The 57,671-nt window shown below is 40.2% G+C and carries 47 protein-coding genes and 3 pseudogenes (1 of these 50 only partly in view); 36 read left to right on the forward strand and 14 right to left on the reverse strand.

The window, feature by feature from the left end; translation table 11 throughout:
• The 3 genes and pseudogenes from C509_RS26935 to C509_RS26725 all read left to right on the forward strand — a co-directional run.
• Window positions 1-602, forward strand: a pseudogene (locus C509_RS26935) (collagen-like protein); the annotation flags it as partial.
• A gap of 667 nt (window positions 603-1,269) precedes the next feature.
• The gene (locus tag C509_RS0105970) at window positions 1,270-3,705 is read left to right on the forward strand and encodes a PBP1A family penicillin-binding protein (RefSeq protein ID WP_018706008.1); all 2,436 of its coding nucleotides are present in this window, start codon (window positions 1,270-1,272) and stop codon (window positions 3,703-3,705) included.
• Window positions 3,706-3,976: 271 nt separating this feature from the next.
• Window positions 3,977-5,107: pseudogene (locus C509_RS26725) on the forward strand (dicarboxylate/amino acid:cation symporter).
• Between the two features lie 169 nt (window positions 5,108-5,276).
• On the opposite strand, the gene C509_RS0105985 reads toward C509_RS26725, so the two are convergent.
• Entirely contained in the window at window positions 5,277-6,167 is an 891-nt protein-coding gene (locus C509_RS0105985) for a TetR/AcrR family transcriptional regulator (protein ID WP_018706012.1), read from the reverse strand.
• Between the two features lie 167 nt (window positions 6,168-6,334).
• Here C509_RS0105985 and C509_RS24675 point away from each other — a divergent pair.
• The 9 genes and pseudogenes from C509_RS24675 (at window position 6,335) to C509_RS0106030 (ending at window position 18,388) form a co-directional block, all read left to right on the forward strand.
• A pseudogene (locus C509_RS24675) lies at window positions 6,335-7,835 on the forward strand (DHA2 family efflux MFS transporter permease subunit).
• Window positions 7,836-8,002: 167 nt separating this feature from the next.
• Window positions 8,003-9,559, forward strand: coding sequence for a multicopper oxidase family protein (locus C509_RS0105995; protein ID WP_018706013.1), 1,557 nt, complete (start codon window positions 8,003-8,005; stop codon window positions 9,557-9,559).
• Between the two features lie 77 nt (window positions 9,560-9,636).
• The gene (locus tag C509_RS0106000; protein WP_018706014.1) at window positions 9,637-10,458 is read left to right on the forward strand and encodes a S1C family serine protease; all 822 of its coding nucleotides are present in this window, start codon (window positions 9,637-9,639) and stop codon (window positions 10,456-10,458) included.
• A 315-nt stretch (window positions 10,459-10,773) separates the two neighbouring features.
• Window positions 10,774-12,447 (forward strand): ABC1 kinase family protein, encoded by a 1,674-nt coding sequence (locus C509_RS0106005; protein ID WP_033369782.1) that lies wholly within the window; start codon window positions 10,774-10,776, stop codon window positions 12,445-12,447.
• A 489-nt stretch (window positions 12,448-12,936) separates the two neighbouring features.
• Entirely contained in the window at window positions 12,937-13,830 is an 894-nt protein-coding gene (locus C509_RS0106010; protein WP_018706016.1) for a helix-turn-helix transcriptional regulator, read from the forward strand.
• A 4-nt stretch (window positions 13,831-13,834) separates the two neighbouring features.
• Window positions 13,835-13,984 carry a hypothetical protein gene (locus tag C509_RS26020; RefSeq protein WP_018706017.1) on the forward strand — a complete coding sequence of 50 codons (150 nt, stop codon included), beginning with the start codon at window positions 13,835-13,837 and terminating at the stop codon, window positions 13,982-13,984.
• A 131-nt stretch (window positions 13,985-14,115) separates the two neighbouring features.
• A complete protein-coding gene (locus C509_RS0106020; protein ID WP_018706018.1) occupies window positions 14,116-15,264 on the forward strand; it encodes an iron-containing alcohol dehydrogenase in 1,149 nt (382 codons plus the stop codon).
• An 11-nt stretch (window positions 15,265-15,275) separates the two neighbouring features.
• Window positions 15,276-16,934: a sensor histidine kinase gene (locus tag C509_RS0106025; RefSeq protein ID WP_018706019.1), complete on the forward strand. Its 1,659-nt coding sequence runs from the start codon at window positions 15,276-15,278 to the stop codon at window positions 16,932-16,934.
• A gap of 14 nt (window positions 16,935-16,948) precedes the next feature.
• Window positions 16,949-18,388 (forward strand): sigma-54-dependent transcriptional regulator, encoded by a 1,440-nt coding sequence (locus tag C509_RS0106030; RefSeq protein WP_018706020.1) that lies wholly within the window; start codon window positions 16,949-16,951, stop codon window positions 18,386-18,388.
• Window positions 18,389-18,539: 151 nt separating this feature from the next.
• Here the strand turns inward: C509_RS0106030 and adhP are convergent, their stop codons facing one another.
• The 7 genes from adhP to C509_RS0106065 form a co-directional block, all read right to left on the reverse strand.
• Complete coding sequence (gene adhP / locus C509_RS0106035; RefSeq protein WP_018706021.1) at window positions 18,540-19,550, reverse strand: alcohol dehydrogenase AdhP; 1,011 nt, start codon at window positions 19,548-19,550, stop codon at window positions 18,540-18,542.
• Between the two features lie 236 nt (window positions 19,551-19,786).
• Window positions 19,787-20,536 (reverse strand): HAAS domain-containing protein, encoded by a 750-nt coding sequence (locus C509_RS0106040; RefSeq protein WP_018706022.1) that lies wholly within the window; start codon window positions 20,534-20,536, stop codon window positions 19,787-19,789.
• Window positions 20,537-20,555: 19 nt separating this feature from the next.
• Window positions 20,556-21,218: a DUF1129 family protein gene (locus tag C509_RS0106045; protein WP_018706023.1), complete on the reverse strand. Its 663-nt coding sequence runs from the start codon at window positions 21,216-21,218 to the stop codon at window positions 20,556-20,558.
• Window positions 21,219-21,222: 4 nt separating this feature from the next.
• On the reverse strand, window positions 21,223-21,546 hold the full coding sequence (locus C509_RS0106050) for a PadR family transcriptional regulator (RefSeq protein ID WP_018706024.1): 324 nt from the start codon (window positions 21,544-21,546) through the stop codon (window positions 21,223-21,225).
• Between the two features lie 388 nt (window positions 21,547-21,934).
• Window positions 21,935-22,795 (reverse strand): 23S ribosomal RNA methyltransferase Erm, encoded by an 861-nt coding sequence (gene erm, locus C509_RS0106055; protein WP_018706025.1) that lies wholly within the window; start codon window positions 22,793-22,795, stop codon window positions 21,935-21,937.
• 267 nt (window positions 22,796-23,062) lie between these two features.
• On the reverse strand, window positions 23,063-23,107 hold the full coding sequence (locus C509_RS27450; protein WP_106408210.1) for an erythromycin resistance leader peptide: 45 nt from the start codon (window positions 23,105-23,107) through the stop codon (window positions 23,063-23,065).
• A gap of 425 nt (window positions 23,108-23,532) precedes the next feature.
• Window positions 23,533-23,724, reverse strand: a complete 192-nt coding sequence (locus C509_RS0106065; RefSeq protein WP_018706027.1) for a YbxH family protein — start codon at window positions 23,722-23,724, stop codon at window positions 23,533-23,535.
• A gap of 95 nt (window positions 23,725-23,819) precedes the next feature.
• On the opposite strand from C509_RS0106065, the gene C509_RS0106070 reads away from it, so the two are divergent.
• The 3 genes from C509_RS0106070 to mnmH all read left to right on the forward strand — a co-directional run bounded on the left by C509_RS0106070 (window position 23,820) and on the right by mnmH (window position 26,077).
• Window positions 23,820-24,302 carry a DMT family transporter gene (locus tag C509_RS0106070; protein ID WP_211214255.1) on the forward strand — a complete coding sequence of 161 codons (483 nt, stop codon included), beginning with the start codon at window positions 23,820-23,822 and terminating at the stop codon, window positions 24,300-24,302.
• Window positions 24,303-24,314: 12 nt separating this feature from the next.
• The gene (locus C509_RS0106075; protein WP_018706029.1) at window positions 24,315-24,800 is read left to right on the forward strand and encodes a DMT family transporter; all 486 of its coding nucleotides are present in this window, start codon (window positions 24,315-24,317) and stop codon (window positions 24,798-24,800) included.
• Window positions 24,801-25,030: 230 nt separating this feature from the next.
• A complete protein-coding gene (mnmH, locus tag C509_RS0106080) occupies window positions 25,031-26,077 on the forward strand; it encodes a tRNA 2-selenouridine(34) synthase MnmH (RefSeq protein ID WP_018706030.1) in 1,047 nt (348 codons plus the stop codon).
• Window positions 26,078-26,115: 38 nt separating this feature from the next.
• Here mnmH and C509_RS0106085 read toward each other — a convergent pair whose 3' ends face one another.
• On the reverse strand, window positions 26,116-27,468 hold the full coding sequence (locus tag C509_RS0106085; RefSeq protein WP_018706031.1) for an Nramp family divalent metal transporter: 1,353 nt from the start codon (window positions 27,466-27,468) through the stop codon (window positions 26,116-26,118).
• Window positions 27,469-27,746: 278 nt separating this feature from the next.
• On the opposite strand from C509_RS0106085, the gene desA reads away from it, so the two are divergent.
• The 4 genes from desA to C509_RS0106105 all read left to right on the forward strand — a co-directional run bounded on the left by desA (window position 27,747) and on the right by C509_RS0106105 (window position 31,617).
• A complete protein-coding gene (desA, locus tag C509_RS0106090; RefSeq protein WP_018706032.1) occupies window positions 27,747-28,799 on the forward strand; it encodes a Delta(5) desaturase DesA in 1,053 nt (350 codons plus the stop codon).
• An 89-nt stretch (window positions 28,800-28,888) separates the two neighbouring features.
• Complete coding sequence (locus tag C509_RS0106095) at window positions 28,889-30,022, forward strand: sensor histidine kinase (RefSeq protein WP_018706033.1); 1,134 nt, start codon at window positions 28,889-28,891, stop codon at window positions 30,020-30,022.
• 1 nt (window position 30,023) lies between these two features.
• Window positions 30,024-30,635 (forward strand): response regulator transcription factor, encoded by a 612-nt coding sequence (locus C509_RS0106100; protein ID WP_018706034.1) that lies wholly within the window; start codon window positions 30,024-30,026, stop codon window positions 30,633-30,635.
• A 124-nt stretch (window positions 30,636-30,759) separates the two neighbouring features.
• Entirely contained in the window at window positions 30,760-31,617 is an 858-nt protein-coding gene (locus C509_RS0106105; protein WP_033369799.1) for an STAS domain-containing protein, read from the forward strand.
• 109 nt (window positions 31,618-31,726) lie between these two features.
• Here C509_RS0106105 and C509_RS25060 read toward each other — a convergent pair whose 3' ends face one another.
• Entirely contained in the window at window positions 31,727-33,766 is a 2,040-nt protein-coding gene (locus C509_RS25060; RefSeq protein ID WP_018706036.1) for an EAL domain-containing protein, read from the reverse strand.
• 272 nt (window positions 33,767-34,038) lie between these two features.
• Here C509_RS25060 and cyoE point away from each other — a divergent pair, with 272 nt between their 5' ends.
• Window positions 34,039-34,953, forward strand: a complete 915-nt coding sequence (gene cyoE / locus C509_RS0106115) for a heme o synthase (RefSeq protein ID WP_154654355.1) — start codon at window positions 34,039-34,041, stop codon at window positions 34,951-34,953.
• Between the two features lie 87 nt (window positions 34,954-35,040).
• Entirely contained in the window at window positions 35,041-37,182 is a 2,142-nt protein-coding gene (locus C509_RS0106120) for an ATP-dependent helicase (RefSeq protein ID WP_018706038.1), read from the forward strand.
• Between the two features lie 1,347 nt (window positions 37,183-38,529).
• Here C509_RS0106120 and C509_RS0106125 read toward each other — a convergent pair.
• From C509_RS0106125 to C509_RS26415, 4 genes are all read right to left on the reverse strand, one after another.
• Window positions 38,530-39,441 (reverse strand): nuclease-related domain-containing protein, encoded by a 912-nt coding sequence (locus tag C509_RS0106125; protein ID WP_018706039.1) that lies wholly within the window; start codon window positions 39,439-39,441, stop codon window positions 38,530-38,532.
• 61 nt (window positions 39,442-39,502) lie between these two features.
• Window positions 39,503-39,754: a hypothetical protein gene (locus C509_RS0106130; RefSeq protein WP_154654357.1), complete on the reverse strand. Its 252-nt coding sequence runs from the start codon at window positions 39,752-39,754 to the stop codon at window positions 39,503-39,505.
• Window positions 39,755-40,006: 252 nt separating this feature from the next.
• A complete protein-coding gene (locus C509_RS0106135; RefSeq protein ID WP_018706041.1) occupies window positions 40,007-40,888 on the reverse strand; it encodes a DMT family transporter in 882 nt (293 codons plus the stop codon).
• A gap of 197 nt (window positions 40,889-41,085) precedes the next feature.
• On the reverse strand, window positions 41,086-41,247 hold the full coding sequence (locus C509_RS26415) for a hypothetical protein (RefSeq protein ID WP_169509184.1): 162 nt from the start codon (window positions 41,245-41,247) through the stop codon (window positions 41,086-41,088).
• 22 nt (window positions 41,248-41,269) lie between these two features.
• On the opposite strand from C509_RS26415, the gene glsA reads away from it, so the two are divergent.
• The 15 genes from glsA to C509_RS0106210 all read left to right on the forward strand — a co-directional run.
• On the forward strand, window positions 41,270-42,199 hold the full coding sequence (gene glsA / locus C509_RS0106140; protein WP_026319712.1) for a glutaminase A: 930 nt from the start codon (window positions 41,270-41,272) through the stop codon (window positions 42,197-42,199).
• A 216-nt stretch (window positions 42,200-42,415) separates the two neighbouring features.
• The gene (locus C509_RS0106145; protein WP_018706043.1) at window positions 42,416-43,135 is read left to right on the forward strand and encodes a YveK family protein; all 720 of its coding nucleotides are present in this window, start codon (window positions 42,416-42,418) and stop codon (window positions 43,133-43,135) included.
• Complete coding sequence (locus C509_RS0106150) at window positions 43,113-43,748, forward strand: CpsD/CapB family tyrosine-protein kinase (protein WP_373315285.1); 636 nt, start codon at window positions 43,113-43,115, stop codon at window positions 43,746-43,748. The genes C509_RS0106145 and C509_RS0106150 overlap by 23 nt, the downstream gene beginning before the upstream one ends.
• 295 nt (window positions 43,749-44,043) lie before the next feature.
• On the forward strand, window positions 44,044-45,876 hold the full coding sequence (locus C509_RS0106155; RefSeq protein ID WP_018706045.1) for a nucleoside-diphosphate sugar epimerase/dehydratase: 1,833 nt from the start codon (window positions 44,044-44,046) through the stop codon (window positions 45,874-45,876).
• Between the two features lie 13 nt (window positions 45,877-45,889).
• Window positions 45,890-46,768, forward strand: a complete 879-nt coding sequence (gene galU, locus C509_RS0106160) for a UTP--glucose-1-phosphate uridylyltransferase GalU (protein ID WP_018706046.1) — start codon at window positions 45,890-45,892, stop codon at window positions 46,766-46,768.
• Between the two features lie 4 nt (window positions 46,769-46,772).
• Window positions 46,773-47,924, forward strand: a complete 1,152-nt coding sequence (locus C509_RS0106165; protein ID WP_018706047.1) for a glycosyltransferase family 4 protein — start codon at window positions 46,773-46,775, stop codon at window positions 47,922-47,924.
• A gap of 48 nt (window positions 47,925-47,972) precedes the next feature.
• Entirely contained in the window at window positions 47,973-49,169 is a 1,197-nt protein-coding gene (locus C509_RS0106170; RefSeq protein WP_018706048.1) for an O-antigen ligase family protein, read from the forward strand.
• Between the two features lie 154 nt (window positions 49,170-49,323).
• Window positions 49,324-50,886, forward strand: a complete 1,563-nt coding sequence (locus C509_RS0106175; protein WP_026319713.1) for a lipopolysaccharide biosynthesis protein — start codon at window positions 49,324-49,326, stop codon at window positions 50,884-50,886.
• Between the two features lie 46 nt (window positions 50,887-50,932).
• Window positions 50,933-52,885 carry a right-handed parallel beta-helix repeat-containing protein gene (locus C509_RS0106180; RefSeq protein ID WP_018706050.1) on the forward strand — a complete coding sequence of 651 codons (1,953 nt, stop codon included), beginning with the start codon at window positions 50,933-50,935 and terminating at the stop codon, window positions 52,883-52,885.
• A 52-nt stretch (window positions 52,886-52,937) separates the two neighbouring features.
• Window positions 52,938-54,008 (forward strand): UDP-glucose 4-epimerase GalE, encoded by a 1,071-nt coding sequence (gene galE, locus C509_RS0106185; protein WP_018706051.1) that lies wholly within the window; start codon window positions 52,938-52,940, stop codon window positions 54,006-54,008.
• Window positions 53,992-54,606, forward strand: a complete 615-nt coding sequence (locus C509_RS0106190) for a sugar transferase (RefSeq protein WP_018706052.1) — start codon at window positions 53,992-53,994, stop codon at window positions 54,604-54,606. Before galE ends, C509_RS0106190 begins: the two co-directional genes overlap by 17 nt.
• Window positions 54,607-54,696: 90 nt before the next feature.
• A complete protein-coding gene (locus tag C509_RS23480; RefSeq protein ID WP_018706053.1) occupies window positions 54,697-55,869 on the forward strand; it encodes an aminotransferase class I/II-fold pyridoxal phosphate-dependent enzyme in 1,173 nt (390 codons plus the stop codon).
• On the forward strand, window positions 55,869-55,997 hold the full coding sequence (locus C509_RS27190; RefSeq protein WP_018706054.1) for a hypothetical protein: 129 nt from the start codon (window positions 55,869-55,871) through the stop codon (window positions 55,995-55,997). Before C509_RS23480 ends, C509_RS27190 begins: the two co-directional genes overlap by 1 nt.
• A gap of 34 nt (window positions 55,998-56,031) precedes the next feature.
• A complete protein-coding gene (locus tag C509_RS0106205) occupies window positions 56,032-56,961 on the forward strand; it encodes a beta-1,6-N-acetylglucosaminyltransferase (protein WP_018706055.1) in 930 nt (309 codons plus the stop codon).
• 24 nt (window positions 56,962-56,985) lie between these two features.
• Window positions 56,986-57,671, forward strand: partial view of a GNAT family protein gene (locus C509_RS0106210; RefSeq protein WP_018706056.1) — the 5' portion only. 178 nt of this gene lie beyond the right edge of the window; only the first 686 of its 864 coding nucleotides appear in the window; its start codon is at window positions 56,986-56,988; its stop codon lies off the right edge, out of view.

Here is a 57,671-nt window from a genome sequence, read left to right on the forward strand (position 1 = left end):
CAATAGGTCCAGCCGGTCCAACAGGAGCCACGGGTCCAATCGGCCCCACAGGAGCAGTAGGCCCAGCAGGACCAACAGGTCCGACAGGCCCGATGGGTCCCACAGGACCCAATTTTGCAGAAATAGGATTTTCCGCTCAAAGAGCTCCTACTACTCTTTCAGCATCAGGACAGTTAGGTAATTGGACGGTAACCTCACCTTATTATTCTGGTACCGGATTCAATCCAACAACCGGAAATTATACTATACAGCAATCAGGAAGATACTCTATAAAAGCCGTAATTAGCTATACAACCACTGCTGCAATCACTGCTACCCTTGGGGCAGGGGTTAATCCGAGTTTAATTGTTCGTAGAACCTCTCCTGTCCAGACAGACCTTATCTCCGGATTATTCCCCGTACTAAATGTAAATGTTGCCTTGGTGTTAACATTAAGGGCCGTATTGGGTAATGGAACTGTTACACTTGCAGGTGATGTTTACCTGAATGCCGGGGATAATATCGGCCTATTTTATGAAGCAAACGGCTTAACGATTGGGTTGAATATTGGAGGTACAGCTCCTTCCGGAACTATCTGGTCAGTTCATAAATTGACAGATTAAAGTTTAATGCCGCTAAAACGGGATAAAGAAATATCAAAAGTGGGGAATGAAGATTTTTCTGTCCCTTTGTGTGTACCAACTTTTTCAAGAAGAACGTTATATATCACTATAGTAGGCTTTTAACCCCCTCTGATCTCGTGAATATTCATTCAGAAATCAGAGTCTTTTTTATGCCTAATTTTCTAATTGCTTTTAATCACCTGTGGAAGGTTGGCAGGTAATATAGATTTTAGCTTCGAAAAAAGTTGAAAAATATACTTGGAAACCGGCCGAAATACGACAAGAATTTCATCATAAAGTGAGTAAAATAGGGATTCGCAGTATAAGGCGGTTCTTGAGCAAATTAATTTAAATCAACTTTTGTATTTTAGCAGGAATTTATAAAATTCACTTTTTCATCCTAAATGTGTTACCTCCAGCTGCGACGAGGGCCTATTGCAACGATAGACTACATGTTATAAAGCCTAGAAGCGGCCAGCAGTTATCATTTCAAGAAATAAGCCGCTAGCTAGTTCACTTTCGAACTGAGCCCGGGTGATTAAGCCACTTACACTTTTGTTCTATTCCGCAACTGCATTTAATTTAGACGTACTGTTTCAGCGGTTTGACAGAAAACTATTCAGATATTTAATCATCCTTATGATGACATATTAGGGGGAATATGGTCATGGAAGAGAACTATCCCAGCCGCAGGCAATATAGGGAAGAAAGAGAAGAAAAGCAAAAAATAAAAAGAAGATTTAGAAGTATAGTTTTTCGGACCATGTTGGTGTTTTTTATCTTCGGCATTTTAGTAACTGGAGTTTTTGCATTCACTGCGATGGCCTATGTGAAAGAAGCGCCGGAACTAAATCCGGAGCAACTAAATTCACCATTATCATCCACTATCTATGACATGAATAATAAAAAGGTTATGGATGTGGCTGGGGAAGAATATCGAAAAATGGTTCCTTTGGATCAAGTACCGAAAAGCGTCCAGAATGCATTCCTGTCTGTCGAGGATGTGAGATTTTGGAAACATCATGGTATTGATGTTAAACGGGTTGCCGGTGCGGCAGTAGCAAATATTAAGGAAGGTTTTGGAGCAGAGGGAGGCAGCACGATTACACAGCAACTTGTAAAAATGTCTTATTTATCCCCTGAAAAAACAATCGAGCGCAAAGTTCAAGAAGCATACCTGGCATTAAAGTTAGAAGAGAAATATACAAAAGAAGAGATATTGGAGATGTATCTAAATAAAATTTATTTTGGCGAGGGGGCCTACGGTATTGCAACGGCTGCCGATGTCTATTTTGGAAAATCCGTTAAGGATTTAAGCATAAGTGAGGCTGCATTACTGGCAGGATTGCCGCAAAGACCGAGCGGGTATAACCCTTACCAGAATCCGGATCTTGCTGAAAACAGGAGGAATCTTGTCCTTTCTTTAATGCAAGAGCATGAATACATCACGGAAGAGGAAAAAAAGGAAGCGCAGTCCATTCCGGTAAAAGATATGTTGAAGAAGCAAAAGAGGAAAAATACATATAATAGTTTCACGGACAGGGTAATTGAGGAGTTGAAAGAAAAAGGGCTACACGAAGATGATCTATATACACAAGGGCTGAAAATTTATACAACACTTGATCCCAAAGCACAAGCCTTCACGGAAAAAGTGTTATCGACAGATGATTATATCTCTTATCCTGATGATAAATTCAAAGCAGGCGTTGTACTTGTAGAAACAAAGACCGGAGAAATACGTGCCGTTGGCAGCCGAAATTCGGAGAAAAAGGATGTCCAAAGGGGATTCAACTATGCCACCCAACTAAAGCGCCAGCCAGGTTCCACCGCAAAGCCAATCATGGCATACGGACCGGCGATTGAAAAGTTGAAATGGTCGACGTATGAACAGATAAAAGATGAACAAATAGAGTTGAACGGCAAAGTTTTTAAAAACTGGAACAACCGTTTCCACGGAAATGTATCCATGAGGACAGCACTTCAGTGGTCCTATAACATACCTGCAATTAAAGCAATGCAAGAGGCAGGACCTGAAGAGGCAAAGAAATTTGCCGAAAAACTTGGTATTCCTTTGGATGAAATTTTTCCGGCCTATGCTATTGGCGGTTTTAAGGATGGGGTTTCTCCTCTACAACTGGCAGGAGCCTATGCTGCATTTGGAAACGAGGGAGTATTTAATGAGCCTCATACGGTTCGTAAGATCGTGTATTTGGATGGAAAGGAAAAGAACCTTCAGCCTAAGCCTGTTCAGGCAATGAGTGATTATACGGCTTATATGATTACAGATATGCTGAAAACGGTTGTGACAGAGGGAACAGGAGATATGGCCAATATTCCTGGACTTCCATTGGCAGGAAAAACCGGTACGAATGAGCTTCCGGATGATATATATGGTTCAGGAGTGACGGATGCCTGGTTTGCTGGATATACAACCCGTTATTCAGCAGCCGTATGGACAGGATATGATGAGATTTCACAAGATAGCTTCGTCAAAATGGAGGACTCTCACAATGCTAAATTGATTTTCAAACATATCATGTCGGAAGTGTCCGAAGGCATCGAAACGACGGACTTCACTATGCCATCTTCTGTTGAAAAAAGAACAATTGGAAATCGGGTTGAATTATTTGTAAAAGGTACTGCCCCTGCTAAGAAGCCGGCCACTATAAATAAACCAGTAAAGAAAAATATAGAAAAGAGCAAGTCGGAGATCACTGAAGAGGATGAAGAAAAACAAGAGGAGTCTAATGAGGAAATAGAAGAAGAAAAGAGAGAAAGCTCGGAACAAGAGGATTCCATAGAACAAGAGAAAAAGCCTGATCCAAATGTAGAAAATGAGAAGCAGAAAAAGCCCGATGACAGTAAACAAAAGCCTCCAAGTGGAGAACCAGGACTGGGGAATAAGCAGCCTCCTGAGGGGAATAACGGTCAAGGTGGAAACAATAATCGGAATCCTGAAGAGAACAAGGACGGGAATGATAAAGGAAGTCCAGGTGATAAAGATAGTCCTCCATCCCAAGAGGATAAGGGAGCGGGGGATTCCGATGAAAGTAATGAGAAGCCGCCCGAGCAAGGTTCACCGTCAAAAGAAGACGATGGTTAAAATCTAGATTCTTGCTGAATAAACTGCCATACTACACTAAACGCGCAGACAGGAGTTTGCGCGATTCGTTCTTGGCAGTTTATTTTTTTCTATGAATACAGACAAGTATTTCCCAATTTCAATATTTGATTAAGCATAACGAAAGCCTAGGATATAGAGGAATGGTAAATCAATGGAGGAGAACTATGAAGTTATTAAAAAATAATTTATTGACTCAGATTTTAATAGTTTTATAATCGCTGTCATATTCGGGGTAGTTTTTGGTGAATCGATCTCTGTCCTTGCTCCCCTGGGAAACTTGTTCTTACGGCTGATCAAATTTATCATCGCTCCGTTGGTGTTGACTACTCTTGTCATCGGGGTTGCAAGCATCGATAATCCCAAATCATTAGGCAGGGTAGGGACAAAAACCATTAGCTATTATTTCGTTACTACAGCTGTTGCCATAGTGGTTGGGCTTGGTATTGCATATATTATATCACCGGGAAAAGGGCTGTCCATCGAGGTTCCAGAAACAAAAGTAGAAGTAAATGAATCAGAGGGGATTATACAGACATTCTTGAATATTGTACCGGAGAATCCCATTTTGGCTTTAGCGGAAGGGAATATTTTACAAATAATTTTCTTTGCTATTTTTATCGGTTTAGCCATTACTTTCGTTGTGGAGAAGGCGGAGCCGGTTTACCGGTTTTTCGATGTTTTTGCCGAAGTGATGTTCCGGATTACGAGTATCATCATGCGCTTTGCCCCAATAGCGATTTTGGGACTTGTCGCACCAATTATCGGACAATAAGGCCCAAAAGTGTTGCTGCCATTGCTTAAAATTGTCATTTCTGTTGGAATCGCATGTATTCTTCATTCAATTCTAGTGTATTCCTTATCGGTAAAAACATTTGCCAATGTAAGTCCTTTCACCTTCTTTAAAGGGGTTGCCCCTGCGGCAGTCGTAGCATTTAGTACAGCGAGCAGTGCTGGGACATTGCCGGTCACAATTAAAAACACACAGGAAAACTTAGGGGTGTCCAATAAAATCAGTAGCTTCGTCCTTCCGTTAGGTGCTACGATCAATATGGATGGAACAGCTATTTATCAAGGGGTAGCAGTGGTGTTTATTGCACAGTTTTACGGACTAGACCTTTCATTTATGCAGTTGGTTACGGTTGTCATCACAACTGTGCTGGCTTCGATCGGCACAGCAGGTGTTCCTGGCGCAGGCATGATTATGCTCGCAATGGTTTTAGGTGCTGTCGGACTTCCATTGGAGGGTATTGCATTAATAGCTGGAATCGACCGTATCCTTGATATGTTCCGCACAACGGTTAATATTGTGGGAGACGCTTCCGCCGCAGTAGTTGTTGCGGGAACTGAGGGTGAAATTGACCGGACGGTATTTGGAAAATAACCATTTTATTCACCAAAATATTGTTACCTTCTTATCGAAAAAATCGTCCGATGCCCAAATTCGGAGTCTTGCATGAAAAAGGTACTGATTTTCATAAGGGCCCAAAAAAAGGGCAAATTCAAAAAAATTTAATGAGAAAAGCCCGATGAACAAAAGTAGAAGCTTCTGTTCATCGGGTTTGTTTTTGTAGTTCGTTCATGTAATCGGTTATGGAAAAAGCCAGTTCTTTTGCCGTTTTTTCAGCAGGTGTACCAGTAAAAGTTTCACCGAAAGCAAGGAGAATGGATTCCATTAAATGGATTCTTGGAAGTTCAGACTGTATTTCATCTATGAGAAAATCGGCATACTGCTTTCCTTTTTGATTTTCTTCAAGTGAGTTTGAAAAACTCAAGAGACTCTCAAGTATTTGCTCCTTTGAATATGAATCGTTATTAAAAGGCTCTGTGTAAGGTAAAAAAGCATGCTCCTCCAATAGTTTGTCTTTCGTTTTTATCATATTAAGAATAATGGAATCGGTTCTGCGCAGTATAAAGTTGATAAGCCTGAATGAGTCTATATCCTCCTTTAAGCCGGTCACGCAAACGTTAATGAAATGCTTGAGCATGCCTACGACCATGATTGCACAATCTGAGACATAGGGCTCTGCTTCCTTGCCATATACGTCAACCAGTCTTCGGGACAGCCACGCAAGTTCAGCCATGTGATGTTTTTCGATAAAGTTTCTCAATTCAGGGTCTTTGGAATGGAAAATCGCTTCGAAAAGGGGGACTAATTGATATTGACGGTTGATTTCCATACGGACTACAATTTGTTTGGCCAAAACTTCTTTGTCCGTACGGTCTTTTCCTATCAATAGTTCTTCTCTTCTAGCGGTAGTCACTTCGTGTGCCTGAATCAGGATTGTCATCAGACACTCATTCTTAGATGAAAAATAATTATAGAACGTACCTTTTGAGATCTTTGATTCGTCCAATATGTCCTGAACTGAAGTGGCGGCGAAGCCTTTTTCTATAAAGAGACGCTGAGCGTTTAATAGAACACGCTGTTTCCGGTCGTTCATTCAATCACCTTTAGACATTAAGTATAGTTTTATTTTAGCCTTTTTTCCTATAGTTATCAACGTTTTAATGTTTTTGGGAATTTTTTATTGCAAAAATTGAACACAGAGTATAAAATGTGAAAAGTAATTATGAATGGGCGATTTCATGTTGAAAGAAGGGAAACAAAATGGAAATGGAAGAACTTCATAAAAAGCCGCCTTATGGCATGATTGCAATCCTTTTTTTCGGTGCGTTTGTGGCTTTTTTGAACAATACGCTGTTGAATGTGGCGCTTCCAACAATTATGGCAGAATTTGAGGTGAAACCGGCCGTTGTTCAGTGGCTTACAAATGGATACATGCTCGTCAATGGGATTATGATCCCGGCAAGTGCATTCTTTATTCAGAAATTCACAAACAGGAAACTGTTTTTAACAGCCATGTCGTTATTTACATTAGGAACTGCGCTTGCAGCATTTGCCCCTCATTTTGGTGTCCTTATTGCAGGTAGGATGATCCAGGCATCTGGAGCAGGAATCATGATGCCGCTATTGATGAACGTGATGCTGGCCGCATTCCCCGTTGAGCGGAGAGGAGCCGCCATGGGAGTGTTCGGACTTGTGATCATGGCCGCTCCCGCTATTGGGCCGACACTTTCTGGCTGGGTGGTGGAGCATTACAGCTGGCGCACACTTTTTGAAATCATCCTTCCTTTTGCTGCTTTAGCGCTGATTCTTGGTTCTTTTAAATTGAAGAATATTACACCAAACCGTGATATAAAAGTGGACACTTTCTCGCTTATTTTATCAAGCATCGGTTTTGGTTCTCTCCTGTACGGATTCAGTTCAGCCGGTGATAAAGGGTGGGGAGCCCTGGAAGTGTATGGAACAATCATCATCGGAACGGCGGCAATTGTAGCCTTCGTTATTCGCCAGCTTCGAATGGAAGATCCGATGTTGGAATTCAGGATTTATAAATTACCCCATGTTTGCCCTGTCTTCAGTCATTATGGTTGTTGTTTCCGCATCTATGTTCTCCGGGATGATTTTAACACCAATTTATGTTCAGACAGTAAGAGGGATTTCACCGTTCCATGCAGGGTTATTGATGCTTCCCGGTGCCATTTTGATGGCGATCATGTCGCCGATTACTGGACGACTGTTTGATAAATACGGTGCAAGGGTTTTAGCGACAATCGGCCTTGCGATTACAGTTGTGACAACATATCTTTTCCATGAACTTACAGTAGACACTGGATTCTATCACATCATGTTACTCTATACAGTTCGTATGTTGGGAATGTCACTTGTCATGATGCCGGTTATGACGAATGGATTGAATCAGCTTCCGATGTCTGCCAATCCACATGGAACTGCAATGAATAACACTTTACAGCAAATATCAGGGGCTATTGGAACGGCAGTTCTTGTGACAGTGATGAATAGTAGAATGGAAACGAAAGGCACCGAACTTGCCGAAGCTGCAGCAGCATCCGGAAAGTCACTGCAAGACCCTCAGGTGATGAATGAATTGGCACAGCAGGCAACGCTTGGCGGGATAACTTTCGCATTTCTCGTTTCAACTTTCATTGCTGCCATCGCGCTCGTTTTAGCCTTGTTCATGAAGAGAGTCACTCCGCCAAAGAGTGATACTGTAATTGCTAAAAAATTAAAAACGCAAACCGAATAAGAAAGATTATGTTAAAAGATGGAGTGAGTTGGCTCACCCATCTTTTTTATTTTAGGGTCACTTCCTTACTACTGGGAATAAAACATATTCTTCTCCACAATTGTACCTGTCATCAACGATTAACCCACATACAATAAAAAGGAGATTACAGGTCAGGAAGTGAAGAAATGCATACTCATCATAAAACAAGAATTAAGGTTGACCCATCCAATCCAGACACAATTCCAAAATTCATGGATGAGCTCCCTATTCCTTCAATTGCCAGGCCAAGAGCCGTAATTAAAGGAAGTCCGTATTATGAAATTGTAATGAAACAAGTACAGCATAGATATCATCAGCTTTTTCCAACGACAACGATTTGGGGGTACGATGGACTGCATCCTGGTCCAACGATTAAAGTCCGCAAAAACGAAAAAATCTATGTAAGATGGAAGAATAAACTGCCAAGAAAACACCTTTTGCCCATTGATCGAACGCTTCATGAATCTGCTGGCCCCCCGGACGTCCGAACAGTGGTCCATCTGCATGGCGCAAATGTTGCCTGGGAAAGTGACGGACATCCCGAGGCATGGTTTACCAGAGATTTTGCTGAAACGGGAGGAACCTTTAGCAGAAAAGTATATGAATATACAAACAGACAAATGGGAGCGACACTTTGGTATCACGATCATGCCATAGGGATTACAAGACTGAATGTGTATGCGGGTTTATCAGGGTTTTACTTAATTGAGGATCCGGTGGAAAAGCATTTGAAACTACCCAAAGGCATATATGATATACCCTTGCTGATTCAGGATCGCTCATTCCATTCGGATGGTTCACTATTTTATCCGGAAAATAGTGAACCGCCAGCACCAGTCAATCCATCTGTCCAACCTTTTTTTACCGGGAATACGATTGCGGTTAACGGGAAACTCTGGCCCAAATTAACCGTCGAGCCTCGCAAATATCGCTTCCGGATATTAAATGCCTCGAATACGACTGCCTATACTTTAAGGTTGGGAGACGGGCGGACGTTCTATCAAATCGCCACAGATGGTGGATTGCTTGAAGAGCCTGTTGAGCTTACAGTTCTTCCTTTGGAACCTGCTGAACGATCTGAAGTAATCATTGACTTTTCACAGCATAAAGGTAAAAAGCTAATATTGCAAAATACAAATGATGATGGGAATATGGGTGTCATTATGCGGTTTGATGTAAAACTTCCATTAAAAGAAAAGGACTTCAGCGAAATACCAAATAAGCTTATTACGGAAGAACAATTATTGGATGAAAAACAAGCTGATAAAACCAGATTATTAAAGCTTGATGCGATTGAGGATGAATATCAAAGACCGGTCTTGCTCCTGGATGATCGGATGTGGCATGATCCCGTCACTGAAAAGCCGGTTATTGGCCATACCGAAGTTTGGAAATTTATCAACGTTATGAACTTCCCGCATCCCATACACATACATTTGATCCAATTTAAAATTTTGCATAGGACGCCTTTTGATTTGGAACGTTTTCAGCAAGATGGACATATTCAATATACGGGTCCTCCCGTTCCACCTGAAATACATGAAAGAGGATGGAAAGACACGGTAAAAGCCGAGCCGGGGATGGTAACAAGTGTAATTATGCAATTTTCCGAAAATCCCGGCGAGTATGTATGGCATTGCCACATATTGGAACATGAAGATTATGACATGATGCGCCCGATGAGAGTGGTCCAGGAAGAATGAGGATATGGGGCATGCCTTGCGTGCCCTGCCTTATGCTACAATAAGATGGACTTTGTAGGATTAGGGTGTGTGGCAATATGGAGGAGAAAAAGCGGAATAAAACAGACAGCGATCTAATTGAACAGATCGGTGAAGAAGAAATGAGTGAGCTTGTCCTCAAAGCCCAGGAAGAAGCCATGCTTAAAGGTTCGTTTGAAAATCAACATGAAAAAAAGACAAAATCCAGGCGTTTTCCGAAGTGGCTGTTCTGGTTGATTTCTAGTGTGTTTTTATTCAGCACTTTCGCATTTGTTTTTCAAATCTATTCAATACCCGCAATTGATTTTTTGGCTGCGTCCGCCCGGCTGTCGGCAAATGAAGATATTCAACTTTATCAAAAATCTGTCGTAACCATTGCTGCGGGGGAAAGCAAGGGAACCGGCTTTTCCATCTCGGAAGATGGAAAAATATTAACGAATTATCATGTGATAAAAGGGAACGACAAAGTAACAGTGGTCTTTCCTGATGCTGGAATTTTTACAGCGGAAGTAGTTGAAACGTATGAAGATATCGATTTGGCCCTCCTTGATATTGATGGAGAAAAATTACCTTACTTAGAACTCGCGGAACATGCTGTCTTCAACGAACATGATCAAATATTTTTTATTGGTAACCCACTTCGCTTTCATGGAATTGCAAATGAAGGATCGCTCATTGATACAATTCGTTTAAGTGATTGGAGCGATGATGTCGTTATGATAGAAGCACCAGTATATCGCGGAAATAGCGGAAGCCCTGTTATAAATGAAAGAGGGCAGGTCATAGGAGTTATCTTTGCGACGTTGAAGCATAAGGAATATGGGAAAGTCGGTCTTTTCGTACCGATTGGGTTGTTTCTTAAGCATGTAGCAAAAAATTGAATATACCACAGAGGAAATCTGGAACTTTCTGTAATGCCACTTTAACAGGAAGTTGGACTTGCATAACGGTGAGAAACAAGCAGACAAGCAGTCCAAATAATCAACAGCCCAGTTCGGATTCCAGTAATTTTTAATAATAATAAAATGAATTCATGTGTATAGGTAATATTGTCATGATGGCTGTTAACAGCTATTGTGATTAAAGTCTGGAAACTTTTATTTCGCTGTATGATATTTCATTACTACGTACGTAGGGACAAGCAATATAATGAGTGAACCTTAAAAAATTGATTTTTACATAGGCTGTCGGAGGGGATGGAGTTGTTCAGGAGAAAGATCAAGCATACCCAGCGCTATCAGGAGATTATCAATGCTTTTTTGAAAAATGGGCTCAGTCATTTTTTGTTTCGCGTTGGCTTGATTGACCGTGAAAAAAGGCCTCAAAATTCAGAGGAAAATAACAACTTGAAGGATATGGGGATGAGACTTTGCTCTACATTGCAGGGATTAGGGCCGACTTTTATCAAGCTCGGGCAGATTGCAAGTTCTCGTCGTGACATGATTCCTGAAGAAATTGCTTCCGAACTGGAAAAGCTTCAGGATGATGTCCTACCTTTTTCGTATGAGAAGGTTTCTGAAATTGTGGAATCGGAGCTCGGCGAGCCAGTAGACCGTCTGTTTAAGACATTTAGCGAAACACCGCTTGCTACTGCATCAATCGGGCAGGTTCATGCTGCGCAGCTATTTTCAGGAGAGGAAGTGGCTGTGAAAGTTCAGCGTCCGGACATTCGAGCGATCATTGACATCGATTTGGAGATTTTGCACGATCTGGCCAGAGTGATTGAAAAAAGGGTGGAATGGGCAAGAAGGTACCGGGTTCGGGAAATGATTGAGGAGTTCTCCCTATCATTGCAAAATGAACTGGACTATGAAGTGGAGGGGCGCAATGGAGAGAGAATTGCAACGCAATTTAAAAATGTAGAGTCTATCCACATACCAAAAATCCATTGGGAGCTTACTTCAAAAAAAGTACTTACAATGGAAATGATCAAGGGGATCAAAGTAACTCAAGTGGATGAGCTCGATAAAAATGGATTTGATCGGGAACTGATTGCCGCCAGGCTGGCTGAATCGATGTTTACCCAAGTACTTGAATACGGTTTTTTCCATGGAGATCCACATCCCGGAAATATTTATATTTTACCGAATAATGTAATTGCCTATTTGGATTTTGGAATGGTGGGACAGTTGAGGGAGGATTTGAAATACCATTTTGCCTCTCTTTTGATTAATCTGCAGAAGGGCAGTTCCAAGGGAATGATCAAGATATTTTCCGCAATGGATCTTCTCGATGAGAATACGGATGTGGCCGAACTTAAATATGATTTGGATGGTTTAATCGGAAAATATTACGATACTTCCTTTAATGAAATTAGCATGGGAGCCGCCTTAACAGATGTTTTCGCCATCGCCTACCGACACCGTGTGAGAATTCCAACTGAAATTGCCATTCTTGGAAAGGCTATCCTTACGATGGAAGAGATCATTAAAAAACTCGATCCTTATTTTAGCGTAATGAAGGCGGTCGAGCCAATCGGCGAAAAGTTGTTCAAACAAAGGTTAAGTCCAAAAAATATTTTAAGCAGATCATTGGATGATATCATCGAGAACATTGAAATTATCCGGGATTTTCCAAAGGATTTAAAAGAAATTACGACAACAGTCAAAAGAGGTAGATTGCGTTTTGATATCAATGTGAAAGAATTGCAGACCTTTCTGCAAAGACTTGATAAAATCAGCAACCGTCTTTCTTTCAGCATCATCCTGCTTTCCTTTAGCATACTCATGGTCGGCTTGATCATTGGAACGGCCATCGCTGACAAGCAAGCATTATTATTCAGGCTCCCCGTCATTGAAATAGGATCGATTATTGCGACGCTCATGTTTTTATTTATGATTTTTTCCATATTCAGGTCCGGAAGGATGTAATAAAAAACCCTTTTTTGGGTTTTTTGTTGTTCTAGCTTACTATAAAACTCTCTTTCAGTGGATATCTGTTTACCGGATTATAAGCTACATCTAGTTCCGGTGTACGAGAAGTTCTGGATCAGGCGAAGCGGCAGGATGCCGCACCTGATCCTTAAGATATTCCGCGGCGGCCTTCCTCCTCGTGTTGTCTGGCTGCGACGCACAGGGATGTGCTAGAGCAGGCGAAGCGGCAGGATGTCGCTGCTTGAGCCTGCCGAGTGCCATCGGCTCGAGGTCATGAGCCAATCGCTGCTGAAGGCAAACAATACGCCTTCTTCACCGCTTGTCTTATGCTTGTCACCGATAAGCCGGCAATCTCGCACTTCATTTTACCTTTATCTTGTTGGAGTTACTCTTAGTCTGTAAATGTGTGCTTTTTTAAAAAGATAGCAATTTAAATCAAAAAGTTTCTTTGTTATTTTGTTAACTTATAGTCAAGGAGGCTTGGAGATGAGTTACAGCCCAATTATTCAAAAGACCATAAAATATATAGAGAATAATTTGCAAGAAGATTTAACATTGGAAATTATTGCTCGTTTTGCGGGTTTTTCCAAGTATCATTATCACCGGATTTTTCAAAAAGAGGTAGGGGTATCCATATCAGAATACATACGATACAGGAGGATTGCCAATTCAGCCAGTCTACTGCTTTATACTGATCAAAAAATCATTGATATTGCTCTTTTTTACCGCTTTGAATCACAAGAGTCTTATACTCGGTCTTTTAAGAGATATTATAACCTGCCGCCGGGGCAATACCGTCAATTCATGGGCAAATTGATTTTTAAAAAGGAGGAAATGAAAATGAAAAATGATCAGTTGTTAAAAGGGTGGCAATTTAGTGGAAGCCACCCATTTAATTACCAAATGGGCATTGACCGTGAGGTGTTCCATCAAGGGAAGGCATCGGGATTTTTAAAATCTGTCACCGTTGAAGAACAAGGAGAATTTGCGACGATGATGCAGCAGTTCAAAGCAGATAAATATCTTGGCAAAAGATTAAAGTTCTCTGGTTTTATAAAGTCAGAAGCAGTAGATGGATTTTGCGGATTTTGGATGCGTGTTGATGATCATCTTCAAGATGTGCTGCATTTTGATAATATGAGTGACCGCCCGATAAAAGGTGATAATGAATGGAATCTTTACTCCATTGTATTGGATGTACCCGAAAATAGCGCGGTGATCTCTTTTGGTATCCTTTTGTCAGGGAAAGGACATGTATGGGTAGATGGAATTACATTTGAAGAAGTAGATAGTAGTATCTCAACAACAAACATAGACTTTTCCAGTGAACTTTTAGACGAACCGATCAACTTATCTTTTGATGAGTGTGAGGGGGAGTAGAAGGATGGAACATACAAAGCCGCAGGTACTATCGATCATTATAAGCTTGTCTATAGTAATGACCATCACGGCTTTAAAATTTATGGCAGGTAATGCCATTGGCCATTTTGTCAAAAGCGCCTTCGGCTGTTTCCTGGAAAGTCTGGCCGGCTAGAGGGTGAAAGAATAAGCAGTTAGAAAGGAAACATCTTTCTGACTGCCGCCCTCCTCATCATTCTTTTAATCTGACAGAAAATTAATGATATAATGGAATAAAAGATTTCAAGGAAGGGGACCGGCCATTTTATGAAGATTAATAAATTTGTTATGCCTGAGCTTATATTTGGAAGCGGTTCCATTGGGCTGGTAGGTGAAAGCTGTGCAAGGCTTGGTGCAAGGAAACTTTTTATCACCACAGATCCGGGAGTCTTGGCATCGGGTTGGTTTGAACAAGTGACGGACAGCTGTAAAAAAGCCAAGCTCCCCTATGTCATATTTTCAGATATTACGACGAATCCGAAAGATTATGAGGTGGATAAAGGCGTACAAAAGTATTTGCAAGAGGAATGTGACGCAATTGTTGGGGTAGGGGGCGGAAGTGCCATTGATGTAGCGAAAGGGGTCGCTGTGCTGGCAACGAACGGCGGAATGATTCATGAGTACGAAGGCGTCGATAAAATCAAATTACCGCTTCCTCCGCAGGTGATGGTGGCAACCACTGCCGGCTCAGGCTCTGAGGTTTCTCAATTTTCAATTATTACAGATTCAGAGAGAAAGAAGAAACTGACCATAATCTCGAAATCGCTTGTTCCTGATATTGCGATTGTCGATCCGCAGACCTTAATGACAAAAAGTCCTCTTTTGACAGCAACGACGGGGTTAGACGTGCTCACTCATGCAATCGAATCATTCGTCAGTATTGCAGCGACACCGCTGACAGACGTACAGGCTAAAAGCGCAATTACACTTGTAGCACAAAATTTACGTCCGTCTGTCGCTTCCCGAATGAATAAAGAGGCAAAGGCAAAGATGGCGATGGCGAGTGTTCAGGCAGGACTGGCTTTCTCAAATGCGATTCTAGGTGCAGTACATGCGATGAGCCATGCAATCGGTGGACGGTTCCTTTTGCCGCATGGAGATGTCAACGCTATCTTACTTCCTTATGTAATGGAATTTAATTATTTGGCCAGTCCTGAGAAGTTTTTGCAAATTGCGGAGCTGTTTGGTCAAGAGGTCAGCAGTCGGGCCACCATCGATGCAGGACAAAGGGCGATTGAATACGTCAAAAAGCTTTCGGTTGATATCGGTGCACCCCAACGATTATCCGACATGGGTCTGACTGAATCGGATGCATCCATCATCGGCCAGGTAGCCATCGAAGATGCCTGCATGATTACAAACCCGCGTGATATCACAGCAGCAGACGTTGAACGGTTATTTAAACTTGCGCTATAGGAGGGCACCTTATGTCAGACAGACTACAGATGATTGAACGGCTGGTCGGTGTTTCGTCATCAAAAATCAGTTATTATACGGAGCTCAAAAGAACAATCGATGAAATGAAAAAGAAAAATACGCAGCTAGAGATCATCAATGAGGTGATGAGAAGTTTCAATATCGATATGTCGATGGACGATATGCTAAAAAACATATTGGAAAAACTTCAGCAGATTTTTCCGTTTAAAAGATTAAGCCTATCCATATTTAAAAGCGGCCAACTGATATTGACGAATGTATATCCACATAATGAAGTGCATGACAACGTTGGCAATCCGATTCCAAAAGAAAGTTCTCTTTATTGGAGTGTTGCAGACTCTGGAACCTCTTATGTGTATCTGGTCAATGCGGATGACCGAAATAAACACATTGAAATTCCCGCTTTTAAAAATCTAGGTTTGCGTCAGGTGCTTGTCTTTCCTCTTTATGGAAAGGGGCGGATCCTCGGTATTTTAAGCCTCGGCAGTGCCCGGCAAAAAGAGTATGACAAAGAAGATCTTGCTTTTTTACAGCAGCTTTCAGACCAGTTGGCGGTCTGTATTGAAAATGTCCGTTTATATAATGAAGTGCTGAACAGTAAAAAAGAATGGGAGCAGACGTTTCTAGCGGTCGCCGATCCCATCATGTTAGTGGATTTGAACGGAATTATTCTGAGGTGCAATGGTTCCGCCTATTCTTTTTTTCAACTGGACGGGAAAAATATCTCTCACATGACATTGGATGAATTATTGTACAGTGAGCAGACAGAGCCGGACAGCCCGTTTCAAGAAACCCGAAATACGAAAGAAACGGCCTATCGCGAAATTACATTGCTTGATGAGAGCATTTGCGAAGTGCACACATTTCCGATTATCAACGAAAAGGAAGAGATGTATGGAGTCATCGCTTATATAAAAGATGTCACGGAAAAGAGACATTTTGAAGCACGTATGATGCAGTCCGGCAAATTGGCAGCCATCGGGGAAATGGCTGCAGGGGTTGCCCATGAATTAAATAATCCATTGACGGCGATTCTCGGCAACACCCAACTGCTGATGCGGAAAGTGAAGGAAACCGAGGTTTCACATGTTTTATTGACAGATATTTTTAAATGCAGCAAACGGTGCCAGGACATTATTCGAAACTTGCTTACTTTTTCCCGGCAGGATGAATATCTTTTCCAGACATGTTCAATCAATGACGCGGTTGAACAAGTTCTGAGTCTCATTGGGTATCAAATTCGCCAAAGCCATATTCATTTGGAGGTGAGCCTGGATCGTGAAATCCCTCTTGTTGATGGGAGCATTCAGCAATTGGAGCAGATCATCATCAATTTACTTTTAAATGCGAAAGATGCGCTGGATGAGGTAAGCAAGACCGACAAAGAAATCTCCATCCGGACGGAAAGCTGTATGGGAGAAGTCACCTTATCAGTTATTGATAATGGAACTGGTATCGATTCAAAAGAAATAAAGGAAATATTCCATCCTTTCTATACAACGAAAGAGGCTGTGAAGGGAACAGGGCTGGGGCTTTCAGTGAGCCTTGGTATTGCAGAGGCTCACGGTGGAACGATTGATGTAAAAAGTGAACCGGGAAAGGGCAGCGAATTTATCCTTCGTTTGCCGGTGACAAAAGATTCAATGTAAAGAGGGTGAGATGGGTGGCTAACATATTGATTGTTGAGGATGATCGAGAGGTTGCCAATTTCTTAAGTTACTTTCTAAAAGAAAAAGGTTTCGAGGTATACATAGCATACAGCGGTAAGGGCTTCAGTGAATTGTTTGAACAGCGGGTCTATCACCTGGCATTGATCGATGTGAAGCTTCCCGACTCAAGTGGATTGGATATCTTGGAAGATGTGACGGAGCACATGCCATCGTGCAAAACAATCGTTATGACGGGGTACAGCACAGTCAAAGTAGCGGTTGAGGCGATAAAACTCGGAGCCAATGACTTTATTGAAAAGCCGTTCGACGACTTGAACGCTTTGGAAAGAACAATCGATCATCTACTGGCGAATAAGGAGACCACCGCGGAAGCCAGTATTCAATGGCTGGCAAAGGAAAGCGGCATTGTGACAGAAAAAAGCAAAGAGATGAATCGCTTGCTGACGCTTGCGTATAAAATCGCTCCGAAAAATATAAATGTCCTTATCCAGGGAGAAACCGGAACAGGGAAGGAGCTTTTTGCCCATTTCATTCACCGTGCAAGCCAGCGAAATGAACAGCCTTTTATTGGCATCAACTGCGGTGCATTGTCCGAACCCCTGCTTGAAAGCGAATTGTTCGGCCATGAAAAGGGAGCTTTCACTGGAGCGGCAAAAGAAAGAAAAGGAGTGTTTGAAATTGCCGGAAAAGGGACTTTGTTTTTGGATGAAATCGGAGAGGCGTCGATGTCCACGCAAGTAAAGCTGCTGCGGGTTCTGGAAACCGGAGAGTATATGCGCGTGGGTGGTGAAACGGTACGAAAAACAAATTCCCGTATTATTTCTGCAACTCATGTTGACCTGGCTGAAGCAATAACCAACAGAACGTTTCGCGAGGACCTCTTATACAGGCTTGATGTCGTAAAGCTGGTCATCCCTCCGTTACGGGAAAGGAAGGATGACATCCGGCTGATTGCGGAACACCTGCTGGGAAAAACAGGTGTGGCGGTACAATTGAATGAAGTTGCTGTGACACTCCTTGAACAGTATGACTGGCCCGGGAATGTTAGGGAATTGTCCAATGTCATCAAGCACGCTATTTCAGTTATGGATGATGGGAGTGGGATTATAACACCAAAGCATCTTCCGAGAAAAATTCTGTCTGGAAAGTCCCTGGTAATTGAAAAGGCAAAGCCAAAAGAAGAGAGTTTTGAAGAATTTTTAATTCAGTGGACTGAAGATATGTTGGAGGTCTGGAATGATGAAGGGAAAGTGGAAATGGAGTTGGTCCTCAACAAGGTAAAAGTGCTGGAGCGTGAAATTGGTCGGGCATTCGTCATGAAAGTATTGAAAGAAACGGTGGGAGACCGTCAGGATGCCGCTAGAAGATTGAACATAAGCATGCGAAAACTTCGATATTTATTGAATGAAAAAGGACAGCCGTCCATAAAATGAACGGCTGCCTTTTTATATCTCTGGAAACGGATAGGCACCTTGGATTGCATATCCGCATTATCAGTTGGAAGCGGATAACCAGAGTTTCCTTGGAAAGAATATAGTTCTGGCCTAATTTTTTGTGCAGTCTCTCTGGAAAATAGAACTTGCTCTAAAACTTCAATACAACACGACCATTGATTTGTCCTTTTTCCATTCGATCAAATACTTGGTTGATTTCATCAAGCTCTGCGGTAGAAACGATCGCCTTGACTTTCCCGTCTGCGGCAAACTGAAGGGCTTCCTGCATATCTTTTCTTGTACCGACAATCGAACCCTTGACTGTTACTCCGTTTAGAACTGTATTGAAAATCGGAACAGGGATCTCATCGTTAGGCAAACCGACAAGAACTACAGAGCCGCCGCGTTTGACAGAATGATAAGCCTGTTCAAATGCAGTTTTGTTTACTGCAACGCTGATGGCAGCCTGGACGCCATCCACTTGATCCTTGATGACTTGCGCTGGATCAAAGTTTTTTCCGTTGACAGTCAAATCAGCTCCTAAATCTTTAGCAAGTTGAAGCTTATCGTCGTTGATATCGACTGCCACTACATTGAAGCCCATGGCTTTTGCATATTGAAGTGCAATATGGCCTAGCCCTCCGATGCCGTAAATGGCTACCCAATCACCAGCCTTGGCACTGGAAACTTTCAAGGCCTTATAAGTGGTCACCCCTGCACATAAAATCGGTGCAATTTCTACAGGATCTACACCATCCGGAATTCTTGCGACGTAATCAGCCGGCGCCACGCAATATTCGGCGAAAGCACCGTCAGCGGAATAGCCTCCGTTCAATTGATTGGGACAGAGCGTTTCATTCCCGGATAAACAGTACTCACATTCTCCGCAAGCTCTAAAAAGCCATGGGACTCCGACGCGGTCCCCTTTACTCAAAGAAGTCACGCCTTGTCCAATCTGTTCAACAATACCAACGCCTTCATGGCCCGGAATGACCGGGAGTTTCGGTTTGACCGGCCAGTCTCCATGTGCAGCATGCAGGTCTGTGTGGCAAACCCCGCACGCTTCCATTCTTATTAATACTTCACCAAGCTTGGGCTGAGGAATTTCCACCTCCTTGATTTCAAGTTTTTCTTGGAACTCATTGACAACAGCTGCTCTCATTACTGATTCCTCCCTAGTTATGATGTATTACCTATAAACTTAATATTGCAAAAATAGTGCCAACTTTATTTTGTTTATAAATGGGGACATAAAGCGGTCGGGCCGTTTTATTGTTTCTTTTTGCCAAAATTTCGGCTGGGGTGGCCGAAATTTTGTTAGAGGATTGTTCCGAGGGAAAAATAAAAACGTAATGCGTGCCTTCATAAAATCTATCTGCGAAGGTACGCATCACGTTTTCAGACGCTCAGTTTTTTGTTTTTTAGAAACAGGCTTAAGATTATCATGATAAACATACTAACAAACATTGCCATACCGATTATAAGAATTGCGTTATCCGAAAAATTGGAAAATCGGTATAGAAAATCAGGTATAAACAATATGGCAGGGATCCAAATGGTCAGCCATGTTTTACTCCAGACGGCAAGCAGGATAAAAATACATGAACAAACCGCTACAATGATCCAATTAACAGTGGGGCTTGCAGCATAAAAAGGTTCAACAAAAAGCGTGCTTCCCAATAATAAAAGTATAAATAGGATTGTCACACTTGCGCTTGCAACCATTCCGAAGAGAAAAAAAGTTTTTGTTGAAAATTGTTTTTTCCCCGCCTGCTGCAAAAAGAGTACATAAATAAGCAGGCCGGTGATGGCGGTTAGGGGAAAGCCTATGACTTGCACAATATTAAATGTTAACTCTCCCCTGATGGCGGGTCCCATGATAAAGTATGCAGCGACACCAGTAAAAAAGATGGGCAAATATTTTGTGAGACTTTTAACATCTGTATCCATTTCTTTTTTTAATGAATTCATATACTGTTCCGGTGTACAATCAATGATTTCTTCGATGTTTTTCCCATCTTTTTCAGCTTCTATTAAATGTACTTCTAATTCCTCGGTTAGTTCATTTATCTCTTTTTCTTTTTTCCCTGAGGTCACTAAGTAAAGCCGAAGGTTTTCAATAAAGGTTTCGCTTTTGGCGGATAGCAATTTTTTCCCTCCTATAGGTCTATTTCTTTTCTACATAAATAATAAGCCAGAGGATTGCCCCTCCTATTAATGAAGCCCACCATTGAAAATCGAGGGATGGGCCGATTTCCGGTGTAAATTTTACCAGGATCAATACGGCACCCATGCCTGCTGCTCCTGTTACTCCGGCTTTCAGCATATTCTTTTTCGTGTTCCGGTTTTTTGTGAACAAGGAATTGTTTATTAACCTTAAAATAAACCATATCGTAAGACTGATGAAACATGCGATGCCTAAAGAGACAACGCCAGTTACAAACAGGTTGATCTCTGTTTTGACCTCTGTGAATTGTGATAAAATCAAAAGAAGGATGCCCCGTATGATCAAAACCCAACTCACAATATTACAAGCGATTCCGGCAATAAACGGTATGACCTCCCGTTTGTCTTCTTTTGGCAACTGTTCGATAATTTCATCCGCAAAAGCTTTCGGATCGTCCCCGAAGATGTCATTGGCTGTTTTTCCTTCTTTCTGACCATCAAGTAAATGATCTAACATTTCTATCAATATTTCTTCAGACTGTTGCTCGGAAAGAGTTAATTGGAGACGGATATATATCAGCAAATCACTGTAGTAAGCTTCGTTTTCCGGAGTCAATAATTCTCTTTTTCGATTGTTTTCCTCAATCAATATTTTTGTGTTCATGGTTTCACCTTCTTTTTAATAACTCATTGACTGGACCAGTGATCTGATTCCATTCCTCAATGATGGTTGCCAAAGTTTCATGGCCCATATCTGTTAGAAAATAATATTTCCGATTCGGCCCAGAATCGGACGGTCTTATTTCTCCCCTGATTAATCCATTTTTTTGAAGTCTTAATAAAACCGGATAAATAGTGCCTTCGCTGACATCTTGCAAGCCGATATCTTGCAGTTTCTTGGACAACTCGTATCCATAAACCGCTTCTTTTTCAATCACTGCCAATACACATCCATCTAATATTCCTTTCAATAACTGACTTCGTACAGACATATGCACCTTCCATTCCGCAGCTATTATGTTATGCAAGATAGTAAACCAAAAAAACAGAGAGAGAAGCTCCCTTGGATTAGTAATTGGTTATACAAGATAGTGGAGGGAAAATACGACTACTTGGTTATGCAAAGTAGTCATGTTAAATATATACGTATGTTTTGTTTCTGTCAACCCTTAATATGGGATCTTAATTATTATTGGCTAATCGGATAGGATGCAGAAACTCAATAAGCAATCTAAAAGTGAGAAGGGAGGTGGAGTGGTTAGCCCCACCAAATCACAATAATTTTTATCCAACTCTTTTGTACCTACAGCTTTAAGGTTGGAAGTTTGAGTAAAGCCATTTATTGTATTGTCCACGTTGTACTTAAAGAAAAAGAATAATTCAAAAGTGGATTAATTTCTCTTTCTTTATCTTCGGCCATCTGTATTTTGGAACATGCCTTACCATTGTTTCAAAGATAATTCCCCATTGTTGTTCCGATAAAGACGCAACGGATAGTTCATTTTTTATTCCAAGGTTTCTTTTTAAATATTTAATCTGAGGTGGTGTAAATATACCTCTGAGCGCTATATCAATAGATAAGCATCGACTCTTAAGTACATAATCGGCCATTCCCCAAAAGGTTAAATAATCCGGTAGCGGTACAAGGGGTTTTGCTTTCCTTTTTATCATAATTATTGCGGAATCTACACTTGGAGGTGGAGAGAAATTTTTTCTTGATATCTCTTTAACATACTGAATATCAAACCACATTTTCCAAGCAATAACATATGGATCTTTTACTAAATTTGAAGTAAATCTTTTAGCCGCACCTTTTTCCATCACAATCACACCTCTTTGAAAACCACTTGAAGGCTTATTAAGAAGCATTTTCATAATCGGGGTTGTAATAGAATACGGAATATTGGATACAACGATGAAAGGCTTTGTAGGCAAACAAAATTGCAAAATATCTTCATGAATGACTTTAGTGTTCGGATGTTGATACAATTTTCGTTTTAGAATCTCAACAAACTTAATATCATATTCCACAGCCAAAACTTTTCCAGCTTTTTGACTCAAAACTGCTGTTAATGCCCCTTTCCCGGCACCCAAGTCTAATACTATATCATGTGTATTGATTTTTGCTTGATCTACAATCTCATGAATCAACTTTTTATTGTGGATTAGATGTTGGCCAGAAAAATTGTTTGGTGCCCCACGGGTTATTTTATTGGTATTCTTATATTTTTTTTGGGTCATATTGTATCTCCCTTTCTTAAAATAAAAAAATCACAGGCATCTGCCTATGATTCAGAGTAAAGGGAAGAAGACCCATCCTTTTTTGATGGAGTCAGCAAATAAACCATCCTTTTGTTAAAAAGGATGAGAATTTAGACATAAATAAAGAAAGGCAGAAAAATCCGCCTTTCCATTACATATTTTTATATGAAATGAAGATTATTAAAAAAGGACAGACTTATCCCATTTACTCTGTAAACACAAAACAGAGCCTTTGAACGTATTTAATTACTGGTTCAAAGTTGGGAAACGAAGTCTTATGGAATGCGTCATTTTTTAATAATCCTCCTAAACAATTAAATTCATCAATCATTATATGTTTCCCTTTAGAATAAGTCAAACTGAAATGGGGAAAGGAAAGCTTAAATTATCTGTTCAACTCATCGGATTTTCATGGATATCACAATCGATATATTTTTTCATGGCACTTGAAGTTACCTTCACAAACAACCTCTTCAATTAATTATTTTTAATATTGCAGCTTGATCCTAATGTCACCCAATGCAATAAAGTACATTACTTTAATCTTGGATCAAATGAGTCCTTTTATTAATTGAGTGACCTTGCTTCTCTATGGTCTCCGATTTGTAAATGCGGAAAACGCTTGTTTTCCTTGAAATACCTCATCACTTGCCTCGTCATATGCCAGCTCCCAATTTTTAATGATAAAAATGAAAAGTATGATGGTAGGAAAAAAGTTATATTCCCCTTCGATCACAATACTCATCGATCAATTCTTCTATCTGTTCCGGCCCCGGGTACTTGCCAGAAAAAGAAAATTTCAGTTCCTCGATGAATTCGCCCTCACGGTAGACATGGATTGCACCATTTTGTTCGATGACACTGTATTCAGGTTCAAAAATATATCCGTTTCTCTCAATTGCGCCCATTTTAAACACTCCTAATTGATATATATGAATGTATTATCTCACATACCTGTTTAATCCATGCGGTAACATGGAAACCCATACTATTTACTTGTAAAATGAAATTAAACAAAATATTCGGTAATATGCATTTATTTGAGGTGAATTCCATGAAAAAATTACTATTTTTTACCGCTGCCCTTGCTGCCGGAATCTTATTAAGTTTTGAGGCAGCAATAGGAGGAGCGCTCGGGGAAAATATTGGGGAGTTGGAAGCTTCGTTTTTTGTTTTTGCAGTAGGTGCAGTTGTTCTGTTTCCAACTGCTTTAATATTTCAAAGGCATCATGTAAATGCGGCATTCCGATTTCCAAAATGGGAGTTAACAGGCGGGTTTTTAGGAGCGTTTTATCTCGTAATGCTTCTGTTCAGTGTCAATATGGTAGGTGTTGGTGTTTCGATGGTTGCGGTTATTATTGGCCAAATTATGATAAGTATCGTGATCGACCACTTCGGCTGGTTCGGGATTCCGAGAATATCATTTGACCGGAATCGTTTGATCGCTGTGGTTTTATTAATCTCTGCATTATTTTTAATTATATAGGCGGTGGTTTATGTGATTTTATTGATGATGCTCATCCCATTGATCGCAGGCATGAGTATAAGTGTGCAATCGGCCGTTAACGGAAGCCTTGGAGCGAAGACGAGCAGTCTTGTAAGCGCAGCTTTGTCTTTTTTGACTGGGAGCGTTTCGCTGGCTGTTGCTGTTTTTTTCTTCGGAGGCGGGGATATTCTTGCAGTTAATGAAGTGCCGGGATGGCAATTGCTTGCGGCTGCTTGTGGAATCCTTTTTATTTCGATCATGGTCTACGTTGTTCCGAAAATTGGGGTAACTGCAACGACAGTAACGGTTATTATCGGACAGTTGACCGCAAGCCTGGCCATTGATCATTACGGCTGGTTCCATTCTGAAGTGAATCCATTCGGTTTAAAAAGATTGCTGGGAGTCATTTTATTGTTAGGATCTCTCTATTTTGTATATAAAGATAAGGAGAAGGAAAAGGCTGTTCACAACTTGAAAAAATCGGCCAGGGCCAGATAGTCTATAAAGAGGCAGTACAGATAACTTCTCAGAATATGTTAAAATGATTGAACTACCTACATATCGAAGGGATGGGTCTTTAACAAATTCTTCTACTTTCTTTTGGCTGCAGATGCAAAGTGGCCGAATGGTTTCTCAGGCGTGGGATAATTGTACTGCACAGGTTGTTGGAGAAGTACTTGGGAAAAATAACGGATAGATTAAGGTCCGGTAAGTTGGGATGAGCTTTTATGTTTCAAGATATTACGGTAACTGACTTGATCGCTATAAAGGAAAAAGAACCTCATACGATGATTGATGTCCGTTCCCCACAGGAATTTCAGGAAGCTACGATTCCAGGCAGCATCAATATTCCGATTTTAAACAATGAAGAACGTGCGGAAGTTGGAACGATCTATAAACAAGTCGGAAAAGAAGCTGCGATGGATAGGGGGCTGGCCATTTTTTCACAAAAGCTGCCTGCATTCATTGACGAATTCAAGAAGATCGAAACGCCAATGACTGTTTTTTGCTGGCGTGGCGGGATGCGGAGCAAAACGGCAGCAACGGTTCTGGACTTGATGGGAATCCGTGCGAACCGATTAAGCGGCGGTATCCGCTCTTTCCGGCGCTGGATTGTAAATTACTTGGATACCGGTGAATTCCAACCGGAACTTCTTGTCTTAAACGGCTATACGGGATCAGGTAAAACCCTTATTTTACAGAAACTGAAAGAAAAAGGGTATCCTGTAATCGACCTTGAAGGAATGGCAGGGCACCGCGGATCGATATTCGGACAAATCGGAATGACACCGAGAAATCAAAAGAAATTTGATGCTGCGCTAGTGACTGAAATGTTGAAATATAGAAATGATCGCTTTGTTTTTGTTGAAGGGGAAAGTAAACGGATTGGAAGGGTCTACATACCCGATATCATCTATGAAAAAAAAGAAGTGGGCTTGCAGATTTTCATTGATTTGCCTTTAAGGGAACGTGTAAAAAACATTATTGAGGAATACGAACCATGGAATTATCCGGAACGTTTTCAAGAGGCTTACCGATATATTAAAAAGAAAATCCATACCCCTGTCGCAAAGCAGATAGAATCGCATCTCGAAAACGAGGAATTCACAGATGCCGTCAAGTTGCTGCTTGAATACTATTATGATCCAAGATATGAACATTCCGCATCTCATTTTCCAGAATCCCAAAAAATGACGATTCAGGCAGATTCGGTTGATGAGGCGTTCACAAAGGTATTAGAAGCGATACAACAAACCAAGATCGGAATAAAATAAAAAGAAGATCATCGGAACTGCGATGATCTTCTTGCTTTTTATCCTAATTCATGTCCGGTTACAAATATATAGCCTACCAAAAAAATATTTAAAACGATGATAACACCTGTGCAGAGCCAGGCAAGTATCTTCACCCATGTTTTGTTTGCAAACTCACCCATTTTTTCCTTGCTGCTCGTAAACAGTACGAGGGGAATAACTGCAAAAGGAAGCTGCAGACTTAATACGACTTGGCTCCATAATAACAGGTCACCTATCCCTTTGGCTCCCGCAATCCAAGTAACGATAAAGGCTGGGATGACTGCAATTAAACGGGTGATCAGTCGGCGGAGCCAAGGGGAAATCCTCAAATTGATAAATCCTTCCATGATGATTTGCCCTGTCAGTGTTCCCGTAATGGTTGAATTCTGTCCGGAAGCAAGAAGGGCTACGGCAAATAATGTGCTTGCGATGCCGACACCCAGAGTCGGGCTGAGCAATCGGTAAGCAGCTTCAATTTCGGATACATCCAAACCTGTTCCGTAAAATGCTGCAGCCCCAAGAATCAAAATAGCTGAATTGATTAAAAAGGCAATCGAAAGTGAAAAAGTAGAATCCAAAATTGAAAATTTAATCGCTTCTTTCTTGCCCGCTCGATTACGTTCAATTTTCCTTGTCTGCACGATGGAAGAATGCAAATATAGATTATGCGGCATCACTGTTGCTCCAAGAATCCCTAACGCAATAAACAGCATTTGAGGGTTAGCAACGATTTCCGGTTTTGGAATGTAACCTGCCAATAAAGCAGAAACTTCCGGTCTTGCCACCACCACTTCAAAAACAAATACCAGGAAAATCGTAGCCATCAGTACAATAATAATCGATTCGATGACACGAAATCCTTTCCTTTGTAGAAGTAGAAGTAACATGACATCCAGTGTTGTAATCAATATTCCGAGTAATAATGGGATGTTAAATAATAAGTTTAATGCAATGGCGGAGCCGATCACCTCAGCTAAATCAGTCGCAATGATGGCCAATTCAGCCAGTATCCAAAGAAAATAAGCCGTTTTTTTTCCGCTTGCCCCTTTCGTAGCTTGTGCAAGATCAAGCCCGGTAACGATTCCAAGCTTTGCAGCTAGTCCTTGAAGCAGCATGGCAATTAGGTTGGAAATGAGAATGACACTCAAAAGTGCATAACCGAACCTCGCTCCGCCGGCAATGGATGTTGCCCAGTTTCCCGGATCGACATAACCGACAGCGACTAACGATCCAGGTCCGGCAAATGCAAAAAATTTCCGCCAAAATCCCGCGTTTGCTGGAACATTGATTGAACTGTTTACTTCTTCTAAGCTAAGGCTGGAGCTTTTATGCAGCCATCCATTCTTTTTTATTTCCTGTTCGTCAGACATTCGATCAACTCCTAAACAAGCACGAGAGAAACAAAATTGGATAAAGGCAAAATAAAGAGTCATGGTTACTTTTTTTGTAAAATAACATAAAGCTCAATCTATCACAAGCAGTCTAATCTTTATTTTACCCTAATTTTTTCTAAGTAATATTCCGGAGAATTATGTGAAACGTTTCACAATAAATGACATTTATCATATCAAAGTAATGACGTTTATGCCTACTCTGAATTGTTACTTGGTCTTATCATTAAATGTAACTTCACATGGGAGAGGATCGCATGGATAAAGAAAAAACGAAACAACTTCAAAAAGGCGTTGCAGCATTTGCCAAATCTGATTTAAAAAAGAGCATCTTTCAAATATTAAATACGATTCCGCCGTTTTTCGTGTTATGGTTCCTGGCGTATCAAAGTTTATCTATATCAATCTGGCTTACACTTGGGTTGGCAGTAGTTGCCGCAGGATTTGTTGTCCGCATATTTATCATCTTTCATGACTGCACTCACGGATCTTTTTTCAAAAATAAGAAAGCGAATGATACGCTTGGCACGATTACAGGAATAATGACCCTTTTTCCGTATCAAAAGTGGAAGAGGGAACATGCCATTCATCATGCATCCAGCTCGAACCTTGATAAGCGAGGTATTGGTGATATATGGGTGATGACAATAGAAGAATATCAAAAAGCTTCGAAATGGCAGCGTCTCGGATATAGATTTTACAGGAATCCGCTCGTCATGTTCGGACTGGGGCCATTGTATCTGGTCCTAGTATCTAACCGAATCAATCGTAAGGACGCAAGGAGAAAAGAAAGATTGAATACGTACCTGACGAATTTCATGATTGTTGCCACTTATACGTTGATGATGGTTGCTGTCGGCTGGCAGGAGTTCCTTATCATCCAGGGATCGATCATGTTTATCGCAGCGGCACTTGGAATTTGGCTCTTTTATATTCAGCATACATTCGAAGACTCCTATTTTGAGGAAGAATCAGAATGGAATTATGTAAAAGCAGCAGTTGAAGGCAGCTCTTATTATAAGTTGCCCCTTGTTCTTCAGTGGGTAACTGGAAACATTGGTTTCCATCACGTACATCATTTGGCGCCGCGTGTCCCGAATTATCATTTGGAAGAAGCGCATGATTCAAATCCGCCGCTTCAACATGCAACGACCATCACAATCAGGACTAGCCTTGAATCGTTAAGGTACAAGCTATATGACCCAGAAAATAAAACATTTGTCACTTTCAAAGAGGCACGGCGAAGGATTCGGACAGAAAGTAAACAGATGAATTTGAAGCCAAAGCATATAAGTTTTGAAACAAAATAGTTGGTACATGCCATTCCATGATGATGGAATGGCTTTTCTTTAGTGGTCACTGTTATAATGTTCCCAACAGATAGGAGTGAAAATCCGGTATGGGTAGCTGGTTCAGCATTTTTCCTAGAAATAAATGGCTAAGTATATATGTTTGGATCATTTTTTGTTTATTGCCCTTCTTTTTCATTTTCAGGTCGTCGTCACCTTTGGAAATCTTAATCGGCATTACGCTGATGTTATTGTATTTTTTATCATACATGTTTTCATATAAGGCAAAAAACGGTCTTGTATATATGTGGGTCAGTTTTGAGATTGTCATCAATGTGGTTATGACATTGTTATTTGGCTACGTTTATTTGGCCATTTTTACAGCGTTTTTCATCGGGAACATCCGAAATCCGGTCGGATTCTATATCATTTATGGCCTCCATATCGCTTTTACTGTTGGAGCTATTGTATCTGGTTTTTTTATAGAAATCGATTTATTTCTCCCGCAAATCCATTTTATACTCGTTTCAGTACTCGGAACAGTGCTTCTGCCTTTCAATTTATATTACAGAAATAAACAGATCAATTTGGAAGGGCAGCTTGAGCATGCAAACGAACGGATTTCGGAATTGGTCGTGCTGGAAGAAAGAGAGCGGATATCAAGGGATTTGCACGATATCCTTGGACAAAAGCTGTCGTTGATCGGCTTAAAGAGCGATTTGGCGGGGAGGCTGGTTTTCCGGGATCCTCAGGCGGCTGAAAAAGAACTGCATGATATCAGGCAGACGGCCAGTACAGCATTGCGCGAGGTTCGGGAACTCGTTGCCGATATTCGGGCAGCAAAATTGGAAAATGAACTGGTTAGAACGAAGCAGATGTTTAAGGCAGCTGAAATGGAATTGACTATTGAGGGCAATCCTTCCTTTGGAAAAATACCAGCAATTATTGAGAGTGTATTAAGCATGTGCCTGAAGGAGGCGGTAACGAATGTGGTGAAGCATAGTGGTGGAACGGCTTGCCGCATCACGTTCGAACACCGGCCGAATGAATATATCCTTTCTATCGAAGATAATGGAATCGGAATTCCCAGAGGTGGTAAGGTGGAGCCGGGAAGTGGCTTGAGAGGAATGCGGGAGCGGCTTGAATTTGTAAATGGCAACCTCCATGTAGATGGAGAAAACGGTACAAGGCTGACAATCCGCGTACCTGTTGTCCTAAAACATATCATGAAAGAGGTGGATTGAAATGGTTCGTATTGTCATTGCGGAAGATCAGGGGATGATGCTCGGGGCCCTTGGCTCTTTGCTGAACATGGAAGACGACATGGAGGTTGTCGGACAAGCAAGAAACGGGGAAGAGGCAGTTAAGCTTGTAAAGGAGCTTGAGCCCGATGTTTGCATTATGGATATTGAAATGCCGGTAAAAACAGGACTTGAAGCTGCGCAGGAACTGAAAGGCTCTTCCAGTAAAATCATCATTCTGACTACTTTTGCGAGAGCCGGCTATTTTGAGCGTGCCCGAAAATCGGGAGTCCGGGGCTATTTACTGAAGGACAGTCCGATCGAAGAGCTCGTTACCGCTATCCGTCTGATTATGGATGGGCGGCGCATGTACGCCCCTGAACTAGTGGATATTGCCTACGGAGATGATGATTATATGGAAAATCCGCTGACTGAACGCGAAAGTGAAGTGCTCAGTCTTGTTGCGGAGGGGAAAACGACAAAGGAGATTGCAAAAGAGCTTTATTTGACACCAGGCACTATCCGAAACTATATATCTTCCATACTCGAAAAACTGAATGTAAGCAATCGAATTGAAGCCATCTCCCGATTTAAGGAAAAAGGGTGGTTTAAATAGCCCAATACGGATATAAGTACCCAGTACATCACGGCTTTTCAAAAAGGTGTGATCCTTGGGGGATTTCTCAGAATGCCTTTATGTTATAATTCCAATAAAAGGAAATATAAGATGGGGTGAAACAATGAACCACTTGGATAGGGAACTTTATGATTATCTTGTTGATCAGATAGAGAATATATCAAATGAGTGGCTTGCTCATAGAAGTAAAGAGCATGGTTCCATTTACTCTGTTGATATAGACAAAGAAACGGAAACTCAATTGAAGGAACAAAACCGTTTAACCAATCTGACTGTAGCCAGCAGTCTAATGGAAGATAAAAAGGAATTTGATAAGAATAAGGAAAAGTGGGCACGGCTTGTAGCTGAAAGCAGGGTCAGCAGCAACACCCCCATTCCTGAAGTTTTGGAAGCATTAAGCAACGCACGGAAGGTTTATTGGTGTTTTGTGGAAAGGTTTGTGCAGATAAATTCTGGAAAGGTGACTCAGGAATATCTTTTGAGATGGGGAGCTACGATAAACAGGGCATTTGATGAATTGACCATACAATTTTCGCAGTTCTACAACATGTTAATGGATACTAAATTGTCAGCGCAGTCTAGTTTGATTGACGAGTTAAGTTCCCCGGTTATAAAAATAAATAAAGAAATTGGTGTACTTCCTCTAGTCGGTGACATTGACACTTTGCGGGCGAAAAAGATTTTTGATTACGTACCTGTCAAATGTACGGAAATCAATATATCCAGTCTGTATATTGATTTATCCGGAGTATCAATCATCGATACGATGGTTGCCCATCAAATCTATCAGTTGACGCAAACTTTAAATCTCCTGGGGGTACAATCCACTATTACTGGTATACGTCCCGAAATTGCCCAAACTGCTATTCAACTGGGGTTAGATTTTTCCAAGATTGATACATACAGTTCGCTGGAGCAGGCATTGAAAGACAAATTTCTGCTTGTGCAGTCCACCAATTAAACATAACCCTCAGCAAAGCAGGCAGTCATCTGGAATAATGGCTGCTTGCTTTGCTGTTTTGATGGTCTCAATGACTGTCTTTAATTGACCGTGCAGAGGTCTTACAGAGTTAAACGACGTTCTCTCTAATAAGCAATTTCTCAATCTCCCCTTTAGTTACCGGGGGACTATAAAGGTATCCTTGCCCAAGATGGCAGCCATTTTCTAAAAGGAACTCCCTCTGTTCTTCAGTTTCTATCCCCTCTGCAATCAAGTTGAAGCTCAGGTTGCTGCCCATTTCTATGATGGTCTTCACTACAGATGCAGTATTTGAGTCTGTCATCATTTTCCGAACGAAAGACTTGTCGATCTTGATAGCATCAATCGGTAGGCTGCTCAAAACGCTCAAGGATGAGTAGCCGGTGCCGAAATCATCAATTGATACTTTGATGCCGATATTTTTCAGTTTTCCAATAATAGTATAGGATTGATTGATTTTCTGCATGACGCTTTCGGTGATTTCAAGCTCCAGGTATTTTGGTGGCAGCAAATTTTTACTTAATGATTCGTTGATGAGCTCGATAAATTGATGATCTTCAAATTGCAATGCTGAGACATTTACAGCAATTTTTACTCGAATCCCTTCACTCTGCCATCTTCTGATTTGCTTGCAAGCTTCTTGAATCACCCATTTCCCTATCGGTATGATCATCCCTGTACTTTCAGCAATTGGAATAAACTCATAAGGGAAAACATTCCCCAATTCCGGATGTTTCCAGCGAAGCAATGCTTCCACCCCGACAATCCGCCCGCTTTCCAAATGTACCTGTGGCTGATAATACAACTCGAATTCATTATGATGGAGAGCTTTTTTCAATCCCTGTTCTATTCTTATCTTCCTGTCTTGCACAGTGTCAACTTGGTGCACGAAAAATTGGTAGTTATTATAGCCATTTTTTTGAGCTAAGTGCATTGCTTTGTATGCATGTTTCATCAAGGTGCCTACATCATGACCGTCATCGGGGTACAGGCTGATCCCGATGCTTGTTGTCGTAAAAAACTCTTTTTCATTAATAACAAAGGGCTTCATAAATAAGTTTAAGATTTGTTCGGCGACTTTTTTAACCTTTAATTTGTCGGTATTTTCCAACAAAATGACAAATTCGTCCCCGCCATGCCTTGCAATCAACATATCTGAAGGGACATTTTCAACTAATCTTTCGCCTACTTTGATGAGGAAGCTATCTCCGTATTGGTGTCCCAGTGTATCATTGACAAGCCTGAATCTGTCTAAATCTATGAACATAACCGCAAGCTGATGATTGCTCTTATTGTTGCGCAAAACGGCTTCTCTTAAAGTACTTTGAAATTTCATTCGGTTTGGCAGGCCGGTCAGTTGGTCATAATAGGCCATGTAATTCATTTTTTCCTCGTGATTGTTGCGTTCCCTTAGTGACAGGGTGTGAATTAAGCCCATAATAGTGAAATTGAAAATGGCAATTCCGATCAGTACGGAACTTGAACCGATGGAGAACACCCATGTTTTGGACTTCAACAGAGCGACTTCATAGAGTGTCATTGATTTCATTACGATGTAATGGGTTATGGAAACCCCAAGCGACAATATGACAGCAACGGGTATGTGAAAAAGAGAGAAGCTTTCTTTGATTGTCTTTGTGAATAAAAAACCTGCTATAAAAGGTATTCCGACTGCGGAAAAAATCGACATTGCCACAAGGAAATAATTATATTTAATGTAGGAATTTGCCAGGGTTCCATAGGCTCCGCTATAATGCATCACTAAAATACCTGCGCCCAACAGGACAGAAGCAGGTAGTAAATTCGAAACAGTGGTCTCATCTTTTAACGTGAAGACATAAAAGGACGCATAAGTCAGAATGGTTACTGCAATAAGCGAAAAAAACGTTGCCGGTCCATTGTATATGGCCTCGGTACTTGTCTCAAGTGACAGCATGGCAGTTAAGTGCGTCGACCAAATGCCGATGCCCATCATGGAGGCGCTTGCTGCAAGCCAAAGGTTTTTCTTCTTTTGCGTTTCTGCTTTATGGACCTTTCTGAGCAAATCAAGCGCCGTGACACACGCAAAGATTAAGATTAAAATGGAAATAAGTACAGAAGAACTGCTATAAAAAAATGGGATTTTTTCCATTTGTGAGACCCTCGCTCCAACTAATTTAGGTAAAAAAACTGTCCACCCTTTTTATCGGCTTTTAGCGAATTTTGTAAAGGGGATGCAGAATAAAATAGCGCTGTTTCATATTGGATATTCAACATTTTGGTGAAAATTGACTGTACTTTTATCTAAAAAAGGAAAACCATATTATAATGGTAGCAGTGGTAGTATTTTTTTTGAATTTATGGCCTATATGGATTGAATATTGCCTGGGTGTGAGCCCGGCTTTTTTAAGGGGACGAAATAAAATGATATTGAGTAAGACAGAAACTCATGAAGGACAGGTGAAGGGCGGCCAAATCACGGCATTTCTTGCAGATCTAATGGCGCTTTTTAAGGGAATTGTGCTGATTGCGAATGTGCTGCCCGTTTTTGCAGGATTCTGGTTAGCGCTGGTTTTTACCAATACACCTTTTACGATGAATTTACAGTTGTTTTTCCTGACAATAATCGGAAGTACACTCGTGATGGCCGGCGCTCTTGTCCTGAATAACTGGTACGAGGTTGATTTGGACAAAGTGATGGACAGGACTCAAATTCGCCCGACTGTTACTGGCCGAATTTCGCTTAAGACAACCTTGGTTCTAGGAATTGTTTTAAGTATAATCGGATTCATTCTTTTGGCCTTCACTACTTGGGAGGCCCTCCTTTATGCATTTATAGGATGGTTTACTTATGTGGTCATGTATACGATGTGGACAAAGCGCAAGTATACATTTAACACGGTAGTGGGAAGCATCTCCGGGGCAGTAACACCGTTGATCGGCTGGGCAGCAGTCAGTTCTGCCAATCATATTGTTCCGATTGTGCTTTTCATGATCTTGTTCATCTGGCAGATGCCGCATACATTTGCAATCGCGATGAAGAGACACGATGAATACAAAGCAGCGGGAGTCGCGATGCTTCCAGTCATTCGCGGGTTTGACATGACGAAACGCCAAATATTTGTTTATGTCGCATGCCTATTACCGTTCCCTTTCTTTCTGGTACCTCTTGGTACAGTGTTCATTGTTACAGCGACCCTGCTGAATCTCGCATGGCTGGGACTGGCGATTTGGGGATTTTTTGTAAAAGATGATCATAAATGGGCTCGGATCAATTTTGTGGTGTCGGTCAATTATATTGCGATATTATTCATTATGATGGTCTTAGTGACTTTGTAGAATGGAGGAGTTGATGTTGAACTCCTCTTTTTTCATGAAAACTAAGCGGGTATAATGAGGGTAATAGTGATTGAAAGGATTTTTTGAATGTCTCATGACTTTTTTTACCGCAAGTATAAAGAAACAGGTGTTCAATTAAATGAAGTTCAAAGAAAGGCGGTGCTCCATACAGAAGGGCCGCTGCTTCTGCTGGCTTCACCGGGATCTGGAAAAACTACGACGATCATCATGCGTATCGGTTACCTTATTCAAGAGAAGAACGTACTACCATCACGGATAAAAGCTGTCACTTTCAGTCGAGCATCTGCCAACGATATGGAAGCGCGTTTCAAACAACTTTTTCCTGGCCTTCCTCCTGTGAATTTCTCTACAATTCACAGCCTCGCCTTTGAAACGGTTCGGGAGCAATTGTACAAGGAGCGCGTCGACTACCAAATTATTGAGGGAAATACAGAGAGCGGGCTGCACAAGAAGTTGATTTTGCGGAAGCTGTTTGAATCTGTTACTGGTGAAAACATGACCGATGACCAGTTGGAAGAGTTTATGACGTATATCAGTTTTATAAAAAATAAAATGATTGGGCAGGAAGATTGGCCTTCAATCAAGTGTACTGTCCCAAAAGCGGCAAAGATTTTACGTAAGTACGAAAAGTTCAAGCAAACAGGCCATCACAGGCTGCTGCTGGATTTTGACGACATGCTGACGATGGCAAATGATATTTTTGAAAATAATACTGATCTTTTGAGGAAGTATCAAAGCAGATACGATTACATACTGACGGATGAAAGCCAGGATACGTCATTGGTGCAGCATAAAATCATTGAAAAGCTGGCAAGAGAACATCGTAATCTTTGTGTGGTTGCGGATGATGATCAGTCGATTTACAGCTGGAGAGGGGCCGAGCCGTCTTATTTGCTGGATTTCAAGAAATCTTATCCGAATGCAGATATTTTGTTCATGGAGCGGAATTACCGTTCGTCGAAAGAAATCGTGGAGACGGCAAACAATTTTATAAAGCAGAATAAAAACCGGTATGCCAAAAATATGTTCACAAAAAATCCTTCGTCAAAGCCTATTATATTTAAAAAATTTTCTGATTACAAGTTTCAGGTGAAATATTTGGTGAAAGAGATCAGAGAAGAGAGAAATCTGTCGGATATCGCAATCCTGTATCGCAACAATTCATCTTCGATTGCTTTGATGAACGAGTTTGACAGAGCGGGCGTACCTTTTTTCATGAAAGATGCCGATAATCGCTTTTTTTCCCATTGGGTTGTCGGCGATATCCTAAATTTTATGCGAATGACTTATACAGATAAGCGGCCGGAAATTTTAGAAAAAATCCATACGAAACTTAATGGATATATTACAAAGAAACAAATGTTAGCTCTGAAGCAGATCAGAAACAACGAATCTGTTTTTGATAATCTTGTAAACTATGTCCAAATAAAGGACTATCAAGTGAAAAAATTGATCGAGAACAAGGAGACTTTCCGCCAAATGAAGGGGATGCCGCCACTGCATGCAATCCAAGTCATCAGGGATAAGCTGGGATATGAAAAAGCGCTGGAAAACATGTGTGAGCGACTCGGGTTCCGAAAAGAGTATCTGCTCGGCATTTTAAACACGTTAGAGGAAATAGCACAGGACCTTGCAACCATGGAAGAATTTGCAGGGCGCTTAAAACATTTAGAGGCGAGATTAAAAACGTCAAAATTCAAGAAGGATGAAAATGCGGTGACTTTCTCTACATTTCACAGTGCAAAGGGTTTGGAATTTGAAAAAGTGTATATGATCGACCTTATCGATGGCGTCATCCCATCAGCGGAAGATAAAAAAGGGGACATGGAAGAAGCCGTACGCTTGTTTTATGTCGGCATGACCCGTGCAAAAAATCATCTTGAATTGATTTCATATCAACAGAAAGACGGGTCGAAAGAAATGGAATCCCCGTTTGTCAGCGACGTTTGGAATATAGTGAATCCACCAAAGGAAATCGGCAGTAAGATGCCGGAAAGAAAGGAAAAGCCCCAGACTGTTGAAGCAAATCCAAACGCAATTACTGATAGCTCGGAATTACGGCCAGGTATGCCAGTGAAACATAGAGTATTTGGAAAAGGAAACATAGAGTCACTTGGTGAGGAAACGATTCATATCAAGTTTTCCAATCAGGAAAAAGCTCTTTCCATCAAGATGTGTGTGGAGCGGGGGCTGTTGGAGACGGTGTGATGAATGGCAATTGGCTTCGTTTGTACGGAAAAATTCCCGCTTTTGGCCTGAGTTCGAATAAACGGTAACCAATCGAGGGGAAATGTTCCCGTTTTGTGCCCGATTTCGAACAAACGGTAACTAATCTTGGGGGAATGTTCCCGTTTTGTGCCGGTGCTCGAACAAACGGTAACCAATCGTGAGTCAATGTTCCCGTTTTGTGCCTGAGTTCGAACAAACGGTAACTAATCGTGAGTCAATGTTCCCGTTTTGTGCCTGAGTTCGAACAAACGGTAACTAATCTTGGGGAAATGTTCCCGTTTTGTGCCGGTGCTCGAACAAACGGTAACCAATCATGAGTCAATGTTCCCGTTTTGTGCCCGAGTTTGAACAAACGGTAACCAATCGAGGGGAAATGTTCCCGTATTGTGCCGGTGCTCGAACAAACGGTAACCAATCATGAGTCAATGTTCCCGTTTTGTGCCTGAGTTCGAAAAAACGGTAACTAATCGATGGGAAAGGTTCCCGTTTTGTGCCGGTGCTCGAACAAACGGTAACTAATCTTGGGGAAATGTTCCCGTATTGTGCCTGAGTTCGAACAAACGCTAACTAATCTTGGGGAAAGTTCCCCGTTTTGAGCCGGTATTCGAAAAAACGGTAACCAATCGTGAGTCAATGTTCCCGTTTTGTGCCTGAGTTCGAACAAACGGTAACTAATCGATGGGAAAGGTTCCCGTTTTGTGCCGGTGCTCGAACAAACGGTAACTAATCTTGGGGAAATGTTCCCGTTTTGTGCCTGAGTTCGAAAAAACGCTAACTAATCGATGGTAAAGGTTCCCGTTTTGGGCCGGTGCTCGAAAAAACGGTAACTAATCGATGGGAAATGTTCCCGTTTTGTGCCTGAGTTCGAACAAACGGTAACTAATCTTGAGTCAATGTTCCCGTATTGTGCCTGAGTTCGAAAAAACGGGAACTAATCGATGGGAAAGGTTCCCGTTTTGTGCCTGAGTTCGAACAAACGGTAACTAATCTTGAGGAAATGTTCCCGTATTGTGCCTGATTTCGAAAAAACGGTAACTAATCTTGGGGAAATGTTCCCGTTTTGTGCCTGAGTTCGAAAAAACGGTAACTAATCGAGGGGAAATGTTCCCGTTTTGTGCCTGAGTTCGAAAAAACGGTAACTAATCTTGGGGAATGTTCCCGTTTTGTGCCTGAGTTCGAACAAACGGTAACCAATCGTGAGTCAAAGTTCCCGTTTTGTGCCGGAGTTCGAACAAACGCTAACTAAACAGACGGAAGAGTTTTCATATACCGTATATGATCAAAAAAACAGTCACTCGGAGGAAGATATATTCATATTTCTTCCGGCTACCTCTCAACGTAATGCGCAGACCTTCCGTAACCTTGCAAAGTGTAGTGATTTTGAATGATCCTTCTGATTGTTTTTTTAGATTGAATAACGCTGCACCAATCATGAATGATACTGACAGTTACTTTTTCATTCGGAAAAAGTAATTTGAATTGTTTAATATTCCTTATAACAGCGGAGTCCACAATCTCTTTATGACCGCAACTTCCACATACTACAGTTCTTTCTTTTAAAAATGTTTTCAAGGATTTGCAAGAATCACAATCAATCCCTTTTTTTAGATGATCATATTTATAGTCAGGTAGATTGTCAAACGGATTTTCGTTAATATGGCTGTTTATTAGCTTTTCGGCCAAATTGTAATGGATCTTCTCCAGTTTTGCAGAATTTGATTTTACTTGATTTATGAAGTGATTAAGTTGTGTTGGAAATATGGCAGGCAGTTCGACTGGAGCTTGGTATAAGGTGAACTCGGAGTTAACGAAGATGATGGCCCCTTTAACAGGCAGGTTGAATCCATATTTTTGAAGGTATTGACGAAAAAGGGATTCGCATCGTTTTAGCTGGAGGAGGGGATTTTGGACTTCTTTTCCGGACTTGGTGTACCAATTTCCGGATTCGAGGTGGTAATCTCCTTGAAAGTTTTTAACTTCGAACAAGTATATGACCCTTTGAGTAATAATTAGAGTATCGATCTGGAAAAGGGTGTTATTGTGTTCAAGTAATATATCATGGAGGACCAGGCAATTTTCGGATAATCCTTTTAATAATTCGGAAAATCTCCTTTCGCCAGCTTCTCCCTTTTCCACACTTACATAATAGTACATTACATCTTTGTCCACTTCCATACGGGTAATTAAGATTGGAAAAATGTTCGCTATACTATTTCCCTGAAAGGGTTTGATAACCATGTTCCACGACCTTTCCTTATATGTTATATACACTTCGATAATAGCATGTCCGTAATACTTTTCAAATGGATTTTAAGTAAAGTAGAGGCTTTTTAAATTGACGACCTTCTACCTCGCCTGGTTTTATATTTGAAATGTTCCGTTTATGCCACATCTCCAATGCATCCACAGAGGTTCCATCAAGGATATATTGATGTTTATCAGTATTTGACATTGCTCCCTTGCTAAGGAAATCAGCAATGTATTCCAAAGCATTTTGAGACGAAGTAACGGAAATAGAATTTGCAAACATTTTCCCCACTAACTTACCCAATCAATACCTGAATTCTATTTAAAATCAAGCACTGTCAATAGTGCAATCGAAGTAAAAAATAGATCCTATGCGTTGATAATATCTATTTTTTAACAAATTATGTCTTTCTTCTCAAAGGGATAACCTTGAAAAGTCTTGGCTTTTTTCCGAAATGAGTATGGCAAGCAAGATTAAAGCTGCTCCGACCGCTTTTTTGAGTGTAAGTCAAAAAAAATAGATCCTATGTATTGATAAGATCTATTTTTTAATAAATTACATTTTTCCTCTTAAAGGCATTGCCTTGAAAAGTCTTGGCTTCGTTTCCGAAATGAGTATGGCAAGCAAGATTAGAGCTGCTCCGGCAGCCATTTTGAGTGTGATTACTTCCCCTAATACCGCAATCGATAAAACCATTCCCCAAAATGATTCCGTAGAAAGAATGATTGCAGCTTTTGTTTCCGAAATAAATTTTTGAGCCATCGTCTGTAATAAAAACGCAGCCGCTGTACCGAAAATCCCTAGGTAAACTAATGAGAATACTGCTCCGTCCACAATTGGAACCGCCGCCTCTCCTCTGAATACCAATATAACGAACCCCAATACAGCAGCAGTAAAAAGTTGGACAACTGTAAGGTTAATCGGATCCTCCGTTTTAACGAATTTGGCCGTGTAAATGATATGGAATGCAAAAACAATAGCACAGAGGAAAGAGAGAATATCCCCGATATTCAACTCAGCAGAAAATCTAAGCGACAGAAGCCCGATACCGAGCATCGCCAAGACAGCTCCGACGACCTCGAATTTATCCAAGCGCTTTTTATATATAGCCCAGCCTAGGAACGGCACGATGACCACATTGACTGCTGTCAGAAAAGCATTTTTAGAAGGTGTTGTGAACTGTAGCCCCACAGTTTGCAGAGCAAATGCCAAATATAAAATGCTGCCAAGAATAGCTCCTTTAAGGATGGTTTCTGTTTTAACATGCTTCATTTTTTTATAAAAAAACAGTCCCAAAATGACTCCTCCGATCAAAAATCGGACCGCCATATTTTGATAAGCCGAATAATAATCCAATGAAATCGATGTGACAACAAAGCCGCTTCCCCAAATAAAAGCTGTAATAATAAGACTGATTTCTCCGATGTATTTACGCATAACTTCCTCCAAAAACCCAATTTTCGAACAATAAAAATACAGCCTCCGCCCGATCAAGGTTGGAAGCTGTCTTTAAAAGATTAAAGACTCTAACTATTATCGTATTATAAATACAAAGGAAAAAAAAGACCTTCCAAAAATTTTTTATGATTTATTTGAAAACATTCACGATTAACATGGCGAAGGGATGGCATTTATCATCTCAATTGACCGACCAATGCTCCATCGCTGCAAATATCAAAGGATAAGGCAAGTGAAGAGGAGGTTAGAATCACAATATCAGCCGCAGTGCCATCCTCCTTGATTCCTGTCAAACCCATTACATCGTCTTTTTGCTTATATTTGTCGGCTGCACGCACATACTACGAAATGGTGATGAAGATGGAGTGCCGTTCAAATAAGGAACTGAAAAAATTTGTAAGAGAAGCAAAGAAATGTGCGAAATATGGAAAAGTGGCAGATTATATACCTGCTTTAGGAAAAGCCAATCCAAATGATCTATCGATTGCCATACGTTATCCAGATGGAAAATGTGTTTCTGCAGGTGACATTGATAGGAAAATCACGCTTCAAAGCATTTCGAAAGTGATCAGTTTGGCGCTCGTGTTAATGGACAGGGGTACAGATGAAGTGTTTAGGAAGGTGGGAATGGAGCCGACCGGTGATCCTTTCAATTCCATCGCCAAATTGGAAACTATGGCACCAGCCAAACCACTCAATCCGATGATTAATGCAGGTGCGCTTGTAGTGACACATATGATCGAGGGCAGTAATGTTGAAGCAAGGCTACAGCGATTACTCTCATTTATCAGGAAGCTGGCAAACAATCCAGAAATCACAATGAATAGTCAGGTGGCAAACTCAGAGTTTGAATCAGCTCAGTTGAATAGGGCACTTTGCTATTTTTTAAAACAACATAAAGTCATCGATGAAGATGTGGAACAACTTATTGATTTGTATACGAAGCAGTGCGCGATAGAGATGAACTGTCTGGAATTGGCCAGAGTAGGAATGATCTTTGCAATGAATGGAATAGACCCGGACAGCGGAGAACAAATCATACCTGAACAGCTCGCCCGGATCTGTAAAACGTTTATGGTCACATGCGGTATGTACAACGCATCCGGTGAATTTGCCATTAAAATTGGAATTCCTGCCAAAAGTGGTGTATCTGGCGGAATTATGGGTGCAGTTCCTCAAAAATTTGGTATCGGCATATTTGGTCCGGCTTTGGATGAAAAAGGGAATAGCATTGCCGGCATTAAATTATTGGAATTGCTGTCGGAGACGTATCAATTAACAATGTTTTAGAGTATATCTGAGCAGTTAAAACGGGTGTCTGTCGAAAGATGGATGCCTATTTTTAACAATAATTTTAAAGAAAATAAAATTATTGTTGACTTGTTCTCTATAATGAACTTAAAATGATATTAGCAGCAAATGATCGTGTGAAAATTTCTTCCCACGGAAATTTTTTATCATAGTTGTTCTTAATTGGGAACAAAAACTCTTATTAAGGTGGTTTATATGAGTCAATTTGAGAATAGTGCAGTAAATGAGTTTAATCTTAGAAACTTGTATACATTAATTCTAAAACGATTATGGCTAATTTTTCTGATCACTATTTTATTTACTGCAATGGGTTGGTTGTTTATCGAATATAATAACAAGTCTCCAAAGTATCAGGCATCAACAAATATTATTATTGATGCAGAAGCAGAATATAGAAATACACTGCAGGTAGTCATAAAAGATATTACTGTTTTGGAATCGGTTATCAGAGAACTGCGCCTGGAAAAATCTTCGGAAGACCTGGCGAAGCAAGTCAAGGTTGAAAGTATTGAAGATACACAAGTGGTGAAGATAAGTGTTGTTGACAAGGATCCCATCCTGGCTGCTGACATTGCAAATACAACGGTAAGAGCGTTTAAAGAGAGAGTGCCAGATATCCTGGATATCAATGGAGTAAGCATCCTTTCAGAGGCTAAAGCTCAATCAAAACCAATGCAACACAACCAAGTGAAAATCATTCTGGCATCGCTTATTTTGGGAATTGTTACTGGCCTGGCATTAATTTTCCTGATGGATTACTTTGACAACACTATCAAGTCAGAAGCCGAAATCGAAAAAATATTGGGAATCCAGGTTTTGGGCAGTGTTTCTCAAAAGAAGAAAAGAAGGACGAAACGGAAGAAAAAAAGAACAAAGGAGTTACATTTCAGGAGTGAGACAATTGGGATCAGGTAAACAAAAATCCATTTTTGCAGGGAAAAAAAGAAAAGAAGAAGAGCTTATTGCTGAACAATACCGTACAATCGGGACTAATATCCAGTTTATAACAGGAACCAAGAGAAACAATATTATCCTTGTTACTTCACCTGGAAAAGGGGAGGGAAAGTCTGCTACAGCAGCCAATATAGCACTTTCACTGGCACAACAAGGAAATAAAGTCCTGTTAATCGATGCGAACTTCCGATGCCCTGAACAACATAATATTTTCAATATATTAAATATATTTGGATTCACGGATATACTTGACGGAAAAGTCACTTTTGAAAGGGCCATTACAAAAGTCAAAGGGATACATATCCTTACGAGCGGTACTATTCCTATAAGTTTATCCACTCACAGGGCAGAAAAGTTGTTGGATAAAGTAAAAACAGAATACAGCATGGTAATCATCGATTCTTCACCTCTTCTTGAAATAAACGACACAAGAATATTGGCGAATATCTGCGATGGTGTTGTGTTGGTTTTCAAGCAGAATGAAACTAGGGTCGAAAAAGCTTTGGAATCAAAAAGGATTCTTGAATATGCTCAAGCAAAGGTTTTGGGTGTGGTTCTGAATGAAAAAAACTAGAGTTTTACCTACAGATTAAATTATTTTTTTGCCTGGTTATTCTTTATTAAGAACGATATTTTCTTTAAAAAGTCTTATGGAAATGTCTCCTTTCCACTATCAATGGAGGCACTCGATCATGCTGTGGGTTCTATAACCTTAGACGCCAGTCGTCAATAGTGTGATGTGAGGGCGGGTTAGATGCCCATATTATTATAGAGTTTTTAATTATGGGGTTTAAATAATTTTTCACCAAGTTCTTAAACCCCATAATTAGGGCCTTTATATTTTTTATCAAATAGAAGAGGGGAGTCATATGACTTATCGAAAAAGAATACCACTATTAATCATTGCAGATTCCTGTATTGTGCTCTCTGCTATACTACTCGGGAGCTTTTTGGTGAACGGAAGTATTGTCGATATTACTACCTCTTTTTCACTCAGTTGCATTTTCATCATAGCTGGCCATCATCTGTTTTCAATTATTTTCAGATCATATAAAAAAGCCTGGGAATATGCGAGTGTTGGAGAATTAATCATTCTATTAAAAGTTGTTACGTTATCAATCATAGTTACAGGCTTGATGCAACAAATTATCTTTAACACGGTTTTCTTCCGGATTCTTATGGTGACTTGGCTGCTCCAATTGTTGTTAATTGGGGGATCAAGATTCTGCTGGCGTATATATAGAGATAAGTATGCCGGTAAAGCAAACAACAAAAAAAGGACGTTGATCATCGGGGCAGGTTCAGCAGGAACCATGGTAGCAAGACAATTATTAAAAGAAAATGAAGCAGACTTGCTCCCAGTTGCATTTATTGATGATGACCCCAACAAACAATACTTGGATATTTTGGGACTCCCGGTATTCGGTGGTATAAGTCGCATCAAGAATGTTGTTCCTGAATTGAAAGTCGAAAACATTATTATCGCCATCCCTTCGCTATCTAAAAAAAGGTTAAATACGATATTTCAGGAATGTGTGGAAACGAAAGCTAAAACGCAAATTTTACCGATGCTGGAAGATCTGGTGACTGGAAAAGTCTCCATCAAACAATTCCGTGATGTACAGGTTGAGGATCTGCTGGGGAGAGAACCGGTCAACTTGGATATTGAGAGCATTGCAGGATGTGTGGCAAATAAAACCATATTGGTGACAGGAGCAGGCGGATCCATCGGATCCGAGATTTGTCGGCAAATCTGCCACTTCAACCCCAGAAAATTGATTCTACTTGGACATGGGGAAAACAGCATCCATTCTATTGAATTGGAGTTAAAGGAAAAGTTCGGCCAAATACCAATTGAAATCTTAACCGAAATAGCGGACCTCAAGGATGCCCAGAAGATTTTATCCATAATGGGTACATATCGTCCTGATGTAGTTTACCACGCCGCGGCTCATAAACATGTGCCCTTAATGGAACGAAACCCGGAAGAAGCCGTCAAAAATAATGTGATCGGAACAAAGAATGTGGCTGAAGCGGCAAATTGGCATGGCATAGGGACTTTCGTAATGATTTCAACAGACAAAGCTGTCAATCCAACAAGTGTGATGGGGGCAACGAAGCGGCTTGCTGAAATGGTTGTTCAGCATATGGACCAAAAAAGCAAGACTAAATTTGTAGCGGTCAGGTTTGGAAACGTCCTTGGCAGCCGCGGCAGTGTGGTGCCAATTTTTAAACGGCAAATAGAAAAAGGCGGGCCTGTCACTGTTACGCATCCGGAAATGGTTCGATATTTTATGACGATACCGGAAGCTTCAAGATTGGTCATCCAGGCAGGCGCATTGGCAGAGGGCGGAGAGGTTTTTGTCCTGGATATGGGTGAACCTGTAAAAATTGTGGATCTGGCAGAAAAGCTTATCCAGCTGTCTGGGTTTTCGATTGATGAAATCGGAATTGAATTTACCGGAATCAGGCCGGGGGAAAAGCTGTTTGAAGAATTATTGCATGATGATGAGGTAAAGGATCAGCAAGTACACCCTAATATTTATATAGGAGAGACATCGGATTTGTATTTTGAGGAAATTGAAGAAATTATCAGGTTTTACCATACTTTGGACAAAGAGACATTGAGACAGACACTTATTCATCTTGCAAACAATAAAGTGAATTTGATACCGGGACAACTGGTTTCAGCTTCCGGATAAGGGAGTGGACGATATGAAGGTGAAAAAAGCAATCATACCGGCTGCAGGCCTGGGAACAAGATTTTTGCCGGCGACCAAGGCAATGCCAAAGGAAATGCTGCCAATCGTCGATAAACCGGCAATTCAATATATCGTTGAAGAAGCAATAAATTCTGGAATTGAAGATATCATCATTGTTACGGGAAAAGGGAAGCGGGCAATTGAAGATCATTTTGACCATTCTTTTGAGCTGGAGCAGAACCTGATTGAAAAAGGAAAATATGATTTGTTGGATCAAGTTCAGAAGCCATCAAAGATGGTGGATATTCACTATATTCGTCAAAAGGAACCAAAGGGGTTGGGCCATGCAGTTTGGTGTGCCCGAAAATTTATTGGAGATGAACCGTTTGCTGTCTTGCTGGGTGATGATATTATCATTTCAGAGAAACCTTGCCTGAAGCAAATGATAGAACAATATGAAAGGTACAATGCATCCATATTAGGCGTTCAGATGGTTGGGACAAAGGAGGTTTCGAGATACGGAATTGTTGATGGTCCTGTAATTCGAGATCGCTTTTACAATGTTGAAGGCTTGATTGAGAAGCCGGACAAAGACGAAGCTCCTTCCAACTTGGCCATCATGGGAAGATATATTCTAAACCCAAAAATATTTGACATATTAGCTATGCAAGGGCCTGGTTCCGGCGGTGAGATTCAATTAACAGATGCTGTAGCCAAATTGAACCAATATGAGGCTGTATATGCCTATGATTTTGAGGGGATTCGCTATGATGTCGGTGAGAAAATGGGGTTTATTCAAACAACTATTGAACTTGCCTTGCAAAGGGAAGATCTAAAAACTGAATTAATGGACTATCTGGCTTCTGTTGTTGACAGACAACTGATCGGGTGACGCCATGAACAGAAAAATATTATTTTGTGCTACAGTAGACACTCATTTCAGCTCTTTTCATTTGCCTTATTTACAGTGGTTCAAGCAGCAGGGGTGGGAAGTTCACGTAGCTGCGGCCGGCGACAATTCACTGCCTTATGTCGATGTGAAATATTCCATACCTATCGAGCGCTCGCCATTGAATTGGAAAAACCTAGAAGCTTATAAAAGCTTGAAATCTTTAATTGAGGAAAATCAGTACAACATTATTCACTGTCACACCCCCATGGGTGGAGTGATATCCAGATTGGCTGCCCGCAAAGCGAGGAAGTGCGGGACAAAAGTAGTGTATACAGCTCATGGATTTCATTTTTTCAAAGGGGCACCATTAATCAATTGGATTTTATATTATCCGATTGAAAAAGTACTTGCACGTTATACAGATTGCTTAATCACCATCAATGAAGAGGACTTTGTAAGGGCGGTAAAAAAACGATTTAAGTCTAAAGTGATCGAACATATACATGGAGTCGGAGTAAATACGGATTTTTATACCCCTGTAAACAAATTTTATAAAACGAAACTGAGGGAAAAGTATCATTACCGTAATGATGCTTTTTTAATTTTTTATGCAGCAGAATTTAATAAAAACAAGAATCAGAAAGCGCTGATTCAATCACTGTCTTTCATAAAAGAAGAGGTGCCAAATGCAAGGTTGTTGTTAGCCGGGCAAGGCCCCTTGCTGAATGATTGCATGGATTTAGCCAAAGAGCTGGGGGTGGAAGGGATGGTTGATTTTCTTGGGTATCGAAACGATATACAAACATTATTAAATGTCAGCGATGTAGCTGCAGCCTCCAGTTTAAGGGAAGGCCTGCCTGTAAATATCATGGAAGCTATGGCATGTGGATTGCCTGTAGTGGCCGTTGATAACAGGGGGCACAGAGAGTTAGTTTTCAATGATAGAAATGGGTGGTTAATTAAAGGGAATGCCGAAGATATATCCGAAAAGTTAATACTTCTTGCTCAAGATAAGCTACTATGCACCCGGTTTGGCAGATATGGGCGGGAAATTATCGTAGGTAAATATTCGCTTGAAAAAATATTGGAAGAAAAAAAGAAAGTGTACCGAAGGGTGATGGGAGAAGAGAAAGATGGGAAGTGGGAGGTTCAGTAGGGGGATTGTTTGGAAAAATGAGAGAAGAAAATCTAAAAAGGTGTTGAAATGGAATATAAACTGAAACAGCAGCAAACCACATTTTCCTTAGAAAAACTTGTAATTCTCATAATGGTATTGTTTTTCGGTTTTACTTCGTTAAGGTTTGGCCGATTTGGAATTGGAGAAGTCATCCTTTTACTGCTTTGTATAGGTCAATTTATAAAGAGCAGAGTAAATGTAATTAGAATTTCAGAGCATGCATTTACAATTTTTTGGATAGTTTATTTGTATATTATTACGATCGGTTTCGTAGTGAACAACTTGCTTGATATAGCACCGCAATCTGTTCTGTTTGACTATACTTCCTATATAGTCATTCTGTTCTTATGCCTGACTTTTGAAACAAAGTTTAACGAGATGCGGTCAATTGATCTGTATAGTTTGCTGAAAATCGTTTATTGGGGCGGGCTTTTAGTGATTGGTTTTCTTTACTTATTGTATTTGATGGGGATAGACAATATAGCCGGGCATTATTTAACGTATGATGGTGCGGACATTTTTTCGCCATTTGCTTCGGACTATCATCAATTTGCCTATTTTATTGCCCCTCTACCATTTGTCGCACTATATATTATACAAAGAGAAACCGATAATATCGTGAAGTTTATAACAGCAGTAAGTATAATTTTATTGATTAGTATGGGATTATCAACGTCATCGAACACATTGGTTTCATCATGGGTGAACACAACCATACTAATTATTGCTTTGCTCCTATGGAGAAAATTAAGAAGACAATATAGATCAGCAAGCATTATTGCATTTTTTATTTGTCTGGCATTCATCGGACTGCTTTTCAGTTTTGATATTATAGCGGGAATTGTAAAAGATTTTTTTGAGGAAAGCTCAAATGGGGAACACCGAATATTATTATGGATCAATTCTTTGAAAGTTTGGCTTTATTCACCAATTGTCGGGCTAGGCCCCGGCTCTTTTTCCGGAAATGAAATATTTCAAGGGACTGAAGCTCATAATACATTTTTGCAGGTGCTGACACAGGGAGGAATATTGGGAGGGATTCTATATGCTTTATTGATCTTCAGGCTGATCAGAATCACCCGTGTAAATATTTTTATACTATGCGCAGTTTTTACACTAATCATGTATGGTCTTGGAATCAATGATTTACGGAGAACAGTTCTTTGGTTTTACTTCGTTCTATTTTATTTTTTATGTATGAAGGGAAAAGAGGAAGAAAAATAATAGAAAGAGCCGAAGGAATAGTAAATAGGTTGTTAATAAGGCAAGTAAATTGTCGGTATACCTGTTCAACAGTTATATATATGAAAAAGGTGAGAATTATGTACTTTTGCATAGCTGAACTTTTGCTTAATTCGGCTTTCTGTATGGCATTATGATGAATAATCAGGCAAGAACCCATTCGTCCCTAAAAAACTTAAGTTACTTAATGGTCGGCCAAATACTTGGTATTTCTGTTAGTTTTATTGCCAGAATTGTCTTTGTCCGAACGCTCTCGGTTGAATATTTGGGACTAGACGGTCTATTTACAAATATCATTACAATCTTATCATTAGTGGAGTTGGGAATCGGTCCTGCTCTTGTTTTTAGCCTATACAAACCTATAGCTGAAAATAATATAGAGTTAATCAAGTCACTTCTGAAATTATATCAAAAGGCATATTTGATCATTGGATCTCTGATTATTCTTCTTGGAATCACAGTGGCTCCATTTATTCATTATTTGATAAAGGATATGCCTGTCATACCCCATTTACATTTTATTTTTATATTGTTTGTATTAAATGCTGCAGTGACTTATTTTTACTCATACAAAAGATCACTGATTATTGCCGATCAAAGAAAATATATTGATGCAACATACAGGTACGGCGGTTTTATTCTTCTTAATATTGTCCAGTGCATTGTCCTAATAATCTGGAAAAATTTCATTTTTTTTGTTATATGCCAGTTAATCCTCAATATTTTGGAAAATATCTTAGCTTCAAGGACTGCTGATAGGCTGTATCCTTTTTTAAAGAGCAAAAAAGTTGCAAAGCTGGACAGAGCATTCATCAAAGGAATCTATAAAAATGTGAAAGCCATGGCTATGCATAGAATGGGTAACGTGATTGTTTTATCAACCGATAACATACTCATTTCTAGTTTTGTGGGTCTTCTTGCCGTTGGATTATATTCCAATTACCGATTAATTCTAACCGCATTAAATATCGTGCTTATGCAATTCTTTGAAGCGGTAAAGTCGAGTGTTGGCAATTTTGGGGTGACGGAGAGCAAGGCAAGGACCAAAGAAATCTTTAAGAAAATCTATTTTATGAATTTCTGGCTATATGGCTTTGCTTCTGTCGGAATATTATGTACGGTAAATCCCATGATTGAACTATGGATTGGAGAAAAGTTCATTTTTTCGATGGATATCGTTTTACTAATCGTCATCCATTTTTTTCTTGACGGAATGAGGAGAGCTACCTTAACCTTCAGGGACGCATTGGGATTATACTGGTATGATCGCTACAAGCCCGTAGCAGAATCTCTGATCAATATGGCCGGGTCTATTATGTTGTTGAAAATAATGGGAATAGGCGGCATTTTTCTTGGTACCATTATTAGTATATTGACTACATGTTTTTGGGTTGAGCCGTATGTGCTTTATAAGTACGGATTTCATATTAGCTCGAAAGCATATTTCATTTCTTATTCCAAATATTTATTGGCAACCGTTATGGCCGCAACGATCAGTTATGGGATCTGTGCTCTTCTACCTGAGACAAATGTACTTGTTCTGGCTTCTAAAATAATGATTTCAATAGTTGCCACTAATCTATTATTTTTCATGATGTTTAGAAAGACTGATGAATTCCAATATTTTAAAGATTTAATTCTTGACGTTATCCGAAAGACCGTTTTTAAGAAAAAGTTACCGGAAGTGAAGAACTTTTAGTGGAGATATTTAAAATTTAACGAAAGAATGGTAAAACCAAAGGGATGTGAGTTTATTCAGTAGGTACGCCATTTTCATTATATTATTGCTTTCTGCTTTTTTTGCAATTGCCATCTTTCTTTTTGTTGGAAATCAAAAAGAAAAACCGAAGGCCGTCCCTGTATCCATCAGTCTAAATAAAGCCATTTATGATCTGAAAATGAAAGAAAGAGAAGTCACTTTTGCACTAGCAGTGTATTCCGATGGTACTAAAAAAAACATATCAAAACTTGGAACCTATACTACCACTGATAAAAAAGTGGCCACTATCGATTCTTCCGGTGTCATCACGGGTGTTGGACCAGGATCGGTAAAAATAACTGTTTTATTTGAAGGGCTGTCAGAAACTTTTTCGGTATCGGTCTCTGAAAAAAGACGGACGGTCAACGTAAAAGATTATGGAGCTCATGGTGACGGAATCCATGATGATACAAATTCATTCCAGGAGGCCATTGATGACCTGGCAGTTAAAGGTGGAGGAGATATCTTTATACCTTCCGGGACATATATTTTACATCCAATTTTTCTAAAACCAAAAGTAAACCTTGTTGGTCAAAGCCGAGATCACGTCATATTAAAGTTATCGAATGAAGCACCCGACGGGTACACCCGTTTAATCACAATGGATAACAATACCAAAATTCAATCCATTACTTGCGATGGAAACTATCAAAGCCATCCAAATGGCACCGAACATATGCATTGCATTTTTGCTTTTGATAAAAATAATCTTGTCATTGAAAACAATCGGCTAATGAATTCGGTTGGAGACGGTATATCAATATCAGGATCTAAAGAAACAAGCGAATACGTAACTGTGTCCAATAACATTCTCCTTGAGAATCAGCGTTCGCAAGTTGTTATTGAACAGGCGAACCATTTGTTTATTTTTAACAACACAATAACATCTGAAACTGGGCGGCCGGGCATACATTTTGAACCATGGGAAGAAATCCAATTTTTTGATGCAGTTATTAAAAGCAATAAGATTGTCACCAATTCAAGTGAATATTGTATATTATTGGCTGGCTCAGATTCAGGAATGGCCCGTAAAAGTCACCCGGGTTATTTTTTTCATGGAGTTGTTTTTGCAAACAATGTGGTTAACGGACCCGAATGCTCATTGCTTGTTATGGATACATCCGGTACTGCAATTTATGACAATAAACTATTTGTATCCGACATATTTGTTTGGAGAAGGAACAAAGACTTATCTATTCATAACAACCTTATTCAAGGAGTGAGTGGCATTCGAATAGAAGGAGGGGAAAATGGCAGGTTAGTTTCAAATGGAACGCGGATATTTGAAAATACGATTACCACTGCAGCTGATGGAATAAACATTATGGCAGGGGCGCAAAATACTTACATTTTCAATAATCAGTTTAATGGAATGGATAAGGGGACAGGAATTCATTTATTTGCTTCCGATTCAATTGTTAATACAACGATATCAAACAATACATTCTCCAATTATATCGATGGAATTAAAACCTCCAGTATAAAAAATGTGCCGATGTCAGGACTGACAGTTGCTTATAACACTTTTACGGCTAACAGCGGATACGCATTATCACTGCAGGGAGAGAATTCAAATGTAAAGATGGTAAGTAATGATATCATGGATACCTCTGGTATGTTCATTCTAATTGAATCCCATATGTCAATAAAGAATGTTTTGATTAAGGATAACGTGATTACGGGTGGAAAAAGGGGAATATATCAAAGTGAGAACGGAAAAGGTTCAATGAAGCATTTAACAATTTCAAATAATCTTATCAAATATATAACCGATGGGAACAACGCTCATCCAACGGGGGCAGCCATTGAATTATCCAGTGGATCAAGGCTGGTGAAGGATGTAATGATAAAAGAAAATTCGTTAATAGGTAATGAGGTGAACGAAATCAGGGTCCCCGAATCATTATTAAGTTCGGTAAAAGAAAATAAGATTAACTAGCATGCTTCAGCGTATTATTGGCTGAAGCGCTTTTTATGTAAGGATGTGGCCAATGAAAATATTAGTTACAGGCGGAGCAGGATATATTGGCAGTCATACTTGTGTGGAGCTGCTGAATGCTGGTTATGAAATCATAGTTGTGGATAATTTATCAAACAGCAAACCGGAATCATTGAAGAGGGTTCGTCAAATTACAGGAAAGCCTTTGACCTTTTACAAAGCAGATATATTGGACAGCACTGCTTTAAATGACATTTTTACAGAAAATAAGATTGAGGCTGTTATTCATTTTGCAGGATTCAAGGCTGTTGGAGAGTCAGTGAATGTTCCGCTTGCCTACTATCATAATAATGTAACAGGAACGATGCGTTTGTGTGAGGTGATGGCAAAGCATGGAGTAAAAAGAATGGTGTTCAGTTCTTCGGCAACGGTATACGGCAAGCCTGTTTCAGTACCTATATCTGAAGAAGATCCAGTAGGGGCAACAAATCCGTACGGACGTACTAAGCAGATTATCGAGGACATGCTCGGTGACCTGCAAGTATCTGATCCGGAGTGGAATGTTGCCCTTTTGCGTTATTTCAACCCCATTGGGGCACATAAAAGCGGGTTGATCGGTGAGGATCCTAATGGGATTCCCAATAATCTGATCCCGTATATTTCACAGGTGGCGATTGGAAAGCTGAATGAACTGAAAGTCTTTGGAAATGATTACCCCACTAAAGACGGAACGGGTGTCAGGGATTATATCCATGTGGTCGATTTGGCTGCCGGGCATGTAAAAGCACTTGAAAAATTGCTGGGATCAACAGGTATTCAAACATATAATCTTGGAACTGGAAAGGGATACAGCGTATTAGACATGGTTGATGCATTTGAGAAGGCAGCTGGAAAGAAAATTCCATGCCGTTTTGTAGAGCGGCGGCCTGGGGATATCGATATTATTTATGCTAATCCGGCAAAAGCACAAAGAGAGCTTGGTTGGCGTGCTTCAAAAGGAATTATTGAAATGTGTGAAGATACATGGAGGTGGCAGTCCCGTAATCCGGAGGGGTATATTTCACACAAAATTCATTACATGACTAATGCACATGCGGTGGTGAATTATGAAGAGAGCCTTTGATCTGATTATCTCTATTGCCTGTTTTATTTTTTTTCTTCCCTTAATATTGTTAACGGCAGTTTCCATCAGAATTATGCTGGGAAGTCCGATTATTTTCAAGCAGATGCGCCCGGGTTTACATGGCAAACCCTTTATGCTGTATAAGTTTCGGACCATGACAGATGAAAGAGATGAAGAAGGGAACCTGTTGCCTGAGCATAAACGATTGACTTTTTTTGGTGAAACGATCAGAAAGTTAAGCTTGGATGAACTGCCACAACTGGTAAACGTTATGAAGGGAGAGATGAGTTTAATAGGGCCCAGGCCATTACTGATGAAGTATCTCCCATTATATACAGAAGATCAGGCCAAACGGCATTTGGTCAAACCGGGAATGACAGGGTGGGCTCAGGTAAATGGAAGGAATGCAATTACATGGGAAGAAAAGTTTGAGTTGGATATCTGGTATGTAGAAAATCACAGTTTTTTATTGGATTTAAAAATTCTTTTGCTAACGATTAAAAAGGTATTGAAATCAGAGGGAATCAATAATGGCAGTCATGTTACCATGCCGGATTTTGAAGGGGACAGCGGAAACCAAAAACGTACTTCCTATTAATCTTTCACAATGCAGTTAAAGGGACTATGGGGAAAAAGCGAATGTCCGATAGAATTTGCTTTAACCAGCTTTGCGAGGTGAGAAAAAGTGATGAATAACCAAGAGAGGGTCTATCTTTCACCGCCGCATATGAGCGGAAATGAACTTAAATATATTCAGGATGCATTTGATTCAAACTGGATTGCACCATTGGGGCCGAACGTGGATCAGTTTGAGAGGGAGGTTGCATCTTTTGTAGGGGTAAAAGGGGCTGTTGCTGTCAATTCAGGAACTGCGGCAATTCATTTGGCTTTACGGCTTCTTGAGGTGAATCCAGGGGATATTGTTTTCTGTTCAACACTTACTTTTATAGCCAGTGCCAATCCTATCTTATATCAGGGCGCCAACCCAGTATTTATCGATTCTGAGCCTGACACATGGAACATGTCCCCACAAGCATTAGAAAGAGCATTGAAGGATGCGAAAGCTGCAGGGGTCTTGCCGAAAGCTGTTATTGTTGTCCATCTATATGGCCAAATTGCAAAAATGGATGAAATTTTAGACATATGCAACAAGTTCTCCGTACCGGTAATAGAAGACGCAGCGGAATCACTCGGATCTACTTATAAAGGCAAAGCAAGCGGTACAATGGGGGCATTTGGAATCTATTCATTCAACGGAAATAAAATCATCACAACATCCGGAGGGGGAATGCTTGTTTCGAACGATCAACATGCAATAGAAAAAGCCCGGTTTTGGTCAGCACAGGCAAAAGACAATGCTTCCCATTATGAGCACAGCGAAGTGGGATTTAACTATCGTATGAGCAATATATTAGCAGGCATTGGAAGGGCTCAGTTAGAGGTCATCGACGATAGAGTGCGGTCAAAAAGATTTATATTCAATCAATACAAATTTTATTTATCAGGTTTGCCTGGGGTTACATTCATGCAGGAACTGGAAAACACCTGCTCGAATCGGTGGCTGACTTCATTATTGGTAGATGAGGACCAGGGCGTTTCAAAGAGTGATTTATTGAATTTTTTAAATGAAGCAAATATAGAGGCCAGGCATGTTTGGAAGCCACTACACTTGCAGCCTCTTTTTAAAGGGGCTTCCTACTATCCCCATAATGAAAACAAACATGTAGCAGAAGAATTATTTCAAAAAGGTATCTGCCTTCCATCAGGGTCAGGGATGACCAAAGGACAACAAATTAAAGTAATCAATAGAATTTTGGCCTTCTTTACCATAAATGACATTTATACAGGTGAAATAATCTAATGACACAGAGTGAGCTATATCAACTTTTGGTTGATACCCATGAAAAAGTCAAGCAAGCCGAAGAGTTGGAGTTAAGGGAACTAATCAGCGAAATCATTCGAATGATTGAATCTGAATACAGTCAATGATATCGAATTTTTAAGGTGAAAAGGGGATATGGACGTGAGTTTTACTCAAAAGACCGCCTATATTTTACAAATACACAAAAATCCCGAACAAGTAAACAAGTTTATTCATCAGCTGACTTCGGATGATCAGGCTGATGTATATGTCCATATTGACAAAAGGAATTACGATATCCGCAGAAAATTGATAAAAAAGAAAAATGTAAAAGTATTAGACAAAGCGTTTGTTTGTGAGTGGGGCGATATTAGTCAAGTTGATACAACTATCCAGTTGATGAGAGAAGTTTTGTCTGCACAAAAAAATTACGATTTCGTTTGTTTGAGAAGCGGTCAGGACCTCTTGGTCAAAAACGGGTTTAAAGACGTATTGGCAAGTAACAAAAAAAACATATATATCACTTTGAGAAGGGTGGATAAAAGAAACTTGGGTTTAATGAATACCAATTGGCCCAAGATCACACGGAGAAGGTATACGTCATTTCATCCTGCCAGAGTATACAGGAGTGTTGTTCAAAGCTTATACCGGAAAGGACTCAATTTGTTTCCCAATAAAAATGATTGGCCCGAAGATTATTCTTTGTATAATGGGGCTCAATGGTTTTCTATACCGTTGGAAGTAGCCCGATATATGATCGATTTCATAGATTCCAATCCATGGTATTACAAATACTTTGAGAACACATTATGTCCGGATGAATGGTTTTTTCATACCATCATAATGAACTCCCATTACAGGGAAGATGTAGTTAATAACAACTTTATGCATGTGAATTGGGGCGATACAATTCAAACAAGAAACTCCCCTCTTTTCTTAAGGGAAAAGGATATAAAATCAATTGAGGAATCAGGCCATTATTTTGCCCGGAAATTTGATGAAGATGTGGATAGATCAGTGGTTGATTATTTTGTGCATAGGGTTAGTTTTGACAGAAGCAGTTCTGATAAGAAAGAAATGTCGTTAAACTAGCATGAGCTATGGTCAGGAGGAAAAATGTTAACTTTTAATTATAAAATAGGATTTCTAAGTGTCACTGAACGGGTTGGAAAAGGAAATGCTTCATATTTAATGGAACCTAAAACACATATTTCATTGAATATGAAGCTTTTTACTTCCAATGAGGATTTAGATGATTTTGTTAAGCCAAAGGATTCGGTATGCTTGTTAATACCTAATTATTTAATAGATTTAAGACAGCCTGAGGAAAGAATTTTTAGCAATATGAGCCGGAGTACAAGAAGGAACATCAGAAAGGCCATAAATAATGATGAATTTATATTGACAGAACTTGAGAGTCCTACAGATGGGCAGATCATGCAATTTGGTGAATTTTACAATGAGTTTGCGAAAGAGATCAATATAAAGAGGTGTAATGTTGAAAAATTAAGGGCAATCAGGGATAAAGGGGCATTAGTGATTTCCTATATCACGAATTACGATCATCAAGTTCTTTGTGCACACGCCTATCTGGTAAACACCAAGCAGGCATATGGAATTTACTCAGTGTTGAGGCGAAATAAAAAAGGTGATTCAATAAATGGCCAAACAATTGGCAGGGCAAATAAATATTTGGATTGGAAAAACATACAAAGTGCTAAAAGACGAGGATGCAGCTGGTATAACTTTGGGGGAAAGATATTTGGGGAAGAAGATGAAAAAGGAAAAAATGTAAATCAATA

It is taken from the genome of Siminovitchia fordii DSM 16014 = CIP 108821, from assembly GCF_000374565.1.
In the GTDB taxonomy this organism is placed as follows: Bacteria; Bacillota; Bacilli; order Bacillales; family Bacillaceae_C; genus Siminovitchia; species Siminovitchia fordii.

Coding starts and splice junctions, on each gene's coding strand:
- C509_RS0105970 (WP_018706008.1), top strand. CDS start 1,270: ATGGAAGAGAACTATCCCAGCCGCAGGCAATATAGGGAAGAAAGAGAA.
- C509_RS0105985 (WP_018706012.1), bottom strand. CDS start 6,167: ATGAACGACCGGAAACAGCGTGTTCTATTAAACGCTCAGCGTCTCTTT.
- C509_RS0105995 (WP_018706013.1), top strand. CDS start 8,003: ATGCATACTCATCATAAAACAAGAATTAAGGTTGACCCATCCAATCCA.
- C509_RS0106000 (WP_018706014.1), top strand. CDS start 9,637: ATGGAGGAGAAAAAGCGGAATAAAACAGACAGCGATCTAATTGAACAG.
- C509_RS0106005 (WP_033369782.1), top strand. CDS start 10,774: ATGGAGTTGTTCAGGAGAAAGATCAAGCATACCCAGCGCTATCAGGAG.
- C509_RS0106010 (WP_018706016.1), top strand. CDS start 12,937: ATGAGTTACAGCCCAATTATTCAAAAGACCATAAAATATATAGAGAAT.
- C509_RS26020 (WP_018706017.1), top strand. CDS start 13,835: ATGGAACATACAAAGCCGCAGGTACTATCGATCATTATAAGCTTGTCT.
- C509_RS0106020 (WP_018706018.1), top strand. CDS start 14,116: ATGAAGATTAATAAATTTGTTATGCCTGAGCTTATATTTGGAAGCGGT.
- C509_RS0106025 (WP_018706019.1), top strand. CDS start 15,276: ATGTCAGACAGACTACAGATGATTGAACGGCTGGTCGGTGTTTCGTCA.
- adhP (WP_018706021.1), bottom strand. CDS start 19,550: ATGAGAGCAGCTGTTGTCAATGAGTTCCAAGAAAAACTTGAAATCAAG.
- C509_RS0106045 (WP_018706023.1), bottom strand. CDS start 21,218: ATGAACACAAAAATATTGATTGAGGAAAACAATCGAAAAAGAGAATTA.
- C509_RS0106050 (WP_018706024.1), bottom strand. CDS start 21,546: ATGTCTGTACGAAGTCAGTTATTGAAAGGAATATTAGATGGATGTGTA.
- erm (WP_018706025.1), bottom strand. CDS start 22,795: ATGACCCAAAAAAAATATAAGAATACCAATAAAATAACCCGTGGGGCA.
- C509_RS0106065 (WP_018706027.1), bottom strand. CDS start 23,724: ATGGGCGCAATTGAGAGAAACGGATATATTTTTGAACCTGAATACAGT.
- C509_RS0106070 (WP_211214255.1), top strand. CDS start 23,820: ATGAAATTAAACAAAATATTCGGTAATATGCATTTATTTGAGGTGAAT.
- mnmH (WP_018706030.1), top strand. CDS start 25,031: ATGTTTCAAGATATTACGGTAACTGACTTGATCGCTATAAAGGAAAAA.
- C509_RS0106085 (WP_018706031.1), bottom strand. CDS start 27,468: ATGTCTGACGAACAGGAAATAAAAAAGAATGGATGGCTGCATAAAAGC.
- desA (WP_018706032.1), top strand. CDS start 27,747: ATGGATAAAGAAAAAACGAAACAACTTCAAAAAGGCGTTGCAGCATTT.
- C509_RS0106095 (WP_018706033.1), top strand. CDS start 28,889: ATGGGTAGCTGGTTCAGCATTTTTCCTAGAAATAAATGGCTAAGTATA.
- C509_RS0106100 (WP_018706034.1), top strand. CDS start 30,024: ATGGTTCGTATTGTCATTGCGGAAGATCAGGGGATGATGCTCGGGGCC.
- C509_RS0106105 (WP_033369799.1), top strand. CDS start 30,760: ATGAACCACTTGGATAGGGAACTTTATGATTATCTTGTTGATCAGATA.
- C509_RS25060 (WP_018706036.1), bottom strand. CDS start 33,766: ATGGAAAAAATCCCATTTTTTTATAGCAGTTCTTCTGTACTTATTTCC.
- cyoE (WP_154654355.1), top strand. CDS start 34,039: ATGATATTGAGTAAGACAGAAACTCATGAAGGACAGGTGAAGGGCGGC.
- C509_RS0106120 (WP_018706038.1), top strand. CDS start 35,041: ATGTCTCATGACTTTTTTTACCGCAAGTATAAAGAAACAGGTGTTCAA.
- C509_RS0106125 (WP_018706039.1), bottom strand. CDS start 39,441: ATGGTTATCAAACCCTTTCAGGGAAATAGTATAGCGAACATTTTTCCA.
- C509_RS0106135 (WP_018706041.1), bottom strand. CDS start 40,888: ATGCGTAAATACATCGGAGAAATCAGTCTTATTATTACAGCTTTTATT.
- glsA (WP_026319712.1), top strand. CDS start 41,270: ATGGAGTGCCGTTCAAATAAGGAACTGAAAAAATTTGTAAGAGAAGCA.
- C509_RS0106145 (WP_018706043.1), top strand. CDS start 42,416: ATGAGTCAATTTGAGAATAGTGCAGTAAATGAGTTTAATCTTAGAAAC.
- C509_RS0106155 (WP_018706045.1), top strand. CDS start 44,044: ATGACTTATCGAAAAAGAATACCACTATTAATCATTGCAGATTCCTGT.
- galU (WP_018706046.1), top strand. CDS start 45,890: ATGAAGGTGAAAAAAGCAATCATACCGGCTGCAGGCCTGGGAACAAGA.
- C509_RS0106165 (WP_018706047.1), top strand. CDS start 46,773: ATGAACAGAAAAATATTATTTTGTGCTACAGTAGACACTCATTTCAGC.
- C509_RS0106170 (WP_018706048.1), top strand. CDS start 47,973: ATGGAATATAAACTGAAACAGCAGCAAACCACATTTTCCTTAGAAAAA.
- C509_RS0106175 (WP_026319713.1), top strand. CDS start 49,324: ATGAATAATCAGGCAAGAACCCATTCGTCCCTAAAAAACTTAAGTTAC.
- galE (WP_018706051.1), top strand. CDS start 52,938: ATGAAAATATTAGTTACAGGCGGAGCAGGATATATTGGCAGTCATACT.
- C509_RS0106190 (WP_018706052.1), top strand. CDS start 53,992: ATGAAGAGAGCCTTTGATCTGATTATCTCTATTGCCTGTTTTATTTTT.
- C509_RS23480 (WP_018706053.1), top strand. CDS start 54,697: ATGAATAACCAAGAGAGGGTCTATCTTTCACCGCCGCATATGAGCGGA.
- C509_RS27190 (WP_018706054.1), top strand. CDS start 55,869: ATGACACAGAGTGAGCTATATCAACTTTTGGTTGATACCCATGAAAAA.